Raw genomic sequence first — 57,671 nt, 5'->3', positions numbered from 1 at the left:
GCGGTGGAGTAACGTCACGCCTCCCGCCGTTACCACTTGGAGTAAAGTCGGCATCATCGAAGCGTCGCACTTCGATGAGAGCGTCGCGTACGCCGCGGTCGACCGGCACCGTATCGACGACTACAAACCGTATATCTATCGCACGCGTGACGGCGGTCGCACGTGGAGTCCCATCGCCCGTGGAATTCCCGACGGCTCGTTTGTCAACGCCGTTCGCGAGGACCCCAAGCGGCGCGGGCTGCTCTATGCCGGCACCGAAAAGGGTGTGTACGTCTCGTTCGATGACGGCGACGATTGGCAACCGCTGCAACTCAACTTACCCGTGACCTCGATCCGTGACATTGCGGTGCACGACGACGACGTCATCGTCGCAACGCACGGCCGTGCCTTCTGGGTTCTCGACGACGTTTCAACGCTGCGCCAACTCGCGGCCGGTGCGAGCGGCGCGACGACGCTCTTCGCGCCTGCGCTCGCGTATCGCGTTCGACCGACGAATGAGGAAGGAACGCCGCTGCCGGTCGACGAGCCGCAAGCCAAGAATGCCGAAAGCGGCGTCTACGTCGATTACTATCTCGCCGACAGCGCCAGTACCGTGATGCTCGACGTGCTCGACGCCGGTGGTAGGGTTATCCGGCATTGGTCGAGCGCGCAGCCGCCCAAGCCGGTGAATCCGAAGTCCATCAGCTTCCTGCCCTACTGGCTACCATCTCGAACGGTACCGTCGACGACTGCCGGCGGCCATCGCTTCGTGTGGGACTTCCATCGCGACTCTCCCGACGGTCCGCTCGTACCGCCCGGGCGCTACACGATTCGGTTATCCGTGAACGGTCGCGCGTACTCGCGTTCGGCCGAGGTGCGCCGCGATCCGCGGGCACCGGCAACCAATGCCGACCTCGACGCGCAGTACGCGCTGGCCATGAAGATCGACGCCTTGACACGCAACGTCGAAGCGGCCCGCACGCGAGCGCAGAAAGCGCACAACCCAATCGCCGGACAAGCACCGCCCGATAACCCGGACGACTCCGTGGGCTCGTACTCGCACGACTTTACGTCGCTGCTGTACGTCGACAACTCCCTGCAAGCGTTGCAGCAGGCCGTCGAGAGCGCCGATGCCGCTCCGACGCCGGCCATGCAAAGCGCGTTTACGAAACTCGAAGCGATTGCGAAGCGAGCGATGGGCCGCGTTCGCTAACGCCCTAGGACTTGTCCGTACCAGCGCTCCAGGTCGTCGTGGAACTGCGACAGGGCTGCGGGGTGTAAATACACCATGTGGCCCGACTCGTAGAAACCGTAGCTGATATTCCCTTGAAGCTGCGGTGCCAGGCTGAGATGGTTGAGCGTGTAGACGGTCGCGAAGAACGGCGTTGCGAAGTCGTAATATCCGTTCGCCGAAAAGACGTGCAGGCCCGGATTGAACGTCATCGCGTGCGCGAGATCTTGCGCCGTGTTGGTCGGCAAGTTGCCGTTGTGTTTCCAATCCCACTGCGGGAAAATCGTGCGGCTGAGCGGAGTGTACTCGATCGGCGGATTGTAATGCAGCATCTGACGCACGTAATAGTTCCCGGCACCGACGAACGCCGCGTCGATGGCCGAGTCGGTCGCGTCGAACTCCGGACGATCGGCGATACGGTCGAGCGCGTACGACGTATAGCGCGCGTCGTACCGCCCCAGCGTTTGACCCGAGTTGCGCAGCAGCTCGGTCGTGTAACGCCAGTACGGAATGCGCAAGTTCGATTGACGAATGTACTGCTCCGAGAGTCCCGTGTAGCGGTGCAGCTTCGCAACCACGTCGTTATAGGTCGACGGCGACAGCTTCGCCCCTTGCGCGAGCGCGTTGAGGTACTCGTTCATCGCAAACTGCTCCACTTCGGGCAGCAGCGCGGCGAGCGTCGTTTGCGGACCGGGCAGCGCGTTGTGATACCACGACGAAGCGGCTTCGGTGGGCAGGTACAGCGTGTAGGCCCAATCGCCGCCGCCGATTGCGGCCGGCTGGAAGTTCGTGTCCCAATCGAGGCTGAAGTCGAGCACCGACGAGAGCAGCACGACGCCGTTGAGCCCGATGCCTTGCCGCTCCAAATAGTTCGATAGCACGGCCGTACGCGGCGTGCCGTACGACTCTCCGAACAGGAACTTCGGTGAGTTCCAACGGTTGTACGTGCTGAGGTATCGCGAGACGAACTGCCCAAACGCTCGCATGTCCTGATCGACTCCGTAGAATTCCGAAGGTTTCCCGGAGCCCTCGAGCCGGCTGAAACCGGTGCCCGGTGCATCGACGAACACGAGGTCGCTGCGGTCCAGCAGAGTGTATTGATTTTCGACTAAGTGAAACGGCGCGTTGTTGGATACGGCAGCGTCGGGTATCGAGACGCGCATCGGCGCAAACGATCCCATGCGCAGCCAAATCGTCGAGCTGCCGGGGCCGCCGTTATAGAAGAACGTGACCGGACGCGCGCTCGGATCCCCACCGTCGAGCGTAAACGCCGTGAAGAACATCCGGCACGCCGGCTCGCCCTTGGCATCCCGCAGAACGATCGTTCCCGCACGCGCGGTGTACGGCAGTATTTTTCCGCCGAGGGTTATGGTGTGCGGCGTCACCGCGTCGGGAAATCCTCCGTCACTCGAAGCCGGTGCGGCGGGTGCGGTGGCCGCGGCCGGCGATGCCCCCATGCACGCAACGGCCGCCAACGCGAGCCCGATTCGTTTCATCGACATCATTTAGCGATTCCCCAGCACGGAGGCATACCAACGTTCGAGATCCGCGTGGAACGCGTTTAACGCCGAAGGATGCAGATAGACCATGTGTCCGGATTGGTAGAAGCCGAACGTGATATTGTGCTGCAGCGACGGATTGAGATACAGGTGGTTGAGCACGTAGACGGTTTCGAAGAACGGCGTCGCGAAATCGAAGTAGCCGTTGGCGGAAAAGACCTTCATCTGCGGATTGTAGGTCATCGTCTGCGCGAGGTCCCGTGCGACGTTGAAGGTTTGCGCGTCGCTGCCGTGGGTGAAATCCCAGCTGTTGCCGTCGGCGTAGATGAGGTCGTAGATTTCGTAGCGGTACAGCAGCGGTGTGTTGTACTTGAGCTCGTCGCGCAGATACTCGTTTGCCGTGGAAACGAACGCGGAATCGACCGCCGCGTCGGTCGAGTCCCAATCGGGCGAGATGCCGGGCCGGTCCAACGTGTACGTCTGGAAGCGCGAGTCGAGGCGTCCCAGCGTGATGCCGCGCTGACGCGCGAGCTCGTTCTCGAAGCGATCGTACGGAATACGCAAGTCCGAGTTGCGAATGTATTGCTCGTTGAGGCCGGTGTACTGGTGCAGCTTGCGCACGACGTCGTCGTAACGATCCGGCGACAGCCGCGCGCCTTGCGCGAGCGCATCGAGATACTCGGTCAGCGCGAAGTTCTCGACCTGCCCGATGAAGTCGTGGATCGAGCCGTAGCCCGAGACCGCGTGATGGTACCACGCCGTTGCGGCCTCGGTGGGCAAATACAAGACGTACCCCCAGTCGCCGCCGCCGATCGGCGCGCCGTCGTTGTAGTCGACCGTCGGGTTGAGGAACGACGACAGCAGCACGATGCCGTTGAGCGCGATGCCGTGCTGCGCGAGCACGTTGGAGAGCACCGCCGAGCGCGTCGTGCCGTACGACTCGCCGAAGAGAAACTTCGGCGAGTTCCAGCGATGAAAGTTCGTGATATAGCGCGTGATGAACTGAGCGAACGCGTCGGCGTCCTCGTCGACGCCCCACAGATTCTTGGGCGTGCCCGCGCCGATGAGTCGTCCGAAGCCGCTCCCCGGCATGTCGATGAAGACGAGGTCGGTACGGTCGAGCAGCGTGTCGGCGTTGTCGGCGAGGTGGTACGGCGGCGGCCCCGTCATCGTGCCGTCCTTCGTCACCACGCGCACCGGCCCGAACGATCCCATGCGCAGCCAAATCGTCGAGCTGCCCGGGCCGCCGTTATAGAGGAACGTCACCGGACGGCTCTGCGCTTTCGCACCGTCGAGCGTGTACGCGGTATAGAACACGCGCACCAACGGCTGTTCGTCGTTGTTTCGCAGCGTGATCGTGCCCGCACGCGCGGTATAGGCGAGCGTTCGCCCGCCGACGGAGATGGTGTGATGCGTCACCGCATCGGGGGTGAGCGGTGGAATCTTAGGATCGGCAGCTCGTGCCGCAACCGGCGTCGCTAACGCGGCGCAGATGACGAGTACGAGTGCCTGTAACGGCGTACAGCGCAACGCAAAGCCTCCACGTGAACGGTAGGCCGTTCATTGTCGCCGAGCGCGAGCGTCCCTGCACCGGGTGGCGCCCGGCGGAATCAAATTTCGCTCAAAACGACATCGGCGGCAATCGGCGCGCTGTCGGGAATCGCCATCGTCTCTTCGACGGCGACCTCGTTGGGGACCAGGAGCGTCGCAACGTGACCGCCGGGACACGCAACCGTCAGCGTCATCTCCTCGGGCATGTGCTCCGCGTCGAAGCCGATCGGCTCGCCCGTAGGATCCACGACGAAGGAACGAGCGCCGGGGTCGGCGATCTTCGTGCCGCATTCCTGACACACGAGCTCGCGTAGATGCACGACTGCGAGGAACGGCACGTCGCCTAACCGGGAATCTTTTCGTAGAGCTCGTCTTTGAGGCGTTTGACGGCGCGCTCGATCGAGTCGAGATACGGCAGCATCGACATCTTGATGCCTCGCAGCCGGTCATCGCCGGCTTCGGTGATCGCGTAGACGCGCCTCGATCGTTTGGTCGGGTGATCCCACGATGCGGTCACGAAGCCGCGCTCTTCGAGCCGCCGCAGCAGCGGATAGATCTTATTCGTGTTCACTGCAACCAGATCGCCGCAAACCTCGGCGATCCGCTGCATGAGACCGTAGCCATGGTCGGGCTGCTCCTTGATCAAATGCAGGATCAAGACGGGGAACACCGTCTTGCTCTTGATCGGACCTCGAACGACTTCGTCGACGCGGCGCGACATGAGATACCCTACACGGAGGCGGCGTGCAGATCGGGACCGTAGGCGCGGTCGATCTCCGCACCGTAGCGGCCTTCGACGACGCGGCGCTTGACCTTCATGGCCGGCGACAACTCACCGCCCTCAACGCTGAACTCGCGCGGAACGATGGCAATATGTCGAATCTGCTCGTACGGCGCAAGATCGTTCGTTTGCTTGCGCACTTCGGCCGTCAGAAATTGACGCACGTCGTCGTTTGTCGCCAAGTCGTCGGGCGATGCTTGCGCGGCGAGCTCGAGTTTAACGCGCACGAGTTCCCAGTTTGGGCAGACGAGCGCGATCGGATACGGCTTGCCGTTGCCCACGACCATCGCTTGCGCCACGTACATCGAGCGTTTGATCGCAGACTCGACACGCGCGGGCGAAATCCACTTGCCGGCATCGGTCTTGAAGACTTCGCGCTTACGATCCGTGATGCGGAGAAATCCGGCGGCGTCGATTTCGCCGATGTCACCGGTGTGCAGCCAGCCATCGGAATCCAGCACCGCCGCCGTTGCCTCGGGATCGCGATAGTAACCGTGCATCACGTGACGCCCGCGCGTGAGCACCTCGCCGTCGTCGGCGATACGCACCTCGACACCGGGGATCGGTTTTCCGACCGCACCGTATTCGTTGTCCTTCAGCAAACTGGCCGTAATGACCGGGGAGGTTTCGGTCATGCCGTACCCCTGCATGATTGGAATTCCCAAGCCCAAGAACGTCATGGCCGTGTCGATGTGCAGCGCCGCGCTGCCGCTCGCGAACGTGCGCATCCGGTCGAGTCCGAGATTTTTGCGAATCTTCGCGAGCACGAGACGCTTGGCGACCGCGTATTCGGCAGCCAGCGCGGGAGAAGCGCCGCCGCCGAACGTCTGCGCGTACGCCCACTCGCGCGCGACGCGCATGCCCCATGAAATCAACTTTCCCTGCAAGCCCCCAACCTTGAGCGCGCGCCCTTTAATACCGGCGAGCACCCGGTCGAAGATGCGCGGCACCGACGTCATCATCGCGGGACGTACGGCCAGCAGATCGGCGAGCAGCTCGTTGGGCTCGTGGCAAATGGAGTACCTTACGCCCACCAACAAGTAGATATAGATGAACGTATGCTCGTAGATGTGCGAGAACGGCAGCACGGAGAGCGCGTCCTCGCCGGGATGCATTTGGCCGGCGGCGCAATCGCGCGTCGACTGCGCGTTGAACGCGAGGTTGTCGTGCGAAAGCATGACGCCCTTGGGATCGCCGGTCGTTCCCGACGTGTAAATCAGCACGGCCAAGTCATCGGCGTTTTGCGTTTCGTAACGTGCCGGCGCGTCCGGATGCTCGGCGCGAACGGCGGCACCGCGCGCCTCGAAGGCGCGCAACCCGTCGTCGCCGCCGGAGTCGAACACGACGGTTCGCGGCAACGGCGCTCCGCTCGCACGCACGTGTTCCAGCGTTTCCGGCGAATCGATGAAGAGCAGCTTCGCCTCGGAGTGCTTCAAAATGTACGCCGTGTGGTCGAGCGCCTGCGTCGGATAGACCGGCACGACGACGCAACCGGCAAAGAACGTCGCAAAATCGCAGACGATCCAATCGACGCAGTCGTGCGCGATCAGCGCGACGCGATCGCCGGCAACGAGTCCCACCTCGCGTATCGCACACGCGACGTTTTCGCTGCGCTCCAGCAGTCGCGCACTCGACGTCGGCGTCCACTTCGCGCCGTCACGCTCGAGCAACAGTTCGTCCTTGGGTTGCGCGAGCGCGCGCCGAATCAGGTTCGGCAGCGTCTCCTTCGCGGGCAGTGTCATCGTGGGCGAGTTCGCCCGACTTAGTGTCGAGCCTGCCCTTACCTCACCAGCAAGTAGGGACGCGCGCGTTCCAACCGCGACTGCGTCATTCCGGAAACGTCGAGGAGTTCGTCGAGCGTTGAGAACGCGCCGTCGGCCTCACGCAATGCGACGATGCGCGCCGCGAGCGCCCGACCGATGCCCGGAATCGCCGCGAGCTGATCCGGCACAGCCGAGTTGACGTCCAAAGCAAGTGCGGGAGGCCCGGGCGTACGGCGGCGGCCGTTTCGCGAGCGCACGCGCGAGTGCGCCCGGGGCGCATCGCCGATCGCCGGAACGAAGACTTCGTCGCCGTCACGGACGGGTTCGGCAAGATTGACGCCGGCCGCGTCGGCCGAGGGGCGCATCCCTCCCGCTGCCGCGACCGCGTCGGCGGCTCGCGCTCCGGCAGCGAGGCGGTAGAGTCCCGGTTTTACAACCGCGCCGGCAACGTATACGACCGCGCGATTGCCCGCGGGCGAATGATGCGCGAAGCGGCGCGAGGGCGCGGTTCGCATGCCCGGCGACGGGGCGGCGCTCGTGAAGGCGGGGTGGGGTGCGGGGTGCCAGAGGGCCATAGCCACAATGGCGGCGCCGGCGAGCGCGAGAGCGATGCGTTGGATCACGCTGCTCCTTCCCGCGTTGCCGACTCCATGACAAGGCGGTAGGATTACTCTCTATGGCCCAGACCTACGATTTTCGTTCCGTCGAGCGCACGTGGCAGCAGCGCTGGGAAGACGAGGGCATTTACCGAGCGACCGGCGACAGCGGCCGGCCGAAATACTACGTGCTCGAAATGCTCCCGTATCCGTCGGGTGATCTGCACGTCGGCCATGCGAAGAACTATGCGTTCGGCGACGCCATCGCGCGCATGACGCGCATGCTCGGCTACGAAGTGATGCATCCGATGGGATGGGACGCGTTCGGTCTGCCGGCCGAAAACGCCGCCATCGCGCGCGGCATCGACCCCGCCACCTGGACGGCCGAGAACATCATCAACATGCGGCGTCAGATCCGGCTGATGGGAACCAGCTACGATTGGACGCGCGAAGTCGCGACCTGCGAGCCCGAGTATTACCACTGGAATCAGTGGCTGTTCCTACGGTTATACGAGTACGGCTTGGCATACAAGCGCGAGGCGCCGGTCAACTGGTGCCCGCACGACCGCACCGTGCTCGCGAACGAGCAAGTCATCGACGGCCGCTGCTGGCGCTGCGACCATTTGGTCGAGCGGCGCAATCTTTCGCAGTGGTTCTTGAAGATCACCGAGTACGCGGATCGTCTGCTCGCCGATTTGGAAACGCTGCCGGGCTGGCCCGACCGCACCCGCACCATGCAGCGCAACTGGATCGGCCGAAGCGAGGGCGTGCAGTTCGCCTTCGGAATCGAGGGACTCGACGACAAGCTCGAAGTCTTTACGACGCGCATCGACACGCTCTACGGCGCCACGTACGTTGCGTTGGCGGCCGAGCACCCCGTGCTCGGTGCCATCAAGACGATCGTCTCGAAGAAACACGCGGCAGCGATCGATGCGTTTGCCGACAGCCTCAAATCGAAGTCCGAGCTCGAGCGGACGAGCTTGATGGAGAAACAGGGACTCTTTACGGGTGCCTACGCGATCAATCCGCTGTCGCACGAGCACATACCGATCTGGGTCACCAACTACGTGCTCGCGGAATACGGTACCGGCGCCATCGGCGGCGTTCCCGCGCACGACGAGCGCGACTGGGAGTTTGCCAAAGCCAACGGCATCGCGATTGCCGAAGTCATCGCTTCACCTGACCGCGACCCGAGCGAACCGCTGACGCAGCCGTTTTGCGACGACGGACGGCTCATTGCCAGCGACGATTTCTCGGGTATGTCGAGCGCGCGCGCCCGCGAGGCAATCGCGCAGCGCTTGATCTCACAGGGCAGCGGCAAAAAAGTCGTCAACACGCGTCTGCGCGATTGGCTGATCTCGCGTCAGCGCTATTGGGGAACGCCGATTCCGATCGTCTACTGCGACAACTGCGGCGAAGTACCGCTACGCGACGAAGACTTACCGGTTTTACTTCCCGGACACGTGCAGTTCACCGGGGAAGGCTCGCCGCTCGCACAAGTCGAGAGCTTCGTCAAGACGACGTGCCCGACGTGCGGCGGCCCCGCACGTCGCGAGACCGACACCATGGACACGTTCTTCGAGTCGTCGTGGTACTATCTGCGCTACCTCGATCCGCACGGCGAGCGTTTGCCGTGGGCGAAGCCGCACGCCGATCGCTGGATGAACGTCGACCAATACATCGGCGGCGCCGAGCACACGGTTTTGCACCTACTCTACTCGCGGTTCTTCTATAAGTTCTTTCACGATCGCGGCTGGGTTAGCGGACACGACGAGCCGTTCGAGCGCCTCTTCCACCAGGGCATGCTGCTGTACAACGGCGAGAAGATGTCGAAGTCGCGCGGAAACGTCGTCGGCATCGACATGACGGCCGAAACCAACGGCGTCGACGCGATGCGCCTGTTCTTGCTGTACGTCACGCCGCCCGAGGACACCAGTGACTGGACCGACGAAGGCATTAGCGGACGCGTGCGTTTCGTCAATCGTGTGTGGCGCGCGTGCGAGTCGTTTTTTGAGCGCGGCGCTCACGTGCACGACGTACCGGAAGCAGCGACTCCGGATGAGAAGGCGCTGCTCCGAGCGGTTCACGTGGTCGCAAAATCGGCGATCGACGAAACGACGTCGCGCCGGTTTCATTACAATACGACGATCGCGAGGCTCGACGAACTGGTAAACGCGCTCACGGCAGCCGTTGCCAAGTTTCCCGAAGCGGCGGCAACGATCTATGCCGTGCACGCGCTTCCGGTATTGCTCGCGCCATTCGCACCGCACATCGCCGAGGAGCTGTGGCATCGCTTGGGGCACGGCAAATCGGTGCATCTGCAGCCGTATCTCCAGCCGAGCGAATCGGTGCTGGCGATCGACGAAATCACGCTCGTCGTTCAGGTGAACGGGAAGATTCGCGCGCGCGTCATCGCGGCACCGGGCCTCTCCGAAGACGCCGCGGTGGCACTGGCGATGGAGGAAGCGAACGTTCGCGCGCAGATCGACGGAAAGCAGATCCGCAAGCGCATTTACGTCGCCGACAAGCTGCTCAATCTCGTCGTGGGATAGTTAGGGTGCGTTGAGCTCCGCGAGTTTCTCCGCCGCGGCAGGCGGAACGCCCAGTTTGGTGAGGTCACTTGGGGCGTACGCGCCGCCGCCTCCGGCGATCTCTTTCCAAACGCCATTACGCTTAGCAAAAATCGTTTCGCCGCCGCCGGCGCCATACCATGCGCCGAGCGCGTAACCGTCAATGATGTGCACGCTAGGGATCATCGCGTGCACCTTCGGGGTCGTCGCGGCCGAGTTCATCAAACTGCGCACCGCGACAACGTCGGATAGGTGCCCCACGTCGCGCGACGGCGAGCTGCAGTATTCCGGCGAGTCTTTACCGAGGCCGATGCCGCCCGCGAAAAACGCAACGGCCGCTGCATCGGCGGCGCGAGCCTTCAGCTGGCACGGCAAGAGTTTTGGCCTGCCGAGCTCGATCATTTGCCACCCGAACGGATAACGCTGCAAGAGCATATCGCGCTTGGTCCGACTCCCCTCAATGACGACGTCGACGGATACGATCGCCAAATCTCCGTGCGTCACCGGCGCTGCGATCGTGCCGATCGGATACGCAGTGTGAATTGCAGACTCGATGGTAATCGTCATCAATAGAGCGGCAGCTAGCATGCTGGGCGCTTCGGCATAGGGCTCGTTCAACCTTCGGTGAAGACTTGCGCATGAACTCGGCCGCAATGACTACGCGCGTTTGCATCGTCGGGGGCGGACCGTGCGGCATGATGCTGGGCGTTCTCTTGGCGCGCGCCGGCATTGAGGTTGTCGTCCTAGAGAAGTACAAGGATTTCTTTCGCGATTTCCGGGGAGACACAATCCATCCGTCGACTTTGCAGCTCCTCTATGAGTTGGGCTGGCTCGACGATTTCTTAAAACTACCGCACAACCAGCTGTCGCAGATTTCGGCGTCGGTCGCGGGTCAAACGATGCACATCGGCGACCTGTCGCATTTACCGACGCACTGCAAGTTCATCGCGCTCATGCCGCAGTGGGACTTTCTGAACTTTTTGGCCGAACGAGGAAAGTGCTATCCCACGTTTCATCTGCTCATGGAGACCGAGGGCCTCGATCTCGCCGAGAAAGATGGTACCGTCTGCGGCGTACGCGCTCGAACCAAGGACGGCAGCGGGCTGACCATCGACGCGGAGCTCGTCGCAGGGACGGACGGACGGCACTCGACGATCCGTCAGCGCGCGGGCTTTTCGGTCGACAATCTCGGCGCGCCGATGGACGTCCTGTGGATGCGCATCTCCAAAGAACCCGGAGATCCGGTACGGCCGCTGGGTACGCTCGTGAGCGGACGGCTGCTGGTCATGATCGATCGCGGCGATTACTGGCAGTGCGCGTATATCATTCCAAAGGGATCGTTCGAAAAGTTGAAAGGCGCCGGTCTTGCGGCGTTTCAAAGCGACGTCGCATCGGTGGTTCCAGAGCTTTCCGATCGCGTGAAGGAACTCGACGACTGGTCGAAGATTTCGCTGCTGCAAGTACGCGTCGACCGTTTGAAGCTATGGCACAAACCTGGGGTACTGTGTATCGGCGATGCGGCGCACGCAATGTCCCCAATAGGCGGCGTCGGCATCAACCTGGCAATTCAAGATGCGGTCGCGACGGCAAACATCTTGTGTCCGCTTCTCCAGCGAGGACCGGTAAGCGATCGCGACCTGGCGCGCGTGCAAGCGCGCCGCACGTTTCCGACCAAAGTGACGCAGGGCATGCAACTCTTCATCCAAGACCACGGAATCGATCCCATTCTCAAAGGCGAGGTCGCGCTCACGCAGCCGCCCGCGGTCATGCGGCTGGTCAACGAGTTTCCGCGCTTGCGTCGTCTGCCGGCGCGTTTGATTGGAATGGGCGCGCGGCCGGAGCACGTTCACACGCGCGACGCTTTCGCGTAGGTCTACGGCGGTGCGAACCGCCACCAAACGTAGACGTACATGGCAACGATCAGCGGATACATCAGGAAACTCGCTTCGGTACCGAGCACGCCACCCGTCAACCACGCCGGCCCGCTGAACGTCACGTCGAGCAAATGGTCGACCGGCACGAGGCTGCCGTTTTTCGTGCCGATGACGAAGAGCTGCATGTAATCGAACGCAACGTGGTAACCTACGGCTAGCCATAGCGTACCGGTCTTCAGCACGCTGTAACACACCCAGATGCTCAAGCTAACCAGAGTAATCACGTCCCACACGTTCTCACCTTGCTTGAAGAAGTAGTGGTCGTAAGCGAAAAGAAGTGCGATGGCAATCGCGGAAGGCCAAAACCCTAACGATTTCCAGAGCGTTTGAAACAGGTATCCGCGATACCACATCTCTTCACCCAACCCGATGACAAGATTGGTTCCAAGCCACGCCAACGCCGCAAAAATCAGCGGCGGCCCGCTGAGAGCGAGACCGTGAATCGTCATGCCGCCCAACGCCATCATGCCGAGGGCGACCGCACCCGCGTTGACGACGCCGATCGCGAAACCTTCCCAAAACCGTGCGCCGAACGCTTGACGCACTGAAAGACCGTACGAATCAACGCGCCGCGCCTCGTACCATCCGAAGACCCAAGTCAAGAAAAGGGCGATCGCGAGCGTCATCGCTTCGTAGAAGGCGACGGTCCCCGCCGAGAGGTCCATACGGACGTGCATCGCCGCGGCGAGGGCCGCCGTGGGCTGTTCGAGGATCTTTGGCAGCGCGTAGTTGCCTAAGGCGAAAAAGAGCAAGGCTCGCCAGAGCGGGCGCAGCTTCCGATCGCTTCCGAGAATCATCCCGCCCAGCGTAGACGCCCAGGCGTCAAAAAGTCTTCAGAGCGCCTTGAAATACTCGTAAGTGAGGCGCATGCCGTCGATCAGCTTCGTGGTCGCGCTCCAGCCGAGGTCCTTGCGAGCGCGGCTTGCGTCGAACTGCGCGTCGCGCGGATCCCCGGGCCGGCGTGGAGCGTGGGTGACCGGCGCTTCGAAGCCGCTGATCTCGACCAGCGCGCGGTAGATCGCGTTGACGCTCGTCTTCACCCCGGTGCCGATCACGTAACAGCCGCCGGATCCGCGCTCGAGCGCCTCGAGGTTCGCGCGCGCAACGTCGCCCACGTAGACATAATCCCGGGTTTGCTCGCCGTCCCAATCGATGCGTATGCCTTGTTTCTCGAGGAACTTCCCGATGAAGATCGAGATGACGCCGGCCTCGCCGTTGGGATCTTGGCGCGGGCCGTAAACGTTTCCGTAGCGCAGTGCCGTAAAGTCCAAGCCCTTTTCGGCTTTGTAAAAGCGCAGATAATGCTCGGTCACCATCTTGGTGATGCCGTACGGCGACGTCGGTAACTGCGGCGTGTCGTCGGTAATCGGGAACTTCTCGGGATTGCCGAACGTCGCACCGCTCGACGCGAAGATCACTTTGCGAACTCCCGCCTTCACGGCGTTCTCGAGCACGTTGAGCATGCCGATGACGTTGACTTGCGCGTCGTAAATGGGATCGCGGGACGAGATTGCCACCGAGTGCTGGGCAGCGTGATGGCTGACGATCTCCGGTTTGAACTCGGCGAACATGCGCCCGACCATTTCGTCGCGGATATCCATGTGAACCAACGACGCGCGGTCGGGAACGTTGGCCCGGCGGCCGCCGCCGTGTTCCCAGAGCGAATCGAGCACGAGCACGTCGTGTCCCGCCGCCAGATACACGTCGACGATATGGGAGCCGATGAAGCCGGCTCCGCCGGTGACAATGATTCGCACGCTTCTCCGTTCTAGCCGTCGGCACGCACCGTCGCAGTAGAACTGCGAATGCCGGCCTCGGGACTGATTCTGTGCGCGAGCGGTGCCGTGCTCGGCGCGCTCGCGGTTGCGCCCCTTTCGACGGACGCGCGGCTCGTGGTCGCTGCCGCGTCGCTGGGACTGCTGGTCTATACCCTCGGCGAGGCGCGCGTGCCTCCGGCGTTTCGAACGCTGTTGGCCGCCGTCCTGGTCCTCGGTGCCCTCAGCGGATGGCTGCACGCGCGCGCGGAGCCGCACGTCGTCGAGCGGCGTACCGCGCAATACGACGCGCTGGTCCTCGACCGCAACGGCGACGGCGATACGGTCGTGAGCCTCGACGGTTTGCGCGTGCTCGTGCGATTTCCGGATCCCGCACCGCCGATCGGTGCGAGCATCGTCGTACGCGGACGGCTCGAGCCGTTCGACGATGCACGCAATCCGGGCGAACCGAGCGAACGCGCGCTGCAGCGAGAGCGCGGCTTCGACGCACGACTGGAAAGTGCGAGAACGCTCGTCGTGCGGGCTTTTTCCACGCAGAGTGTCGAGGTTTGGCTTGCGAAAGCGCACGCGTGGGCGCACGAACAGCTGGGTGCGCGATTGGGCGAGCCGTACGCCTCGGTGCTCGCCGGAGAGTTGTGGGGCGAACGTTCGGCGCTGCCGCCGGATCTGCGTGCCGAGTTTCAGGAGACGGGAACGGTACACGTGCTGGTGACGGCGGGATTGCACGCGGGCGCCGTTGCCGCTCTTTGCCTGGCACTGTTCTCGGCGGCGTCGCTGCCGCGGTGGAGCGCGTGCGTGTTGACGATACTTGCCGTTTGGACGTTCGCGGTATGGAGCGGCGCGCAGCTCCCGGCGATTCGCGCCGCAACCATGGTGACCGCGGCATTGACGGCGCGTGCCTGCGGCCGCGCGACCTATTCGTATAACGCGTTGGCACTCGCGGCGCTCGCGATCGTGTTCGTTCGGCCGCAAAGCGTCGCGACGCCGTCGTTCGCGCTCTCGTTTTCGTGCGTCGCTGGGATTTTCACGCTGGCACCGCTCGTCGAGCGCGTCATCGACCGCATCGCCGCGCTGCCGCATCTGGCGCGCGAAGCGCTCGTCCTCTCGACGGCGACGCAGCTCTCGACCTGGCCGCTGACCGCTGCAATCTTTCTGCAGTTCGGCACGTTTGGATTGCCTGCGAATCTTGCCGTGGTTCCGTGCGTCGCCGCCACGATGGCGCTGGGAGCGGCGCAGCTGCTGCTGTGGTGGTGCCCGCCGCTCGCGCAAGCGTGCGCGAATCTCAACTCGTGGCCGCTCGCGTGGATGCTCGGAGCGGTACGAACGTTTGCGTCATTGCCCGATGCGGCAATCCCGATGACGCCCGCACCGGCGTGGTGCATCGCGATCTACGACGCCGCGCTCCTCGCTGCGCCCGTACTCGTCCAACGGCGCGCGTACGTCGCCGCGTGTACGGCGACGATGTTCGCCGCCGGACTCGTCTTGTGGCCGCCGCATCTCGACGATCGCCGATTGAAAATCACGGTTCTCGACGTCGGTCAGGCGGACGCAATCGTCGTACGGACGCCGCGCGGACACGCGCTGCTCGTCGACGGGGGCGGACGTCTCGAGCGCGGTCCGCAAAACGACGAATCGTTGGCCGAGCGCGTCGGGGAACGCGTCGTCGTTCCATTTTTGTTGCGCCAGGGCATCCACGCCCTCGATGCCATCGTGCTTTCGCATCCGCACGGCGACCACGCCGGCGGCATCGCCCCGGTCCTGCGCAAGCTGCGCGTAACAGAGTTCGCCGACGGCGGTCAGCGTTACGGCGGCCACGCCTACCAAGACTCTCTCGCGACGGCGCACGCGCAGCGCGTGCCGATCGTTTATCCGCGCGCCGGCGACGAATGGCGCACCGACGACGGCGTCGTGCTGCACTTTCTCGGACCATCGCTGCCGTTGATCGCCAACTCCCACAACGATATCAACGAAAACTCAGTCGCGTTCACGTTGCGTTACAAATCGTTCTGCATGCTTTTCACCGGCGACGCCGGCGCCGCGGCGGAGGAGCGCTTCTTAGCGCAAGGCGCGGACCTCCGATGCGAGGTGCTGAAGGTCGGTCATCACGGCTCCGCATACTCGTCGACGCCTGCGTTCATTGCGGCAGTGCAGCCTCGTTACGCGATCATCTCGGTTGGCCGCCACAATCTTTTCGGACATCCAGCGCCTTCGACCATCGAGACACTCGAACGATTCGGCGCCACGATCTATCGGACCGACGAAAACGGCGCCGTCGTCGTGACGAGCGACGGTACGACTGCTCAGGTAATGCCGTCGCTGCAGTGATGGAGCCGCAAAAATGCGTCGGCGGCACCTCGCGCGTGTCGCTCGATTTCGGAACGCGTAGGGCGTTCGGCGACGCCAAGGAGCAGGCCGATCATCAGGTCTCCCCAGAGCAGGGTTTCGAACTGATCGGCGAGGTCGGCAGGCCGGCCGTCGAGCAGTCCCGCCGTTTTCGCCTGCGCCATAATCGTCCGTACAGCCGTGCGACTCGTCTCGCGGCCGACTGCGTCGAGAACTTGCGCAACTTCGGGCGCACGCACGGCCTCGGCGATTGCGAGACGGAAGACCGCGACGACCGCAGGATCGGTAACCTCGCGAACGAGCTGCGCACCGAGCGAACCCAGCACGCGCGCGAGTGTTGCCCGGTCGCGGGGAACGGGTAAATCCCTCGGGGCCTGGAGTCGTTTGGCTCGTTCACTGATGCAGGCAGTCAAGATTTCTTGCTTGTTGCCGATCAACGCGTAAAGTTCGCGCTTCGAAACGCGCGCGCGCGTCGCGATGTCCAGCGTACTTGCGGATGCATAGCCGCTCTCCATGAACGCCGCGAACGCAGCCTCGAGGATGCGTTCGCGCGGTCCGGTCGCTTCAATATTCTCTTGACGCTTCACTTGACAATGGTACTATGCGGTACCATAATAGGCAATACTTGTGGTACCGACTGGTACCAAGCGTAGACGGAGGAGCACATGATCAAGCCGAGGATCCTCGTGACCGGCGCAACCGGAAAGACGGGCAGCGTCGTCGCTGCGGAGCTGCTGCAAGCCGGATATCCGGTGCGCGCCTTGGTGCATCGAGCCGACCATCGCAGCGCGCGACTGCAGGCGCTTGGAGCACAGATCGCCGTCGCCGACCTGAGCGACGCCGAGCGAATCATCGACGCGCTCAAGGACGTGCAGCGCGCCTATTACTGCCCGCCCTTCGATCCGTACATGATCCACGGCGCAGTCGCATTCGCCGTGGCCGCCAAGGCCGCGCGGCTCGAGCACATCGTCGGCCTTACCCAATGGCTGGCGAGCCCCTCGCATCCCTCACTCATGACCCGCCAGCACTGGCTGGTCGACCGGCTCTTCTCGATGACGCCCGGCGTCGGACATACGATCCTCAGACCAGGCTACTTCGCCGAGGCGTATCTCGTGATGACCGGACTCGCCGCCAATCTCGGCATCTTCCCTCGACTCAACGGCGACAGCCGAAACGCCCCGCCGTCAAACGAAGACATCGCACGCGTTGCCGTCGCGGCGTTGATCGATCCCGATCGGCATTCTGGGAAAACCTACCGGCCTACCGGGCCGGAACTGCTCGGCCCGCAAGAGATGGCCGCGGCAATCGGCCGGGCCGTCGGGCGATCGGTGCGCGTCGTGCCGACGCCGATGTGGCTGTTCTACAAAACCGCCCGAGCCGCGGGCCTTTCGATAGACGTCCTCGCCGGCATACGCTATTACAATCGCGATCACGAACTCGGCGCCTTCGAGTTAGGTGCGCCAACCAATGACGTGCTCGACGTAACCGGCCGCCCACCCGAAGACTTTGAGACGATCGCTCGCCGATACGCGGCACTGCCGGCCAATCGGCGCACCTTTGGCAACGGGCTTCGTCAGCTCGCGCAATTTCTCACCGTCCCCTTCAGACCTAGTTACAACCTGGAGCGCTACGATCGCGAGCTTCGCCGGCCGTTTCCATCCGCGCCGGAGTTTGCGCCGGAGTCTGCAGTCTGGCGGCGCGAGCACCTCGTCAAACCGTTCGATCGACAACGGGCGCAAGCGGAGGGATGAATCCGGCGAATGATGTCGCACGGAGGTACTTTCGGTGGTAGCACTCATCGGTGGAACGGGGGCGGTCGGGCGCGCAATTGCGCGCGTGCTCCGCGACCAGGGACGCACGTACCGAGTGATCGGTCGAAACCAACCATCGCTCGAGAAAGTCTTCGGAAGCGATTCCCGAGCCGAGCTGAGGACGTGGAACGCCGATGCCGTGTCGGCACGTACGGCGCTCGAAGGCATTGATTCGGCGATCTATCTCGTCGGCGTCCCTTACGACCATTTCGAGCTCCACCCGCTCTTGATGCGTGTAACGCTCGAGGGCGCAATAGCGGCCGGCGTCAAGCGGATGTTGCTCATTGGCACCGTCTATCCGTACGGGTTGCCGCGAACGCATACGGTCGACGAAACGCATCCCCGTGAACCCCATACCTTTAATGCGAGGATGCGGAAGCAGCAAGGAGACCTGCTGCTAGCTGCCCACGGTCACGGTATCGAAACGGTGGAGTTGCGTCTACCCGATCTCTACGGACCCGGCATGGAAAAGAGTTATCTGACCGCGCAATTCGCGAACGCGCCGAAGGGAGAACGTTCGATGATGATCGGCCCCGTGGACGTACGCCACGAGTGGGCGTTCATTCCCGATTGCGCTGCCGTAGCCGTCCGGTTGCTCGACGATTCACGCAGCTACGGAACGTTTTGGAACTACGGAGGTCCGGGTGAAATCACGCTGCGCCAGTTTTCGGACAAAATCTATGCCGCATGCGGCCATAAGCCGCGATACTTCGTCGTGAACAAAACCTTGCTCCAAATCTTCGGCATCTTCAACCCCCAAATGCGACGCCTCGCCGAGATGAATTACCTGATGTCGAATCCGATCGTTCTCAGCGACGCGAGGCTGAGCAGTCTCCTCGGCGAGCTTCCTAAAACCAGCTACGACGATGGAATTCGCCTGACGCTCGCGCGTACGGACGAATCGCCGTTGTGACCGGCTACGGTGACTCGCTGCGTAGGATCGCGGCTGCGGCGGCGCGTTCAGCCTCAGCAAAGGGGCACTGAGCTTTTGCCAGCCGCAGCAGCTCGCGCCCACGATCGTTCCGGCCGCTTTGCAAATCGTGCACGCCCGAATAAAAGCGGGCTTCACAGAGCTGCATTCGGGCGGTAAAAGGGGAGGACGATACCGCAGCGGCCTCGAGCGCGCTAAACGGCATCGCGCCCAGATAGGCTCGAATGACTGGAGCCGGCCATTTCGGCAACGTCGCCGCTTTCGCAGCGACGGCCGGTGCCCGAAGGTGGAGTGAGCGGCTCGCAACGACCAACCATAGAGCGGCGTACGCATCATTTGGATTGGTCTCGTACGCGCGCTTTGCGTTCTTTAAAGCCATCGACACATCTCCAATGGAGAACTTCACCACCGCTAGCTCGAGAAACGCTCGCTGCCCGTTTGGAGCTCGCGACGCTTCGGTGAAGTCCCGAATTGCCTTGGCTGAGTCTCCCTTCGAAAAATACGCTGCACCGCGTCCTTCCAGCACGTACGGCTGCGACGGTTGCTGTTGGAGCACCGCATCAAACGCCGCGATCGCCGCCGAAAAGTACCCCAGATTTGAGTACGCCGCGGCGAGCGCATATTGCGCCGAACTTCCGTCGATTTGGTTCGCCTTAAACTGTTTCAGTGCACTCGCAGCGTCGGCGGTCGCCAAGTCGTCATCACCAAGCGCCTCACGAATCAAAGCCCGCAGGGTGTACGCATTGCCGACGTCGGAACCCACCGCGTAATTTGCATCCTCCTGCGCTTGCGCATACTTCCCTAGCCGGTAATACGCCAGTGCTCGGCCGTACCGCGCCGTCTTCGACTCCGGTTCCGTAGCGATCGCCACGGAATAGTCGGAAGCGGCCGCAGAAAAATTACCGCTTTTCAGTTCGATTGCCGCGCGCGCGGTACGCGGAAGAGCTTCGTTTGGGTACGTCGCGATCGCTCGGTCGCACTCCATCTGCGGACGTACTTCCTCGGCGTGCAAGAATTCTTGACGGATGCCTTCATCGATCAGGCCGGTCGTACCGCCGGTTTCCAGCACGGCCGCAGGCGCGTAACCCGAGTTTTCCAGTACATCCACGGTCAGCCAGCCCAGATCGGAGAAGTGATCGGGCACGGATTTTCCAACGGCGTCAAAGTCTTCTTTTTGCAGACGTTTGGTTAGGGCCGTTATGAGCGTCGCATCAGCGTGCACTCCAGCGAAGATGATATCGGTGAGATGAAGGCGTTTGGGAACCACGCAATTTCCGGCCGGCGCCGGGCCCGCCGTCGCGTACGCTCGAGACTGAACCAGCACGGCGGCAATGCAAAGGGCTGCCGCCACCAATCGGATGAATAGCAGGGACATGCAACGACCGTTACCGTGCCGCGCATGCTCGGTCCTGGGGCTCATGCTGACTGGATCGCTCCTTTTCTTTTCTCTATCGGCGCCTTCGCGAGCTCAATCGAACGACGGGCCGCCGTACGTCACCGTTGAAGGGCAACGAATGTCGTACCAAGACATACTCGACCTGACCGCGTACGTGCTTGGGGCGACCGAACTGATGCACGATGCGATTACGAAGGCGCCTGCGGACATGCCCAAGGACTTTCCCTATGTCTTTTACGCGGGCAAGGACGCCGGCGGGAAACCGGTGCTTTGGATATCGAGTGCGGTGAGCGCTCACGTCGTGAAACCGCCGGAGTTCGACCGTGAGGTGCAGCGCGAAGAGGAGGCATCCGCAATGCTCGCGACGCTCGACATGGGGAAAGCCAGCTCGAACTGGCAGCGCGTGTATGCGACCGTCAAGAACGACCCGGCGCGATTGGCGGCACTTGGTGCGGAACTCGAAGGCGCAATCCGCGACATGAGCGCCGCGATCGTGGCAATATCGGCGGCTAATCGTCAATGGATGTTCGCGAATCTTACCGAGGGGATGCCCCGAGCCCAAGTATATCGCGCGCTGCGGTTGCACGGCCTGGCAGCAAAGGGCGACGTGGTGTCGCTTCCTGGACGGTTTGAGCCGGGCTGCTACTTTTCGACCAACGTCACGATGACGTTTGACGCAAGCGAGAGGCTCGACAAGATGGATTTGAGCCAGCCGATTCCCGACTGCTTGTGACGTGCCGGCTTAGGAAGCTTCATTGGCAGAATCGTTCTTGACCGCGCGCTGGCACTATCTTGCGATGCTCAACTACGCCGTCGATCCGTCGCTGCTGGCAGCCCGCATTCCACCCGGCACGGAGCTCGATTTCTTCGGCGATCGCACCTACGTCAGCGTGGTCGGCTTCCGCTTTCTGCAGACGCGCGTGCTGGGCGTTGCGGTGCCGCTGCATCAGGATTTCGACGAGATCAACCTCCGCTTTTACGTCCGGCGGCGCGCCGAAGACGGCTGGCGCCGCGGCGTCGTCTTCGTCCGGGAGCTCGTTCCGAAGCCGGCGATTGCGACCGTCGCGCGGCTGGCATTTTGCGAGCCCTACGCTTCGGTAACGATGCGGCACGACGTACGCGACGAGGGAATGGGTTCCGCGCGACGCGTGTCGGCCACATACGGCTGGCTCGATCGCGGCGGCGACTGCACCATTGCTTTACGCGCGCTCGGCGATCCCGCACTTCCGGCACCCGGCAGTGCCGAGGAGTTCATCGCCGAACATTATTGGGGGTACGGCGTGGACCGCAAGCGACGAGGTTTGGAGTACGGCGTGCGTCACGATCCGTGGCGCGTCTGGAAAGCTCACGACGCAACGTTCTCCGGAAACGCCGCACCGGCGTACGGGACGGAGTTCGCGCGAGTACTCGACGCAACGCCCGACTCCGCATTCTTAGCCGAAGGATCTCCGATATCGGTATCGTGGGCGAGCATCGTTCGAGCGTAAACGGCGTCGTGCTTTACGACGGCGCGTGCGGATTCTGCACCGATTGGCTACGCCATTGGACGCCGATACTGCATCGCCATCGCTACGGTGTCGACACGCTGCAAGCGCCGTGGGTCGCACAGCGCTTGGGCATGAACGTCGACGAACTGCTTTCCGACATTCGCTTGATTCGTCCGGACGGCACGCTGATTTCCGGCGCCGACGTCTATCTCGACGTCATGCGCAGGGTGTGGTGGGCGTATCCGCTCTACGCCGTGTGCCGGCTTCCGGGCTTTAACGCGGTTTTTAGAAACGCTTATCGTTCGTTCGCGCGAAATCGTTACTGCATTTCCGGTCAGTGCTCGATCGATTCGTCACACCGTTCTTAGCCGGCGCGTTGTAATCTCGAGTTTCCTCAACCAACGCTTTTCGTGAGGTGCCGCGTGAAAAAAACGCTTTGGGCCACCCTCGTCTTCCTTGCGCTCATCGCCCCAATCGGTACGACCGCGGAGCCTCCCGAACGCACGAGCACCGTGCGCGACCGCGACCTCGTGAACGTCACGGTCTATAACGGAACCATGTCGCTCGTGCACGACCGGCGAAAGTTCTCGCTCGACGAAGGGGTCAATCGCATTGCGTGGCGCGATGTCAGCGCGCAAATGGACGCAACGTCTGCGCTCTTGGAGAGTCTCGACGGCGGCAGCGTGCAAGTGCTCGAGCAGAACCTCGATTACGATCTGCTCAATCCCAGCGCACTGTTGCAGAAATACGTCGGGCGCGACGTCGTGGTCGTTCACGATCCGCAGTTCGCCGGGCAGCGCGCGACGCGCGAGACGGCCCGCGTTCTCGCCGCCGGCGACGGCAACGTCGTTTTGCGTTATCGCGACCGCATCGAAACCGAGGTGCGCGGACACATCATCTTTCCGACGGCGACCGGGCGATTTCGCGATCAACCGACGCTCGTGCTCGACTTGGCGAGCTCGCGCGGAGGGAAGCAGACGGTCGATTTAAGCTATCTCACCGGCGGCTTGAGCTGGCGCGCCGATTACGTCGGATCGCTCGACGGCGACGAAAAGCACATGAATCTCACGGGATTGGTGACCCTCACGAACGAGAGCGGCACGTCGTACGACGATGCGCGCGTGCAGCTCGTTGCCGGCAACGTCAACGTCGTGACGCCGATCGCCCTCAGGACGATCGCTCACGTCACGGCGAGAAGCGCCTACGCGCCTAACGCGCAGCAAGAGAACTACTTCGAGTACCACCTCTACACGCTGGGGCGCCGCACGACCATCGAAAACAATCAAACCAAGCAGGTGACGCTTCTCACGGCTCGCGACGTGCCGATCCAAAAGACGCTCGAGCTTCGTGGTTCCGCAAATTATTACTATAATGCCGACGCCGACCTCGGGGATAAGCTCCCCGTCGCGGTGTACGTCACGTTCGAAAATCGCGACGGCGATCTCGGAATCCCCTTGCCTGGCGGTGTCGTCAGATTGTACGAGAACGACTCCCGCGGATTGTCGCAGTTCTTGGGTTCCGACTCGATTCAACATACGCCCAAGAACGAGTCGGTGCGCCTGCATCTCGGCGACTCGTTCGACGTGACCGCCAACAAGAAGCAGACCTCTTTCCATTTCGTTGGAAACGGCTCGTGCGAAACCGATAGCTCGTACGAGGTTCGGCTCGGTAACGCAAAGCCGCAAGCGCAGGACGTGCAAGTCGTCGAACCGATACCGGCCGAGTGGTGGATCCCCAGCGAAAGCCTGCCGCACGTGAAAACCTCGTCGGCGACGGCGACCTGGACCGTCACCGTGCCTGCAGAATCGCACGTGACGCTCGCCTACACGGCGCGCGTGAAGTGGTGCGGGTAACGATCGTGAACAAAGCGCTTTTGGCCACGTTTGTCTTCCTCGCGCTCGTATCGCCGCTGGCTACGCTCGGCGACCCCGCGGAAAGAACGAGCACGGTCAACGATCGCGAGCTCGTCAACGTTACCGTCTATAACGGCTCCATGTCGCTCGTGCACGATCGGCGGAAACTCTCGCTCGACGAAGGACTCAATCGCGTCGCGTGGCGCGACGTCAGCGCGCAGATGGACGCGACGTCCGCCCTGCTCGAAGATCTCGACGGCGGCGGCGTGCAGGTGCTCGAGCAGAACCTCGATTACGATTTGCTCAACCCGAGCGCGCTACTGCAGAAATACGTCGGGCGCGACGTGGTCGTGGTTCACGATCCGCAATTTGCCGGGCAGCGCGAAACGCGCGAAACCGCCCGAGTTCTGGCCGCCAACGACGGTAACGTCATCCTACGCTACCCGGATCGCATCGAAACCGCGGTTCGCGGACACATCATCTTTCCGACCGCGACCGGACGATTCCGCGATCAGCCGACCCTGGTATTGGATCTAGCGAGTAAGCGCGCGGGACGGCAAACGGTCGACTTGAGCTATATGACCGGCGGCCTAAGCTGGCGCGCCGACTACGTGGGCGCCCTCACGACCAACGAAAAGCACATGAATCTCACCGGCCTGGTGACCCTCACGAACGAGAGCGGCGCCTCGTACGACGACGCACGCGTTCAGCTCGTGGCCGGCAACGTCAACATCGCCGAGCCTCAAACGGCCGCGGGAGCCGGCGCGCTCGTCAAATCGGGTACCGTGAACGATCTCTACTCGGTCAACGCGCAGCAAGAGAACTACTTCGAGTATCACCTCTACACGCTCGGCCGCCGTACGACGATCGAGAACAATCAAACCAAACAAGTGACCTTGCTTGCCGCGCACGAGGTGCCGATCCATAAGACTTTGGAGCTGCGGGGCTCCCCGGACTATTACGAAAACGCAAACGCCGATCTCGGCGACAAATTACCCATCGGCGTGTACGTCTCGTTCGAAAACCGTAATGGCGACCTCGGCATTCCGCTCCCCGGCGGTGTCGTGCGGCTGTATAAGAACGACTCGCGCGGACTTTCGCAGTTCTTAGGATCCGACTCCATCGAGCATACGCCCAAGAACGAAACGGTTCGCCTCCATCTCGGCGACTCGTTCGACGTAACCGCGAAAAAGAAGCAGACCGGCTTTCACTTCACGGGCAGAGGCTCGTGCGCGACCGAGAGTTCGTACGAGATTCGCCTCGGCAATGCGAAACCGCAGCCGCAAGACGTTCTCGTCATCGAACCGATTCCGGCGCAATGGTGGATCCTCGACGAAAACATGCACCACGTGAAATCGTCTTCGTCGACGGCGACGTGGGCCGTCCGTGTGCCCGCGGAATCGCACGTGACCCTCACCTACACGGCGCGCGTGAAGTGGTGCGGTTAGACGGCGCCGGTTTCTTCGCGGTCTTGACGGTCGAGGTTCTCGACCTTTTCATCGCGCAGCCACTGGTTGGCGGCGCGAATCTTTTCCGGCGAAATAGTGGCTTTCAACCAGGCGACGATCGATTCGTCGTCGGGGCGGGTGCGAATCGCTTCCTCGAAGCGCGCCGGATCGATGCCCCACCGCGAAAGAACGCCTTTATCCATTGGGCACGGATAGATGTAGTCGTGAATCGTTCCGTCGGCCGCGGCGCGGGCTTTATCGAACACGCGCAGCAGCCACATCGCGCCGGCGGCTTCGTCGCGGCCGCGGCGCGGAAACGTCTTCCCATCGCGAAAATCCGTAGGCACGATCGTCTCCTCTAATCGCCTGAAAACAGTGCGTTGGTCGGACCGTAGTCCAGGTTGCGCGCCGTACGCACGACGGCGCTGTCGCCGTCGCGCAAAAACGCCTCAGCCGCTTCCCGCGCGGCACCGTAAGCCAACGCGGCCAGTGACTCGCCGGCGCTCAATCGGCGCACACCCGCCGCGAACAGCTCGCTCGCGGCCGGCAGCCCCGGAACCGCAAAGACCCCGAGCGGTATCGTGACGTCGCGCGCAATCGCGGCCATCGCTTGCGTGTCGTCTAACCCGGGAACGAACAACCCGCCGGCGCCGGCTTGCGCGTAACGCTTTCCGCGCGCAATCGTTTCCCGTACGGCATCGTCGCCGGCCGCCAGCTCGCGGAGATAGACGTCGCATCGCGCGTTGACGAAAACGTCGCACCGTTGCACGATCGCCTCGATCTTCGTCGCGAGCAAGCTCGTGTCGCGACCTCCGTCTTCGATATTTATACCCGCGACGCCGAGGTCGACGAGACGCTCGATCAGTTCGGCAACAGCCTGCGGATCGTCCGAATATCCGCCTTCGACGTCGATCGAGAGCGGCAGGTCTCCGATGACGCGCCGAATCCGGCGCACTGCTGCGAGCAGATCTTCGCGCGGCAAGACGTCGCCGTCGGCAAAGCCGCACGCCCACGCAAGGCCGGCGCTGGTCGTCGCGATCGCGCGCGCCCCGAGCTGCCGAAAAATCGCCGCGGACGCCGCGTCCCACGCGTTGGGTAAAAGCAAAACCTCGTCGCCGTGATGCAAGGCGCGAAAGGCGGCGGCTGCACTTTGTGTTTGCACGTTATTTCTCGACTTTCGCGGTTTTAATGTAATCGAGCTTCGGAAATGCTTTAAGCAGATACGCGTTACCGCGCGCGTCGATCTCACCTTGATCGGGCTGCTCGCCGTACCCGGGATAGATCTTGTCGACGTTCTCCATTCCGCTGACGACGCGGCCGATCGTTGCAAATCCCGCACCGTCGAGATTTGCGTTGTCTCCGAGGTTGATGAACAGATCCGTGGTTCGGCTGTTCGGCGCATTCGTTGCGGCGAACGAAACGGTTCCACGAACGTTGGACGCCTTGACCGGATCGTCTTGAATCGGCGCGTTCCACTTCTTCGACACCTTCGGATCGGCGGCGATGCCCCATTGAACGACGAACCCCGGCACGACGCGATAGAAACGCGCTCCGTCGTAGAAATGCGCCTGCACGAGCTCTTTGAAATGTTTCGCACCGTTGGGCGCGAGCGCCGGATCGACCTCGATCGTGACGGGTCCGCGCGACGTGTTCATCAATACCCGGTACGTTCCGGGCGCGGCCGATGACGCCGGTGCGTCCGAGGACGCTTGCTGCTTCGCGCCGCTGCAAGCGGCCAGCGAGAGGGCAAGAAGTGCGACGGCAGCCCTTTTGATCATAGGGCCGGGTTATCGAGCGCACCGCGATGGTTCCTCCACGAAACGGGAATAACGGGACGCATGAAAGCCGCTATGATAGAACATCGTGGTGAAACCGCCGCGATCAAAGACGTTGCCGACCCGCGGCCCGGCGAACGCGAGATCCTCGTTCGCGTCACCGCTGCCGGCGTCAACCCCGTCGATTGGAAGACGCGCGATGCGGGCGAGCGCAGCCTTCCCTTCATCTTAGGTCAAGACTTTGCCGGGATCGTCGTCGGTGCCGGCGAGCGCGCGCAGAAATACAACCTCGACGAGCGCGTGTTCGGGATTGCCCGCGAGCACGGTGCGTACGCGCAGCTGACCGTGATTCCCGAAGACGACCACACGCAGCCGGTTGCAAAGATTCCCGATTCGCTCGGCGACGCCCAAGCCGCGGCGCTGCCGACGTCCGGGTTGACCGCATTGGCCTCGCTCGACGCGCTCGGCGTGCAATCCGGCACGAAGGTATTGATTCTCGGTGCGACCGGCGGCGTGGGAAGCTTCGCCGTTCAGATCGCACGCGATCGCGGCGCGCATATCATCGGCACGGCGCGCGCCGAAAACGAGGAGCTGGCGCGATCCTTCGGCGTCGACGAGTTCGTCGCGTACGACCGCGACGATCCGGTCGCCGAGGTCAAGCGCTCGCATCCCGAAGACGTCGACGCAATCCTCGACTTGGTCGACGACTCGGATCGCATTCGCTCGGCCGCGGATATCGTGCGCGAAGGCGGACGAATCGTTTCGACGATCGGCGCCGCCGATCCGGAATGGTTTGCCAAACGCAACGTGACGGCGATCAATCTCGTGATGAACCAGACGCCGCAATCGTCGCACGCGGGGTTGCGCGCGTTGGCGGAAATGGTGGAACAAGGGCGCTTGCGCGTGCCGATCGCGGTCGAACACGCGCTTTCGGATGCGCAACGCGCGCTCGAAGAGAGCAAGTCGGGGAGAATCGACGGGAAGATCGTTTTGACGATCGATTCAACCGGGCCTTAAGAGCGCCTCGCGGCGAGCCCCGCCGTCCATCGATAGAGTCCGAGCACGATCGCCAAGAATGCGATGCCGCCGAGCGCCACCGATGCATTATTGAACGCATCGCCGACCACGGCGATCGGCGACGCATTGCCCGTTCCCACGATGAGTCCGGCAAAGATCACGCCGAAGATGCTCTCGCCGACGATCAGACCCGACGCGACGAGCACGCCCAGCTGCTTGGCGCGTTCGACGTTACGCTGCGTCGTCGCCCATCGATTGTAGAAATGGCCGAGTAGGGCGCCGGCGACGATCGCGGCGGTCGTAACGAACGATAAATAGATCCCCAATCCAACGGCGAGCGGCGGTAGACGAAGCTTGCCGCGCCAGCCGAGGAACTCGTCGAGCGCGATGATCGCAACGCCGGCAACCGCGCCGATGCCAAGCATGCTCCAATCAATCTGCCCCGAGATGATGCCGGTAGCGAGAGCCGTAATGAGCGTCGCTTGCGGCGCGGGCAATGGCTGCGCTCCCGGCGTGACGTTGGCGTTGTGCGCGCCCATGAAACCGTACGCGTGGTTGAGCAGATCGAGGATCGGCGGGATGACGAGCGCACCCATCACGACGCCGACGCACAGCGCGACTTGCTGTCGCCATGGGGTCGCATCGACGAGCTGACCGGTCTTGAGATCCTGCAAGTTGTCGTTGGAAATCGTTGCAACCGCGAGCACGACGGCGGTCATGAACAGCGAGTACGCGATCAAGGCGTTGCTCGCCGCCGGATTGCCGCGTCCGGCAAGCAGGATCAGCATCAGCGACGCACCGACCACGCCGAGAATGCCCAAACCGGAAACCGGACTGTTCGAAGAGCCGATCAAGCCGGCCATGTATCCGCACGCGGCCGCGACGAGAAAACCGACGATCGTGATGTAGACCAGTGTGCACAGAATCAGCGGCACGGCAAGCGATTGCAGCGCGCCGCCCCAGATGAACGTTGCGAGCAGCACGCCGAGCGGTATCAAGCACATCACCGAAACGGCGGCCACGATTCCGATTGGAATGTCTCGCTCGGTGCGCGGCAGCGCGGACGATCCGACTTCCGACCGGCGCCGTGAAGCGGCCAACGCCGAGGTGACTCCGCTGTAGACGGGAACGACCAGCTTCGCGAGCGTCCAGATTGCCGCGATCCCGATCGCGCCGGCTCCGATGAAGCGTACCTTGTGCTGCCATACGTCCAGCGCTACGGTTGCAGCCGCACCCGCGACCGGATGCAATGCCGTGAGAATCGGCGTCGCGATTCCCCACGCGATCACGAGTCCGGCAAGGATCGCCATACCGACGGAAAGTCCGACGAGGTGTCCCGCCCCGACGAGTGCAAACGAAAGCCCGAATCCGAATCCGGTCGCGCCGCCGCCGGCGCGAAAGTATCCCGCGATCGTTGCAGCAAAAATCCGCATGTTGACGACGACGGCGTACAGCGCCGAAACCACACTGCCGACGACCAGCGCGAGCAAACCGGCCCGATTGTGCTCGGCCGCGTCGGCCGCGGTCGCTTGCGTTCCGACTTTGAGAACTTCGGCCGCGGCGACGCCTTCGGGATACGGCAAATCGGACTGTGCGACGAGCGCGCGCCGTAGCGGGACGCTGTACATGACGCCAAGGATACCGCCGATCGCGCAGACGCCGAACCCTTCCCAGAACGGAAAGCCGGTCCACCATCCGATCATCACGAGACCGGGTAACACGAAGATGACGGCCGAGAGCGTTCCCGCCGCCGACGCCACGGTCTGAACGATGTTGTTTTCGAAGATGCTCGCGTTCTTGAACGCGCGCAGCACCGCCATCGAGATGACCGCTGCGGGTATCGTCGACGCGAACGTAAGACCGACTTTTAAACCGAGATAGATGTTCGCCGCGGTGAAGACGAGGGTAATGGCGCCTCCGAGAATCAGCGCCCGCCAGGTCAGTTCGACGCGGTCGTCATCCTTTCGGGAGTCGACCGAATGCATCGCGGCTTGTTTGCTCGAATGAGGAAGCGTCGACCTGCGCGTTTTACCGCGATTTAACCTGCTCTCCATCGACCCACTCGACCAGCTCGTCCCAGGCGCCCATCATCTCCGCATGCCCCGAACGCAGCTCCGGGAAGTTCGGATCGTCGGCCCACGCATCGACGTGCGTAGCTCCCGCGACGACCCGCGAGCGATAGAGCGCCGCTTTGCCGGCGCGTTCCACGAGCGCGCGGTACCGATCGCAATGCAGTGCGGGCGGCGTGAGATAGTCGAGCTCCGACCCCACCTCAACAGTTTTACACCGGATCTCCCCGGTATTGGAAAAGCCCTCGATACGCGAGCCGATCTCGGGCGAGCGATCCGGGTTCCACTCCCCTATTCGGCTCGTCCAGGATTCCGCGGGCGCCGGATCGCGCACGTCGCCGTACGCAATCGACGTTTCGGGATCGAGGTGCATCGCGTGCAGCCATAAGGTGACGTACCAGTAGACCGCGGCGTGCTTTTGCTCGAGCCGTGATAACTCCCGGCCTTCCGACGCGGACCCAATCGCGTCGCTCAACGCACGGCAGACGTTATGCTCCGGCGTCCACAGAACGGGATTCCACGTGAGCGCGCCGTCAAACAGATCGCACGTTTCGACGGCGCGGCGAACTTGGTAACCGCCGTTCGACAGACCGATCGCGTACGTCACGTCGGGCTCGCGACCGCAACGCTCCGCGAGAAACTCGCGCGCCGTTTGCGCGAGTTCTACCATTTCGTCGCGCCATCGTTCGATTCGGCGGTCCGGTGCGTGTTGCCAGAAGACGATCGAGTAGCCGTTGCCCACCGGAAAACGCGGAAGGTCCACGTCGTCGACGGCGAGTTTTGCGCCGGGTTCGAGCAACGTTACGCCGTCGCCGTTGCCTTTGTTTCCGCAGACGTACGCATAGTCGCGCGCGAGCAGAACGTCGCCGAAGATGCGATCGCAAGCAAACTCGCTGCGCTGGCCCGGACATCCCGCGACGACGAGCCTTCCGTTCCAGTTCGACGGAACGCGCAGGACGAATCGCTCGCCGGGCCATAGCGATCCCGACGCGTGCCATCCAGCAATGGGCTCGGTAATCTGCGGCGTAGCCGATGCCGTGATTTCCGCCGCGTCGCGCGTCGCGGGCGCACGCAGGTCGGCAACGTTTTCGACATGTAACAAAGCCCGTCGCCGTGAGGCTACGGGCTTTGTCGTGTCTCCGGTCATGTCTCGCCTGTTTGAGATCGTGTCCAACCTCCCACCGACGTTCTCGACTAGATTCGATCGTCCCACTCGGAAGCGCACTTGCGTGCGAATCGTCAACGTGTTTGGATCGCGGTCTTACACGTTCCGCACTTCGTTGTTCACCGAAGTGTTTGCATGGTAGCAAAGGCGAGCCGGCGCGTGCAAGCGCAATTCGGCGCACTCCACAACGTCTCCACAAGAAAATGTCGATTGCCCACAGGTTCTCGACAGAGAGGGCTCGCTCGGGCCCCTCAGGGAGTAGGCCACCCGCCGGGGATGGACGAAATACGGGTTCGTTACGGGTTTTTACGGATCCAAGGGGCAGCGGGCGAACGGTACCCTATGAGGGACCAGAGATTCGCTCGCTAGGATGCGGGAAAGACATGCACGACCAGGCTCTCATCTGGAATACTGATGCCAACTTAGAGGTCACGTCGTTCACGGCTCGGCTTCGTGAGCTCGCGGGCATTGGTGAGGTGCGTGGCCGCATCACGGTGAGCGATCTCTGGCGCGAAGACCTCCCCTACAGCGTCCCGGTTCTCGCCCACCGGTGGGCCCTCGACGGTGAGTGCGTCTCGTTCGAGGCGCCGGCCCATGGCGCGACCTACCGGTTCGACTTGCAGCCCCTCTACGGACCCGAGGGAGGCGTCGTAGGGGTCAGCGGCTGCGCGGTAGCGGTCGCCGACCCCGACACCGGACAGTTCTCCCCCAGCATCTATGCGGCGGCCGAGCGCCGTGCGGGTGTCGGCATCTGGCACGAAGACCTGCGCACCGGCCGCACCACGATCTCGAGCGGGCTGGCGGCGATGCTGGAAATCGATCCGGCCGCGCCGTTCGACGTCCGTGCCTTCGATCACCCCGAAGATCGCGCCGAGATCGCGCGCGCACTGGCCGATCCCGACGCGTCGGAGCGGTACACGTGCGACCACCGGGTGTGCTTCGGCCAGAGCCGCCTGCGCGCCGTGCGCGAGCGGCTCGACACGATCGTCGATCAGCGCGGCATGGCCGTCGCGCGGCTGGGCACGCTCGTCGATATCAGCGACCTTAAAGAGCGCGTCGACGAGCTCGCAGACCTGGCGCTCTGCGATCCGCTGACGCGGCTGGCGAACCGGGCGCTGCTGCTCGAGCGGCTTGCAGCCGCCGTAGCGCGGACGGCCCGGTACGGGACCCTCTCGGCGGTGCTGTTCATCGACTTAGATGGATTCAAGACCGTCAACGATACGTGCGGGCACGATGCCGGAGACCGTCTGCTCCAAGAACTTTCCGATCACTTGCAGTCGCACTTCCGCCCCACCGATACGATCGCGCGCCTGGGCGGCGACGAGTTCGTCGTCGTCGTCGAAGACTTGTACAGCGAAGAAGCCGCGGTTTCCGCGGCACAAAAACTGCTGACGAGTCTAACGCGCACGTTTGCCATCGGTCCGCAGAACGTCTCGATCGGTGCGAGCATCGGCGTGGCCGTCGTGCCGCGATGCTCGACCGTTCCTGAAGAACTGCTCGCGATGGCCGATCACGAGATGTACGCCGTCAAGCGCAGTGGCGGAGGAGGCGTGAAGCTGGTGGCGTGCGCGCCGGTTCGGGAGCCTCCACCCGCGTCCAACAGCCTGCAAACCGCATAACAAAAACGCCGCACCAGAAACCGATGCGGCGTTATTCTGCCCGTGCGTCTTCTAGGGCTGCATCGTCGACATCGGCGTCGGCGAGGGCGTGGGCGTGGGCGTCGTTTGTGCTTGTGCCTTTGCCATGTTCGCGCCCGCGGCGGCGACGACGGCCATCAATGCCAAAGCAGCTAACAAACCTTTCATTGAATCGCATTCCTTCCTCTGAACGAAAAAGAGACAGGGGTATGTCTCACACGCTCCTACCCTCGCAAGCGAGCCTTTTTACGCGGCAAACGCTCGTCAGGCGGGGTTAGCTCGCCCTCGACCTCGGTACTATCCCTGACGCCTTTAGGCGACATTAAGGATGGTATGCTTGACAAAATGTCGCGTGTACATTACTTTAAGTCACATGAACCAGACAGTTCCGAATCCCACCACCTTAGCCTGCCGCCGTTACCTGCGGCAGATGGCCGGCATGACGGTGGTCTATCTGATCGTTCTCTACGTCTCGGTAACCCAGCTCAGGCACATCCACACGGGGACGCTCCATTACCTCATCGCTCTGGTCCCGCTCGTCCCGGTCGCGCTTCTCGTACCGATTTTCATCGGGTATTACCGGAACGTCGACGAGTTCGAACGCCGCATGCAGACGGAATCGCTGGCGATTGCCGGCGGCATTACCGCGGTACTCGGCGCCACCTACGGCTTCTTGGAACTGGCCGGCTTGCCGAATCCGTCGGCATGGTGGACGTGGACCGTATTCATGGTCACGTGGGCGATCGTTCGTCCGATCGTCGGGCGGCACTACAGCCGATGAAAAACCGTATCAAAGTCCTTCGCGCCGAGCGCGACTGGTCGCAGGCGCAGCTCGCCGACCAGCTCGGCATCGCGCGTCAGACCGTCGTGGCCCTCGAGGCCGGCAAATACGCCCCTAGTCTGCCGCTTGCTTTCAAGATCAGCAAGCTCTTCACGAGGCCCGTTGAAGACATCTTCGAGCCGGGATCCGATGATTAGCACCCTGGCACGCGCAGCCGCGCTCGCGCTGGCACTCGGTTTAACCGGCTGTCACCCGGCAACGCTGCGCCTGCACGTCTTGGGTATCGATCTCTCGATCGTCGTGCAGCCGCAGTCCAGCGTCATGGGGTTATAGTTAACAAGAGTATGAGCGTCCTCGACCTTCCCTACACCAGCGACGTCGCTAATGAGACGCGCTCGATTTTCGAGCGCGTAGCGCACGTCATCCCGCCGGTGGAATGGCCGCTGCACGCTCCCTACGTCGCAGCGATCAATCGTCTCAAGCGCGAGCGCAACGCGGTCATTCTCGCGCACAACTACCAAGTTCCCGAGATCTTCTACACCGTCGCCGATATCGTCGGCGACTCGCTGGCACTGGCGATGCAAGCCGCCAAAACCGATGCAGACGTCATAGTGTTGTGCGGCGTTCACTTCATGGCCGAAACCGCAAAGCTGGTCAATCCCGGCAAGACCGTGCTCGTTCCCGATCTCGCGGCGGGATGCTCGCTGGCGGAATCGATCACGGGCGCCGACGTTCGTTTGCTGCGCGAGCGGTACCCCAGCGTTCCGGTCGTTACGTACGTCAACACGTCGGCCGAGGTCAAAGCCGAATCGGACGTTTGCGTGACCAGCGGCAACGCCGTGCAAATCGTCGAAGCGCTCGGCGCGCCCAAAGTCATCTTTCTTCCCGACGAATATCTCGCGAAGTACGTCGCGTCGAAGACCGACGTCGAAATCGTCGCGTGGAAGGGGCACTGCGAAGTTCACGAACGCTTTAGCGGCGAAGACATTCTGCGTTTCCGCCGCGACGATCCGTCACTGGTCGTCATCGCGCATCCCGAGTGTCCCCCCGACGTGCTCGCCGAAGCGGACTTCGTCGGTTCGACGCAAGGCATGGTGGAATACGTCGGCAAGCTGGCCACAAAGCCCAAGGCTCGCGTTCTCTTGATGACCGAATGCTCGATGGCCGACAACGTCTCGGGACGCTACGCCGGCGTCGAGTTCGTGCGGCCGTGCAATCTCTGTCCGCACATGAAGCGCAACACGCTGCCGAAGGTGCTGCACTCGCTCGAAGCGATGGAGTACGAAGTGACGATCGCGCCGGAAATCGCCGAGCGCGCGCGTAAGGCCGTGCAGCGTATGCTCGAGTTCAGCGGCAAGCCCCGCGACTAACCACATGCAGGAACATCGCAGCGACGTGATTGTCGTCGGTGCCGGTATTGCCGGTTTGATGGCGGCGCTGAAACTCGCACCGATGCGCGTGACCGTACTGTGCAAGACGCGGCTCGGGAAAGGCGCCGCCACGGATTGGGCTCAAGGCGGCATCGCCGCGGCGATCGGCAAAGACGATTCGCCCAGCCTGCACGCCATCGACACGCAGCTCGCCGGCGCCGGCATCAGTGATCAGCAAATCGTCGAGATTCTCACGCACGACGCGCCCGCGCGGATCGAAGAGCTGCTCGAGCTCGGCGCGGCATTCGATCGCCACCCGTCGGGCGAGCTCGCGCTAGGACGCGAAGCCGCGCATCAGCGACGCCGCATCGTCAAAGCCGGCGGCGATGCGACCGGCCACGAGATTCTCAATACGCTGATCGAGGCCGTGCACGCGCACCCGTCGATCGACGTCGTCGAAGACGTCACCGCCGACGACGCAATCGTGTACGACGACCGCGTATACGGCGTCTACGCGCACGACAACTGGAGCGGCACGCCGATGGCGTTTCGTTGCGACGCGGTCGTGCTCGCGACCGGCGGAATAGGGCGTCTCTACCGCTACACCACCAATCCCGTGCAAGCGACCGGCGACGGCATCGCGATCGCCGCGCGCGCGGGCGCATTGCTCGCCGACATGGAGTTCGTGCAGTTTCATCCGACGGCGCTTGCGATCGGACGCGACCCCATGCCGCTGGTTACCGAAGCGGTGCGCGGCGAAGGCGCCGTGCTCGTCAACGATTTGGGCGAGCGCTTCATGCTCGGCTTGCATCACGACGCCGAGCTCGCGCCGCGCGATGTGGTCGCGCGCGCAATCTTCGAACAGCTCACCGCCGGACGCACCGTCGGCCTCGACGCGCGCGCCGCGATCGGCGCGAAGTTCCCCGAAATGTTTCCGACCGTCTTCGGATTCTGCATAGCGGCCGGCATCGACCCGCGCGTGCAGAACATTCCGGTCGCCCCGGCCGCGCATTACCACATGGGGGGCATCGCGGTCGACGAATGGGGGCGCGCGTCGCTCGCGCGGTTGTGGGCGTGCGGCGAAACGAGCGCGACCGGCGTCCACGGCGCAAACCGGCTGGCCAGCAACTCGCTGCTCGAAGCGCTGGTCTACGGCTCGCGCGTGGCGACCGATATCAAGAATGCGCCGGTCCCGGCGGGGACGCCGCCGGTGCCGCAGTACGCCGCGGCAAACGCACCGGCACCCGAACAAGCGCAGGCCACGAGCGATCTGCGCAACGTCATGTATTCCAACGTCGGGCTGGTCCGCACTGAACGCGCCCTGCGCGAAGCGCTCCTGCGCATCGGCGAGCTCGATGCCGGGTTCCCGGCGGCCGCGAACGAACTGCGCAACTTGCTGGTCGTCGGGCGGCTGATCGCTGAAGCCGCGCTGGCGCGGCCCGAAAGCCGCGGAAGCCACTATCGCAGCGACTATCCGCAGACGGAGGAAGCCTTTGCCAAACGCTCGTTTACGCGCCTCCGCAGCCTCGCTTAACGCGCCTTCGCGGCTCGTCGTCGAGCCGATCGTGCGCGCCGCGCTGCTCGAGGACATCGGACACGGGGGCGATCTTACGACCGACGCGATCGTCGACGCCGGCGCGGGCGGGAGCGCGCGCATCGTGGCTCGGACTGCGGGCGTGATTGCCGGTTTCAATGCCGCGTCGCTTGCGTTTACTCTGCTCGACGGTGACGTCGCGATAACGCCGCACGCCGCCGACGGCGATCTCGTCGATGCAAATGCTACCATCGCGCACCTGCGCGGCCGGGCGCGCGCGCTGCTCACGGGCGAACGCACGGCGATCAACGTCCTCGGAAGGCTGTGCGGCATTGCGACGCTTACTCATCGCTTCGTCTTGCTCACACGGGGCACGTCGGCGCGTATTACCGACACGCGAAAGACGACGCCCGGTTTGCGCGTGCTCGAAAAGTATGCGGTTCGCTGCGGCGGCGGGGTAAACCACCGCTTCGGACTCGACGACGCCGTGCTCGTCAAGGACAACCATGTGGCCGCCGCCGGTTCGGTCGCAACCGCCGTGGAGGCCGTTCGCGCAAGCATCGGACACATGGTGAAAGTCCAGGTCGAGGTCGATACCCTTGCGCAGCTGCGCGAAGCGCTCGACGCCGGAGTCGACGCCGTGCTGCTCGATAATATGTCGCTGGAGCAGCTTGCGGAGGCCGTACGCATCGTAAACCGGCGTGCGGTCATCGAAGCCAGCGGCGGCGTAACGGTGGAGACCGTGGCTGCTATCGCGGCCACGGGAGTCGACCTTATCAGCTCCGGTGCGCTGACGCATAGCGCGCCCGCGCTCGACGTCGCGCTCGATTGGGATTAGTGAAGCGCATTCCCCTGATTGCGGCGCTGCTGACGTTGGCAATGCATCTCGTCGCCAATCCGCACTACGGTTTTTTCCGCGACGAGCTCTACTTCATCGTCTGCGGGTTTCGCCCGGATTGGGGATACGTCGATCAGCCGCCGGTGGTTCCGCTGCTTTCGGCCGGATCGCAGCTCTTCGGAACGTCGCTCTTTTTGCTGCGCGCGCTTCCGGCGCTGTTTGCCGCCGGCTGCGTCTACGTGACGTGCTTGCTCGCGATCGAGCTGGGCGGCGGTACGTTTGCCGTGGTGCTCAGCGCGCTGCTCGCGGCGCTCATGCCGATTCTCAACGCATTCGGAACCAAAGTGTCGACCGATATGCCGGGACTTTTCTTATGGCCGCTGATCGCATTGCTGATCGCGCGCATCGCCAACGGGGCGAATCCGCGATTGTGGATATGGGCCGGCGTCGCTTTCGGCGTCTGCGCGGAAGCAAAGTACACCGTGTTCTTCTACGGTGCCGCCCTGCTCGCAGGACTGCTGTTGACGCCGGCGCGCCGCATCGTAAAGACGCCGTGGTTCGCTGCCGGCGTCGCGGCGGCGGTCGCGATCGCGTTGCCTAGCTTCGTTTGGCAGTCCGCGCACGGCTGGCCGTTCCTCGAGATGATTCATAACCAGCAGCAAACCGAAGTGGTGATCCATTCGCCGCTGGGTTACGTCGTGCAGCAGATTTTGATCACCAATCCGATCCTCGCCGCGATTTGGATCTTCGGCCTCGTCTACGCGTTCGTACGCCCCGAGCTGCGCTGGATCGGCTGGACGTACGTCGTGTTGATCGCGTGCATGATCGCGGGACACGCGCGCAACTACTATCCCGGTGACGTGTACCCGCTATTGATTGCCTGCGGCGCGCTCGCGATCGAACGAACGGCCGCGCTGACGCGGTTCCGTACCGCGATCGTCACAGCCGTCGCCGTGATCTCAATGCTGACGCTGCCCTTCGTCTTTCCCGTCATGGCCGAAGCGCAACTTGCGGCCGCCATCGAAACCGGTCAGCGGCTGGTCTCGCTGCACCTCAATACGACGCGTAACGACGAGTCGCCGATCACGCAAATCTTCGCCGACATGCACGGTTGGCCGCAGCTCACCGCAACGGTGGCGCGCGTCTACGATGCGCTGCCCCCCGATCAACGCGCGCGCGCCGCGATTCTCGCACGCAACTTCGGCGAAGCCGGCGCGATCGACGTGTACGGCAAAGCCTACGGGTTACCGCCGGCATTATCGGGTCAGAACAACTACTGGATCTGGGGGCCCCGCGGATACGACGGCAGCGTCGTCGTCGAAGTCAACGGGAGGTGCGGACCGGATTTCCGTTCGCAGCGCGTCGCCGTCGCGCGTCTGCACGATCGCTGGGCAATGCCGGCGGAAAGCCGAGTTCCGATCTCGGTTTGCTACGGTCTCAAAGAACCGCTCGCACGCTATTGGCCCAAGCTCAAAACGTTTATCTAGCGGTACGACAGCAGCGTAAACGCCACGATCGCGCCGATGGCCGTGACGAACAGCGCGATCAAGTAGCCACCGCCCGACGACAGTCTCACGACGACGCCGCGGCGTAGCCCGCGATCGGTTGCGGCGTAACGCCAGCTGCCCAGCAGCCCAATGAGGATGCCGAGCATGGCCATCGCGGTACCGAAACCGACCGACGCCCCCTTCTCCGGCGCCGGCGCGTGGACGAACGCCGAAAACTCGCGGGCGAAGAGCGAGAAGCGCGCGATCACAAACCCGAAGGCGATAAACGCCAGCGCCGTTCGAATGTAGGCCAAGTAGGTTCGCTCGTTTGCCAGCGTGTCGTTGGCACGAACCGGCGTCTGCGACTCTTCGATCGTTTGCTGCATAGGCTCCGGATTCTACGCGGCGAAGCCGCCTTCATGGACGTGCAGCGACGCGCCGGCGATCCGGCTCCCACCCAAAACGCCTACGATCCCGAAACGCCCGAAGCGCTGATCGACTTCATGGCGACCGGCTGGGCCGAGCGTCCGCTGGCGGCCGGCAAGCAGGACGAGGCTGCGCGTTACCGCCGCCGGCGCGAGGATCTGTCCCGCGCGTACCCCGGTGCCTATCTGGTCATCCCGGCCGGCGAGGAGCACGTGCGCGCCAACGACACGTTCTTTCGATTCCGCCCATCGAGCGATTTTGCATATCTCATGGGCGGCGGCGAATCCGGCGGCGTACTCGTGCTCGAACCCGAGGGAACCGGGCATCGATCGCTGCTCTTCGCGCGCGAGCACAACCGCGGGCAAGCGGAGTTCTTCACCGATCGCCTTCACGGCGAGCTTTGGGTCGGCCGTCATCGCGGCGTCGACGAGAGTCAGCTCTACTTCGGCGTCGACGCGTGCCGCCCGATTCCGGCGGCGTCCCCCTACTTCGACGAGCTGCGGCGCGCCGGGGCGCGCGTGCTGCGCATTGACGAAGACCAAGAGCTGGCCGAGCATCTCTCGGAGATGCGCCTGATCAAAGACGAGTACGAGCTCGGGGAGCTGCGCAAGGCGTGCGCCATCACCAAACGCGGTTTTGAAGACGCGATCCGCACGATGCGGCGCGCGCAGAGCGAGCGCGAGATCGAAGCGGCATTTTGGAGTCGCGCGCGCACCGACGCCAACGACGTCGGCTATCTCACGATCGCCGCCGCGGGCGAGCACGCCTGCACGCTCCACTGGAACCGCAACGACGGAACGTTGCGTCCCGATTCGCTGCTGCTGCTCGACGCCGGCGTCGAGTGCGATTCGCTCTACACGGCCGACATCACGCGTACGCTTCCGGTGGGTGGACGTTTTTCACCCGAGCAGCGCGCGATTTACGAACTGGTGTGGGACGCCCAGCGCGCCGGCATCGAAGCGGTCGCGCCCGGCAACGATTTCCTGGAACCGAACCGCCGCGCCATGCGCGTGCTCGCCGCGGGGCTGATCGAGCTGGGAATCTTGCGCGGAAGCATCGACGAAGCGCTCGATCCGGAGCGACAGTTCTACCGCCGCTACAGCCTCCATAACGTCAGCCATATGCTCGGTATCGACGTGCACGATTGCGCCAAAGCGCGCGCGACGGAGTACCGGCACGGCCGGCTGCGCGAAGGCATGGTGCTCACGGTCGAGCCCGGACTCTACTTCCAGCCCGACGACACAACCGTGCCCGAACGTTTTCGGGGCATCGGCGTTCGCATCGAAGACGACATCGCCGTTACCGCAACCGGCTGGGAGAACTTTTCGGCGATCCTGCCTTCGAAATCGAACGAAGTCGAAGCTTGGATCTCCGAACTCTGGAGTTGACGCGCTTACTGCGTTGCGACTGAGGTTCCGGGAGCCGGTGAAGATGGCGGCGGCGTGTACGATTGTCCGCCTTCGAGGGCCGCAAGCCGGTCTTCGATCGGCCAGCGTCCGAACGCGAAAATCGCGAGAATGATCAGGTTCCCGAGCGGAACGAGCATGAGCAGTGAAAGCGCCGGATTGTATCCGGCTTTAGCGGCGATCTTCCAGTAGCACCACACAAAGAACGCGATGCACGCCAGAATGATGATCCCGTAGACGAAAAAGACTACGGCAAACGCAGCAAGTCCGGCGTTAGAAGAAGACTGATCCATCGGCGAAGCCTCCAACGAGATGTAAGGGCCTCTGCGCGGCCTTAGCCAATACATCCTTCATCGTGAGACGAATCGGCTGATGCTCGTTGCGCGGCACCTTCGCAAGGAGTTCGGGAGCGTCGTTGCCGTGAGCGACGTGAACTTCAGCATCGATCGCGGCTCGACATTTGGGTTGATCGGTCCCAACGGCGCCGGCAAGACCACGACGATGCGGATGATCTTGGGAATTCTCACACCCGACGGCGGCATGGTGGCGTGGAACGACGAGCCGATTTCGGGCGCGATGCGCCGCCGTTTCGGTTACCTCCCCGAAGAACGCGGGCTGTACGGCCGCATGACCGCGCGCGAGCAAATTCGCTACTTCGGGCGGCTACACGGCCTCTGCGAACGCGACGCGGCGGAACGTACCTCCGAATGGATCGGCCGTCTCGATCTCGCGGCCAACGCCGACCGTCCCTGCAGCGAGCTCTCCAAGGGCAACCAGCAGAAGGTGCAGGTGGCGTGTGCCGCCGTCCACGGACCGGAACTCTTGATCCTCGACGAGCCGTTTTCGGGCCTCGACCCAGTCAACGCGGAGATGATCTTCGCCGTGCTCGGCGAGCTGCGGGCGGGCGGAACGACGCTCGTGCTTTCGAGCCACCAAATGTGGCAGCTCGAAGAGCTCTGCGACGCGTTTTGCATCATCTCGGGCGGCGAAGACCGCGTCGCCGGAACGCTGCGCGAGCTGCGCCAACGCTGGCCGACGCGCGTCATTCGCGTCTCGCCCGCGTCGCGTGCGACCCGTCGCGTCCTCGAGGCGATCGAAGGCGCGCGACCGCTCAAGGCCATCATCGGTGCAATGCAATACGAAGTTCCGTCGACCACGCCGTTTCCCGACGTGCTCACGCGGCTGGTGGCGGTGGAAGCGGTGACCCACTTCGAAGTGGTGGAACCGTCGCTGCACGACATCTACATTCACACCGTCGAAGGCAGCCCGCGCATTGCTTCGTGAACTGATCCTCGTCTATCGCGCGGAGATCATCCGCCGCGTCCAATCGCGTCCGTTTCTCATCGGACTGATCGTCGGCGGTCTGGGCATCGCGGGGCTCGCGAAACTTCCGGCGTTCTTGAGCGCGCACGTTGCGGTCGAGCAAGCGCGTATCGTCCTAGGCGGAGCGCCGGGGTTGACCTCAACCGCCGCGCGGCTGCTCGAAAATCGCTACGATATTGCCGGCACGCAGCCCTCGGCCGACCCCCCGCCGCTGGCAGAACTCCATCGCTTGCGAGCGGGACGCTTCGTCGCGCTCGAGAGCGGCGCCGACGGCCTACACGTGACCGTCTATTCCACCGACGCGGCCAGCGTCGAAGCGGCCACGATGGCGCGTTTGCTGATGCCGCTCCAGCTCCAGCTCGGCGCGCACGTCGACGCCGCGACGGCAAAACGTCTGGCCGCGTTTAGAATAACCGTCGTCGCCGCCGGCGCGAAAGAGACGCTCGCGCAGGTGCAGCTCAAGCGCGGGATCGCGCTCACCTTGATTTTCTTTCTCTATCTGCTCGTCGTCCTCAACAGCCAGCTGACGATGGCGGGCGTGATCGAAGAAAAGACCAATCGCATCGCCGAGCTGCTCGTCGCGTCGGTCGATCCGCTCGCGCTGCTCTACGGAAAAATTCTCGCCGGCGCCACGCTCGGATTCATGCAGATGGTCGTCTGGGTAGTGTGTGCGGTCGCAGCCGGCGCTTCGAATCCGCACGCCGCCGGCGGCGCAATGGCGGCAACGCCGTTCAATCTCGGAGGCCCCGCCGCGTCGGCGCTGACGGGCACGATCTTCGGCGCGTTCCTGTTCTTTTTGCTCGTAGGATTGCTGCAGTTTTCAACACTGTTCGCCGGGATCGGCTCGCTCATCAGCCGCCCCGAAGATCTCGGCAGCATCAATGCGGCGATGATCCTCCCGATCGTCGCTGCGCTCGTGCTGGCGATGATCGCCTTGGACGTACCCAACGCACCCGTCGTGGTCGCGACGAGTTTCGTTCCGTTGTTTGCGCCGTTCACGATGTTCGCGCGTATTGCAACCGACCAACCGCCTTCCTGGCAGATAGGGCTTTCGGCAGGGATCAACGTGCTCGCACTGGTGGGAATCACACTGCTCGCCGGGCGATTGTACCGGGTCGGGATGCTCTTGTACGGAAGACCGCCGAGCCTGCGCCAGGTCTGGACTACCCTACGCGGCTAACCGAAAGATAACTCAAGGGGGCAGCGTTGGAGAAAATCTCGCCGGCAACAATCGAGCGCCCGCGCGTCATCGAGTGGCTCGAGCGTAACGCGGCGTTTCCGTTGCGCGCGCTGATCGCTCCGGCGGGTTACGGAAAGACGACCGCGCTCGTGCGTTACCTGCAGAAGCTCGATCAGCCCCACGCGTACGTTCGCGCTCAACCCGGCGATAAGCCCGAGTACCTGGCAGCTCGCTTAGCCGCCGAGCTCGGTCTCGACGGGGTCGGATCCTTCGAAGATTTGCGGCGTCACCTGCTGGCCATGCCCGCGTGCACCGTTGCGATCGACGCCGTCGATCTAGCATCGCGCGAAGCCATCTTCGAAACGGCGTCGTTTGCGATCGGCAGCCCGCCCCAGGTGCGAACCGTCGTTGCGGGATGCCGCAACGAAACGATCAGTACGCCGCGGCTCTTCTCCATGGGCCTTGCCGCGCTCATGGTCTCGCGCGTGCTCGCGTTCTCGGTCGAGGATCTCGCCGCGCTGTGCGCGTCGCTCGGCGTCGACGCGACGGAGGCCGATATGCGCGCGGTGATCGCGCTTTCCGACGGCTGGCCCGCCGTCGCCGGCGATATCGTTCGCGCCGCCGCGTCCGACGGGCGGTCGCTGCAGGGCGCATACGAGATGTGGCTCGCGTCGTCGGCGCACACGCTGCGACGTTTCGTCGAAGCCGAGGTCAATCGCGCGTCGGCCAAAGCGCGCACCGCGTTCGCGCGTGCGATTGCCGGCGAGCTATTGCTGGATGAGGATTGGCAGCTGCTCGAAGCCGCCGGGTTGTTCGTTACCGGCGACGTCGGCGCACCGCGTCTGCTCTATCCTGTCGGCGCCATTTACACGCAGAGCCCGCTCGTCGTCGGCGGCGCGACACAGCGGCTGAGCGTCTCGCTGTTCGGCGAGTTCGAAGTCAGCTACGGCGGCAATCCGGTGAAGTGGCTGCGGCGGCGCGACGCCGACATCGTGCGCACCTTGGCCGTGCGCGTCGGCGGTACGGCGACGCGTTGCGAACTGCTGGAACGGTTTTGGCCCGATAGCGAACGCCGCGCCGCGCAGCAAAGCCTGCGCACGTCGTGTTCGAACGTTCGTAAAGCGATCGCGGCGGTCGCAGGTCCGCACCGCGTCGACCGCTACTTCTTCTGCGGCACCGACATCACGCTCGATCCCAACTCCGTGTCGCTCGACGGACATCGCTTTCTCTCACACGTGCACTCCGGCGACGACGCCTACAAAAAGGGACGAAGCGACTCGGCGGCGTCGCACTATCGCGCGGCGCTGCGGCTGCGGCGCGGACCGCCGTCGATCGATCACGCCGACGACGTTCAAGTCACGTTCGCTGCGCGCCTCGAAGACGCGTTCGCACACGCGCGCGCCCGTCTGGAAGCAATCGAGGGCGCTAACGCGGCGGACGGACGTACGCGCGGCAGCAGCGATCGAGGCGAGGTAACGGACTCCAGTCGCGCCGCTTCCTGAGCGCCTTATCGAGCGGGTCGTTCATTTTTGCAACGACCGTATCGACCGCGAACCGGTCGAGCAGCCACATCCAATCGGGTTTCGCCGCCCGAACGTCGTTGAAATCGTTCCACACCCAGATCGGATACGGATCCGCGCGCCCGTCCATGAAGACGCGCAGGTTCGGATAATCGAGCGCAATCGAGCAGGTCGAGAAATCGTAACAAAAGACGCGGCGGCCCGTTCCCAGCGACGCGAGGCGCTCGAACGTCGCGACGGGCGGGACCCACGTCGACGGTTTGATCGGCGCGCGCACGCTGGCGACAAAAACTAACCCCGACGCGACGGCCGCTCCGCACAGCGCCACGATCCGTAACCCGCGCTCGCGCAACAGGTCGGGCGGCCACCATGCAAAGCGTCCGAGGATCGCGTCGATAGAGCGCGCGGCGAGAGGTGCAACGGCGATCCCGAGCAGCGATGCGTTGCGGACGGCACCAATCGCCATCGTCAGCAGCAGCACACCGACGACGACGTCGCGCGGCCGTTCCTTCGCGAGCATCCGAATGCACAGCGCCGCGAGAACGATCAACGGCAGGCCGCCGGTCCAAAAAAACGCGTCGTGTCCAGAAAACGCGACCGGTTGCCATTCGTCGATCGATTTGCGGATCGGACTGTTGATAAGCATCAGCGCGTATTCCGGTAGACGGATGCCCAGCGGCGTTGCGAGCGTCGCGAAGGGAACGGCAACGGCCAGCCCCAAGCGCCGCAACCGTTCGTCGCGCGGCGCGTTCCCGAACCACGCAACGGCGGTATCGATCCAGACGATGGGGATGGCCAGCATCACGCTGGCGTGAACGTTCGCCCACGCGGCGACGATCAGCAATACCCCAAAAATTGCCGGCCCTTGCGCGTCGAGCGCGAGCAGCAGCAGCGCGAAGAGCGGCCACGCGAACACTTGAGCGCGAATCCCGAACGAACCGCCCAAATCCACCGCGAGCAAGCTCAGCACGATGGCAATCGCGATCCCGCTCGCACCGAAACGCGTGCCGCGCCGCGCCGTGACGAGCAGCGCGAGCGCGAGCGCCGCACCGGCGAACGCGGCGAGCAGCCACAAGTCGCCCGCGGGAATCGCAAGATAGGCCGCAACGCCGAGCAGCCACTCCTGCGGCGTCCACGGTGCGCCCGGCGCGGTAAACGTCGTTTGATCGAGCGCGTGCGGCAGCGCGCGATGCGCGACGACGTACGCGCCCAAATGTTTCTGCCAGAACAAATCGCCGTCGCCATAGGGCACGCGCATGGCGCGGCCGGTGAACGCGGCAAAGACGATGAGAACGACTACGTACGCGAGAGCCATCGAGTTTCCAACGCCGTTGCAGCCGTTATGCCTTGCCGCCGGGCATTTCCCGCCGCCAGTTCCAGAACGCTGCGCGCGCCGGTGCGTGCAACCCAGAGGCGCCACGGCTTCACGTCGGCTGCGACGTGGAGCACCACGCCGCCGCGGTCGACGAACACGACATCGATGGAAACGCGCATGCCCAGTGTGTGAATCGCCGAGCAGCCGTCGAACCACATCGCTTCGTCGTCGTCGACACGTGTGCGCCCAAGAAAGCCAACCGTGCTAGCCCACAGGGTATCGGCGGCGACGAGACGCTTTACGAGCAGCCGGCCGGTTCGAGCGTCGTACAGCTCGCCGATCACGGAGTACTCGCTAGAACGTAAACGGCAGCGACGCCGCGATGGCGGCGACGAGGTAGGGTCCCATCGCGATGGGAGCATTGCGCTTGCGGTATTTCAACCATGCCGCGAGTGCAGCGACGAAGGATGCCAGGACGAAGGCGACCGTCGCCGAGCCGATACCGAGGAGTGCGCCGCCCAACGCTGCCAGCTTAGCATCTCCCCACCCCATGCCGCGACCTTTTGACACCAACGCGAGAATGCCAAACGGCACAAACATGACAAGGGTTGAGATCAAAACCATCCACTGCTGCTGCGTCAAACCGTAAATAATAACGATTCCAAGCGGTACCATGGTGAAGACGTCGGGGATGATGCCGGTTTTAGCGTCGCAGTACCACACCGCCGCCAAGCCGACGATCACGATCGCGGTGATCACGAGCAGCGCCACAGGCGGCATTCGCACGCCCATAGCGGCGCCGATCGCGGCGGCGCCGATGACGAGGCTCGCGGGGGGAAAATCAACAGCCGGCGGGGCGTCTTCGAGTTTCGGAAGCTTTGGTACGATCGCCGCTGCGGCTACGATTCCGCACGCACCGGCGGCACCGAAGATCAGCGCGCCAAGCAGCGCCGTTGCGAACGCTGCAGCCAATTAATGACCGTAATACTTCGCTGCGATACCGCCAAAAATAATCATCAGAAGCGACGGCAGCATGAAGAATGCCATCGGGAAAACCATCTTGACCGGCAGCGTCGCTGCAATCTCTTCGGCACGAAGCATGCGCCGCTCGCGAGCTTCGGTTCCAAGCGATTCCAGCACGCCGGCAATATTGCCGCCCAATCGCTCGGCTTGAACGATGGCGGTGACGCACGTCGTTAGATCGGGCTCGCGAACGCGATGCGCCATTGCTGCCAGCGCTTCACCGCGAGACCGTCCGAGCCGAATGTCGTCGTTGACCAGCTCGAGCTCCTTGCGCAGCGGACCCGCCACGGCGTCCATCGCGATGTTCAGCGATTGGCTAAGCGCCGTTCCCGCCTCCACGCTAGTCGAAACCATGTCGAGAAAGTTCGGAAGCTCGCGCTGGATGCTTTTCTTGCGCGCGCCGATCGCGCGGTCGAGCAATCCGTTAGGCGTCATGAATCCGCCGACGGTGAACGCCAGAAAGACGCCGACCGACATGACGTCGATCTTGCCGAAGTAGATCCCGGCGAGCACGCCCAGTACGGCACCGACGCCGGCGCCCACGAGCATATACGCCGAAAACTTCACCGGCGTAACGTCGTACCAACCGCCTTCGGTCAATTTTTTGGCGAGCGTGCGCTTTTGCGATGCATCCAAAAGCTTGTGGATCGCGACCCCGCTGGTGCTGCCGGCCTTTTCGCCGGGAGCGTCGAGGTTGAGTTCGGCGAGCCTGCGGTGAACGTCGTTGCCGCTCAAGAGGAAATACACCGCCGTCAAGCCGCCGCCGATGAGCACGACTGCAAATCCGAAAATCAGTGCTGGGCTCATACGTCGATCTTCGCCATGGCGTTCATCACGTATTGGCCCAAGCCGATGAAGCTCAAAGCCGCGATCACCATCGCGCGGCCGAACCACGTTCCGAAGAGATCGCCGCGCATCTCGGGTTGGAACGCCGCGATGAAGATCAGCAGCCCGATCGGCAAGCCGCTCATGACATAGCTCGACGAGCGCGCTTCGGACGTCATCGCAGCCACCTTACGGTCGATGCGCCGGCGCTGCTTGATCGTCTCGGCCAAAGTCTCGAGCATTTTGCTCAAGTTTCCGCCCGTCTTCGACTGAATACGAATCGCTCGGGTGAGCATGAGCATTTCCGCGCTCGGCATACGCTCGTTGAAGGTGTCGAGCGCGTCGTAGATGCTGATGCCGATCGACGTTTGGTTCAATACCTTGTTGAACTCCACGCGAATCGGGTCGGGCATTTCGCTGACGACGACGATCATCGCCTGACGTAAACCGAGTCCGGCGCGAAGGCCGCTGGTCATCAAGCGGAGTGCGATTTCGAGCTGATCGTTGAACAGCTTGAGCCGGCTGCCGATACGCGAACGCACCCAGAAGCCCGTTCCCCAGAACGTGAGGAGGAAGGCCAGCGGCAAACAGGCCAACGCGATCCAACCGTTCGGCCGCAAGATGAGGACGCCCGCGCCCCACGCAAAGATCGCGATCGCCAAGATGCGGAACGCCAAATCGGCCGCTTCCATCTTGATGCCGCCGCGCTCGAGCAGAATCTGGTACGGCTCGGTAAACGGCGTGATCGCCTGAATGATATCGTTCCACGAGCGATACCCGAAATACCCAATGGCGCCGGCGATGCCGACGACGATCAGGTACGGCGCGAACGTCGTCACCACTTAATCGCCGAGGTCATTTCGGAGAGGCCTCGGATGTCGTAAGAGATGCCGTACTCCTCGAACTTCTGCACGCAGTTGGGCTGAACGCCGCTATAGACGAACTCGCCGACGACGTGGCCTTCTTTATCGAGGCCGCGCTGGTCGAACGTAACGACGTCCTGCGTCGTGATCGTCTCGGCTTCCATTCCGACCACTTCGGTGATGGCGATGATCTTGCGGCTGCCGTCGCGCAGACGCGACACCTGAACGATCAGGTCGATCGCGTTGGAGACTTGCTCGCGAATGGCGCGTGACGGGAGGTCGAAACCGGCCATCATGACCATCGTTTCGATACGCGACAAACAGTCGCGCGGCGTGTTGGCGTGCGCGGTCGTCAGGGAACCGTCGTGGCCGGTGTTCATGGCTTGCAACATGTCGAGCGCTTCGCCGCCGCGGCACTCACCGACGATGATACGGTCGGGGCGCATACGCAGCGCGTTGCGAACGAGGTCGCGGATACGGATTTCGCCGCGTCCTTCGAGGTTCGGCGGACGTGCTTCCAAACGAACCACGTGGTCTTGCTCGAGCTTGAGCTCGGCGGCGTCTTCGATCGTGATGATCCGGTCGGATTCCGGAATGAACGTCGACAGAATATTCAGCAGCGTCGTCTTGCCGGAACCGGTACCGCCGCTTACCACGATATTGAGCCGCGCTTCGACGCACGCGCGCAGGAAGTCGACCATTTGTGCGGTGAGCGAGCGCTTCTCAATCAACTGCCGGACGTGAAGCCGATCGGTACCGAAACGCCGAATCGTCAACGTGGCGCCGCTGAGCGCCAACGGCTCGATGATCGCGTTGATACGCGAACCGTCGGGAAGCCGCCCGTCGACCATCGGCGTCGATTCGTCGATGCGGCGCCCGATTGGTGCGATCATACGCTCGATGACCAGCCGCAGCTGTCGATCGTTAGTGAAATGCTTGTCGGTCAAGGTCAGCCGGCCGCCCCGCTCCACGTAGATGTGGTCGGAACCGTTGGCCATGACTTCGGTGACGTCCGGGTCGCGCAGCAGATCCTCAAGCGGACCGTATCCCAGCGCTTCGTCGATCACTTCCTGACGGAGCTGAGCGACCTCTTCGGCCGATCCGACGGTCTCGTCGGTGATCATCTCGTTGACGACCGCCTGCACTTCTTTCTGCAGCTCTTCGGCTTTGAGCGGATCGGAGCGATCGCCGCTGCCCATCAAGTCGATGTGCTTGGTGAGCGCCTCGTGCGTCGCCGACTTAATCTTTTCGATCTTCTCGATGTCGATGCCCGATCCGGCACGCCCCTGCTGGCCGCTTCCGAGCTGAGTCGGGGCGCGCAGTTTCGCTAAACGCCGGTCGCCCAACGGCGAACGGATCGACGGACCGAGATCGAGATTCTCTTCGGCCGTGTACGTCATCAGCGACGAGCAGTACTCGATGAGACCTTCCATCGCACGCGCGTAGCGGCGGTCGCTCTTGGGCGGAAGATCGGCCACCGGTTTTGCGCCCAGCGCGCGTTCGATATCTTGACGCGAAAGTTCGGCGTGCGGGTCGCGCTGGACGATCACCGGCGCGATCGCGGTTTGCGAGATGCCGAACTTGAGCATTTCGGCAATCATCGCTTTTCCGCCGGCCATGCCGAGCAGCGTCGGTTCGACGATCAGCAAGAATCGCTGGCAGCGCACGATGAACGGGCGAATCGCCGCCGCGAACGGCTGCGGCGCGTCGACGATCGCGCTGGTACCGGTTTGCGCGAAGTTCTGAACGAGCGTTTCGACTTTGTCGGGCTTGAGCGTAAAACCGGCGTGAATGTTCTGCGCGAGCTCGACGGCGGTCATGCCGTCACGTAACGCGATGAACGAGAGGTTGTTGGCATCGTCGCGCGCTTCGTCGAGTTCTTTGACGCAGGCGAGCAGCAGCGCGATCGTGCGCCGGCCGCCGAAGTCACCATCCACAAGCGCGATGCGCCCGCGTTTAGCGAGCGCCTGTGCGATTTCGAACGCGATCGTCGTCGATCCGACGCCGCCCTTACCCCCGACTATGGTAATGACTGAAGCTGGCATTATGGAACTACCCTTGTGACTGAAGATCCGTTGACGACCACGACTCCCTGTGGCTTCGGCGGTCCGGAGGGACCTCTCTTCGTTTCGTATACGATCGTTTCGGCGGACAACGAACGCGCCGGCTCGTGGGGAGAGCGCAGTGCCAGACGTACGACGCCGTCGAGATCAGCCGCCATTATGGTATCGGCTTGCGGCGGACTCACGGCTAGCGTGATCCAGGTATTATTGGCGGGCGACGGTTTCGGCGCGGGAGCAGCCCCCGGCGACGCGCTCGGGGCGGCTTCGGGCGTCCCGGTGTTCCGGCCGACGGCAAGAATTCGGGCATCGCGGACGATGGCGTACGCGTTGGGCGCGATCGCGCCGCCGCGAACCGGTGAAGCTAGAACGTCGACGTGATCGCCCGGAATGAGCAATCCTGCAATGCCCTTCACGGGATCGACGGCAATGGTAATGGCCCGCTGGCCAACCGGGACCTGTAAGCCTTGCGGCTGCGGCGCCGGACGGGATAGCCGCAGGGGCGTCAGGACGGCGCCTTGCGGAATATCGGCTGAGGCCAGCATTCCGACCGCGTCGGCCGGATCGCTCAATGCCGTCGGCTCGACCTGGTCGGTGGGTTTCTGCTCGGTGGTGACCATCGCCGGTACGATACGCGAGTTCGCCGGAATGTTCATCGAGGCGATGACCACGTTGCGCGGGGGTGACGAACTCTTGCGCGGCGTGGCCAGAATTCCATAGATAACGAGGGCGATGCCGATCGCTAGAACGCCGACCACGGCAATCGTAATGTTGCGCCTGTTCATGAATCACAACCTTCGTGTAGCACGGGTTCGACTCTTTGTTACTAGGTTAAACCAATTTCAACTTTGGGAGAAGCGTTTCGGCCAAAGCGATCCATCCAACGGCGCCCGCTATCGCGACGGCGTAGGGTACTCGCACCGTATCGTCTAGCTTGGCGAACCTGCGCAACGCGATCATCACAATGGCAAGAACACCGCCCACTAAAGCGGTGTAGACAGCTAACGGCAGCACCTGGGTTAGACCAAACACGATCGCGCACGATGCAAGAAGCTTGACGTCGCCGCCACCGATCGCCTTGAGGGAGAAGGGTAGCGTGCCGACGATCAGGACCACGACCCCCGCGACAACGGCGGAGAGCGCTGGGCGCCATCCGCCGAAGGCGTTATACGCGAGTCCAAAAGCCGCTAGGGCAATCGGGATCGCGTTGGGGACCCTTCGCGTGCGCAGATCGCTGACGGCCGCGACCGTACAGGCAATCGCCGCGCACGCGTATGGAAGATACGTGGGTATTTGTTGCTTTGCTGCGTTTAGATGCTGGCGGCGGCGCTGCTGAGCGTCGTGCTGGCATTCGTACCGAGCTTGCTGATGGCCAAGAGCGCCACGACGGCGATCAGGGCGATGATCAGCGCGTATTCAACCAGCGTCGCGCCTTCTTCGTCCGCGAGCATAGCCTTGAGGGTCTGAATCATGATTTAGAACGTGCCTCCAAGCGAGATGATGAATCGGCCTTAGTGATTGGGGTCGGCGTCGGCCGGGACGACGACACCGGGGTTGGGTAGGGTCACGACTGTTTGTGCGGTGGCCGACGCCGTTGCCGACGACGAACTGGCCGTCACGGTGATGATGCTGCCGCGCCAGTAATCCGGCCCGATCGGAACGAGCGCCGAGAAATGCCCGTCGGCATCGGCGTAAACGTCACGACGATTGAGATAGACCTCCGGCAGATCGCGCGAAAACGCTGCGTGCAGCACAACGACTACGGGTGCCATCGCCGGCGCGGTACCGTTCACGGTAATGGCTTCGCCGCCAACCGCCGGCGCGACCGTTACGGTCATATTGGAGTTGACGGAAACCGGCTCCGGCGCGCTCTGCGTGGCGGCCATTGCGGGCGAGAAAGCGGATATAGCGACGGTAACTACCGCCGCCGCAAAAATTTTGTACACCTGGCCCCGAAAATACACTTTCGCGCTCCTTTAGGCAAGGGGGGTCACCGAAAAATTCTCGTCAGGAAATGCCGTTCGTTTTAGCCGTTAACGCATTAACGGAACGTTGACGCTATAACCTTTCCCTACTATATTTGACGTTATTTGAGCAGGAATGAAGGCAAGCGTGCGCTAAGCGCGGGTGCATGACGACGGCTTGTGCGCGGCTTCTCGCAGCGTTCCTTTTTCTCATAGGAGTCTGCTTTATCGCGTCAACGCGGGCAAACGCGGACGCCGACGTAATCGTGCTGGAAACCGGCGCGTCGACGATCATCGACGCACCCGGCCTGACGCGCGTTGCCACCGGCGATGCGACGATCGCCGGCGTCGCACCCATCGGAACCAGCCAAATCGTCATCAACGGAAAAGCCCCGGGACGCACCACCGTGTACGTGTGGTCGTCGTACGGCGGCGCCGAGAAATACGAAGTTTACGTTTCCGCGCAGCAGACCAACGATCTCGCGCGGATGGTCAAAGCGGCGCTGAACAATCAGGTGCAGGGCGCGCAAGTCGTCAGCTTCCGCAACGCCGTCATCGTTCGCGGAACGGTCAAAGATCAATCGTATTCCGATTACGTCGACGCGGTTCTCAAGCGCTTTACGGTCATCGCCAATAAACTGAATCAGACGCTGGTCAACGCGACGTACGTGCCGCACCCGCTGGGCGCGGTCGAAGAAGAGCTCGCGCACATTCCGGGCGCTTCGAACATTCATCTCGACTACGATCAAAGCCAAGGCAGCGCCGGCAACATTATCGTCAGCGGTGAAGTCCGCGATCGCCAGCAAGCCGAGATGGTCATGGAGAAAGCGCGCGGCCTGGCCGGACGTTTTCTGGGCTCGAGCGCGAAGGTGGTCGATCGGTTGCAAGTCGATCTCGTGAGCCAAGTCGACATCAAAGTGTACATACTCGAAGTCGACAACACCGGCTTGTCGAACCTCGGCATGTATCTTCAGTCGGCGTCGTTTACGCCCGGCTCAAAGAACGCGCGCTACGCGCTGAGCGGCACGCCCTCGTTTCCGATCGTCGAGAACGAAGGCGGTCTCGGCAAACCGTTTACGATCGGCGCTTTCTTCCGGACGTTTACGCTGGCACCGACCTTCGATCTAGCCCTCCAGTCGGGACACTCCAAGGTTCTCTCGTCGCCCGATCTCGTGACGCTCCCCGGCGAAGACGCGAAGTTCTTAGTCGGCGGTCAGATTCCGTACACGTACTCGTCGGGACTCGGTTCGGTGAGCGTGCAGTTCCAGCAGTACGGCGTGCAGCTCGAAGTGACGCCGACGATCCTGGGCAACGGCAAGATCGAATGCAAGATCGCTCCAACCGTCTCGGACCTCGACTTCGCCAACGCGGTCTCGCTGAACGGCACCACGGTCCCGGCCCTGAAGGTCAGCCAGTTGTCGACCGACGTCGTGACCAGCGAAGGCGAAGGCATCGTTATGGGCGGCCTCTTGCGCCACGTGACCCAGAAGGAAATCTTCAAGGTGCCCGGCCTGAGCGCCATCCCGATTCTGGGGCAGCTCTTCCAGTCGGTCCACTACACCAACAACGAAACCAACGTGGTCTTCGTTATGCTACCGACGGTGATCAACCAGTAGCCCGCGTGGGCCGATATATCTTGTGTTGAAGCCCGGCCAGCGCCCGTGCACAACTACGGTTCGGAGGTCCCCATGAGGCCCAACTCTCAGCGCGGACAGGTCTATCCGCTTTTCGGTCTATTACTGGTGTCGTTCATCGGGCTTTCGGCACTGGCCGTCGACCTCGGCTATTTCCGTACTCAAGAGCGGGTCCAGCAGACGGCTACGGACAGCGCAGCCATTGCCGCCGCCCAGGCCGCGGTGTTTCCGTCGCCCAACGCCGAGAACGCCGGTCTTGCCGATGCCACGAGTAACGGTTACACCTCGTCGAACTCTACGCTCGCTATCGACACGGGGTACAGCGACGCCTACACGACCGACAGTGACGGTGCGGTGAAAGTAACCATTACCAGGAGCTATCCCACGTTCTTCAGCGGATTTTTTAGCGGTAGGAATAAACGCGCAATCCAAACGACCGCCGTGGCGAAACTAGCCCAAGTCGGAAATGAGTGCCTGACGGGCAATAGCAGCACCGGAACCTTGAAGCTTGATGGTCAGAAAATGACCGCGGGATCCGGCTGCGCGATCGTCGCGAACGGAACCTTGACCTGCAACGGCGGCAGTTACAGCGCTATTAAGGACATCACCGTCAACTCCGCCAAAAACAGCAACCTAAGCTGTAAGGACGGCCCGGCCGTCTCTTACACCGGCATCGTTCCCGACCCGTGCCCGTTCGTTCCGGGATGCCTTGCGTACGAGGAGGCGAGCAACACCGACCTCGGACTTAGCTGCGTTCCCAACACTACGACCTGCACGACACCTTCCTGCAGCGCTCCGAAGACCGTCCCCACAAGCGGTACGGTAGCGCCCGGGTGTTACAATGCACCGAACTTTAGCAAGGCCGTGGTTTTTTCCGGAGACTACGTCTTCGTTAACGGGGTCACGTTCGGCGCTAACGTGACAACGGGTTCAAGCGGGGCGTCGTTTTACATCGCCAGCGGCGCGATGAAGCCGTCGAACGGCTCGCTCGGATCGACAACGTCCGCGTTCTCGGCACCGTCTACCGGAACGTATGCGGGCGTTCTCTTCTACCAGCCGCCCGCCAACACGAACAAAGTAACTATAAGTTCGGACGTTTACGCCGTGGGGATGTGGTATTTTCCAACCGCAGCGTATACCGAAAACGGGAAACACACGCACGACTATACCGGGGACCTCGTCTTTTCTAGCGTGACGTTCAACGGCAGCAACACCGACAATTTCAATCCCGGCACGACCGGAACTGCGTTTTCCGCCGAACGGGCGACCCTCGTCGAATGAACGCGTCGCGTCAGGCGGGAAATGCAATTGTCGAGTTTGCGTTGGTGCTGCCGTTCCTACTCCTCATCACGCTCGGCATTATCGCTTTAGGACGCTACACGTACTTCGGAATCGTCGTGGCTAACGCGGCCCGCGCCGGCGCGCTTTATGGCGCGCAGCCAGGCGGGGGCGCCGCGGAGGATAGCGCGGGTATGATCTTGGCTGCCGAGAACGATATGTCAAATAACGGCGTTGGCTCGGTGGCGTCGAGCCCAGCGCCGACCGCCACGAAATACTGCATGTACTGGGTAGCGACGACCCCCAATCCGTCGCCGAATCCGACGGCAAATCCAACCTGCGCGCAAACCAGCTACCCAAACATCGCGGTCCAATACGTCACCGTGACCCTGACCGGCAAAGCGAGCTCAGGTCTTCCGCGGGTACCGTTCCTGCCGTCAACCATTACGGTTACGAGGACGGCAGTGCAGCGGGTGCAGCAATGAAAATGCGTCGGGAAGCGCAGCGTGGCGGAGCGCTCGTCGAATTCGCCATGATCGCACCGTTCATGGTGATTATCTTCATGTCGGCCATCGAGTTCGGTTACGTCATGTACTTGAAGCACACCGTCGATTATGCGGCGCGCATTGGCTCTCGCTGGGCTGCGGTTCGTGGAAACGTGTGCTCGGATAGCAGCGTCTGCCCGGCGACGGCCGCAGAGATTCAGACGTACGTGCGATCGGTAGTTCCCGGCCTCGCTTCGCCCGCCGCCGTCACCCCGACGTGGACCGCTCCGCCATCGAGCTATAAGTTACAGCCAACGGGAACGTGCGGGTCAGGCACGGACGAAACTCCGGGATGCGTCGTGAACATAACCGTGACAAAACCCATTAGGTTCGTGATTCCATTCATAACGACGAAGAGCATCACGCTTACGAGTTCGTCGCAAGCCGTCATCCAAAACTAGACGCGATAGGCTAAGGGATGTCAATCGGTTTGACGGTCGATTCTTGACCTTGTCCGCGATCGTAGGTTGCGATCAACACGATACGCCCGTGCGTTCCGGGCGGTGCGTCGATGCTGGCGGTCGTTGCGCCGTCGGGTACGAACTCCGACGCGATCGTCGAGCCGTCGTCGGTCTCTAAAGCGATCCGTATGTTGGCCGCGCCCGCGACGATCGACGTGTGCACTGTGAATCCCGCGATGTTGGTTCCGACAACCGAAACCTTCTGTGCGTCGGCCGGCGGCGGCGTCGTCGTCTGCACCGGCGGATCGTTGCGCGGCGCAGATGCAGTTACCGGCGCGGCTGCGGCAACGACCGTTGGTGCTGCAACGTTGGGCTTGGGCGTCGGCACCATCGATTGCATGCCCACCGACGACGACGCATGGTTGTCGCCGCGCGCGACGGCAAGCGTGACGCGCAGCTCTTTGTCGCGCCCGAAACGCGGGATGCGCAGCATGGTCACGCCGTCGGGTGTAATCTTTTCCTGCGCCCACACCGTGTTCTGCGCGTCTTTGACCGAAACGACGCCGCTGTGCGCGCTCGTGCGATAGCGTACCGTCACGATACCGCCGTCGGGAACTTGCGACGAATCCAGCGCGAGCGACTCGATGAGCGAGCTCTCCGCAGCCGCCGCCGACGACGGCAGCGCGGGTTCGGGAAGCGCCGTCACCGGCTCGGCGCGTTCGGCCGTACCGAGTGCGCCTTGACTCTGCATCTTTAAGATATAGCTCTGCGTGCGCTGCGCGGAGGGCAAGGTAAATGCGATCGTGCCCTCGCGCTTTTTGATCGCGCCGGTCTTTACGGTGACGCCGCGGTCGTCGACGAGCGTGTAGCTGCTCGCACCGAGGCCGCCGGTTTTATAGGGAACGCGCAGCAGCGAGTTCGCGACGCCGATCGGCGGCACGGCAAACACGTCGATGCGCGGCGTTGCAAAGACGAACGCGGCGGCGATCGCGGCAACCGTCAGTCCGCCGCCGATCGCGCCGAGAATTCCCGCCGGTCCCGGCAGCGGCGCGACCATTTCGTGAATCTGCGCGTTGACTAAGCGCACGACCAGCGATCCGCCGGCGTACGCAATGTGTGACGGGACGTCGATGACCAGATCGGCGTGCGCGTGCGGATCGATCCAGAACTCGCCGGGCGGAAGACGCCGTTCGATGTCGCCGCGCCGCGCGCGCAACGTCACCATGAGGTGCAGCGGCGAGTCGTTGGCGAGCGTCAAGCTGTAGCGCGCGCGCATGCCGCGCAGCC

58 protein-coding genes (2 of these 58 running past the window's edge) are annotated in these 57,671 nt (G+C 63.1%); 28 read left to right on the top strand and 30 right to left on the bottom strand.

The genetic code is table 11. The annotated features are described in order from the left end of the window. Positions 1-1,192, top strand: the end of a protein-coding gene (locus VGG89_06370) for a hypothetical protein (protein ID HEY1976146.1). The gene continues 1,751 nt to the left of window position 1, outside the view; only the last 1,192 of its 2,943 coding nucleotides appear in the window; its start codon lies off the left edge, out of view; the stop codon is at positions 1,190-1,192. On the opposite strand, the gene VGG89_06365 is transcribed toward VGG89_06370, so the two are convergent. From VGG89_06365 to VGG89_06340, 6 genes are all read right to left on the bottom strand, one after another. Further along, entirely contained in the window at positions 1,189-2,706 is a 1,518-nt protein-coding gene (locus VGG89_06365) for a hypothetical protein (protein ID HEY1976145.1), read from the bottom strand. The two genes, VGG89_06370 and VGG89_06365, sit on opposite strands and share 4 nt — an antisense overlap. Before the next feature lie 9 nt (positions 2,707-2,715). After that, complete coding sequence (locus tag VGG89_06360; protein ID HEY1976144.1) at positions 2,716-4,239, bottom strand: hypothetical protein; 1,524 nt, start codon at positions 4,237-4,239, stop codon at positions 2,716-2,718. An 80-nt stretch (positions 4,240-4,319) separates the two neighbouring features. Further along, complete coding sequence (locus tag VGG89_06355; protein ID HEY1976143.1) at positions 4,320-4,598, bottom strand: hypothetical protein; 279 nt, start codon at positions 4,596-4,598, stop codon at positions 4,320-4,322. 5 nt (positions 4,599-4,603) lie between these two features. Further along, positions 4,604-4,981 (bottom strand): PadR family transcriptional regulator, encoded by a 378-nt coding sequence (locus tag VGG89_06350; GenBank protein HEY1976142.1) that lies wholly within the window; start codon positions 4,979-4,981, stop codon positions 4,604-4,606. An 8-nt stretch (positions 4,982-4,989) separates the two neighbouring features. Further along, positions 4,990-6,783, bottom strand: a complete 1,794-nt coding sequence (locus VGG89_06345; GenBank protein HEY1976141.1) for a long-chain fatty acid--CoA ligase — start codon at positions 6,781-6,783, stop codon at positions 4,990-4,992. A 38-nt stretch (positions 6,784-6,821) separates the two neighbouring features. After that, positions 6,822-7,427 carry a helix-hairpin-helix domain-containing protein gene (locus VGG89_06340; GenBank protein HEY1976140.1) on the bottom strand — a complete coding sequence of 202 codons (606 nt, stop codon included), beginning with the start codon at positions 7,425-7,427 and terminating at the stop codon, positions 6,822-6,824. Positions 7,428-7,480: 53 nt separating this feature from the next. On the opposite strand from VGG89_06340, the gene leuS reads away from it, so the two are divergent. Beyond that, the gene (gene leuS / locus VGG89_06335; protein HEY1976139.1) at positions 7,481-9,952 is read left to right on the top strand and encodes a leucine--tRNA ligase; all 2,472 of its coding nucleotides are present in this window, start codon (positions 7,481-7,483) and stop codon (positions 9,950-9,952) included. Here the strand turns inward: leuS and VGG89_06330 are convergent, their stop codons facing one another. Further along, positions 9,953-10,558, bottom strand: a complete 606-nt coding sequence (locus VGG89_06330) for a hypothetical protein (GenBank protein ID HEY1976138.1) — start codon at positions 10,556-10,558, stop codon at positions 9,953-9,955. A 65-nt stretch (positions 10,559-10,623) separates the two neighbouring features. Here VGG89_06330 and VGG89_06325 point away from each other — a divergent pair, with 65 nt between their 5' ends. Continuing rightward, entirely contained in the window at positions 10,624-11,841 is a 1,218-nt protein-coding gene (locus VGG89_06325; GenBank protein HEY1976137.1) for an FAD-dependent oxidoreductase, read from the top strand. Positions 11,842-11,843: 2 nt separating this feature from the next. Here VGG89_06325 and VGG89_06320 read toward each other — a convergent pair whose 3' ends face one another. Both VGG89_06320 and VGG89_06315 read right to left on the bottom strand, forming a co-directional pair. After that, a complete protein-coding gene (locus tag VGG89_06320) occupies positions 11,844-12,701 on the bottom strand; it encodes a CPBP family intramembrane glutamic endopeptidase (GenBank protein HEY1976136.1) in 858 nt (285 codons plus the stop codon). 36 nt (positions 12,702-12,737) lie between these two features. Beyond that, positions 12,738-13,661 (bottom strand): NAD-dependent epimerase/dehydratase family protein, encoded by a 924-nt coding sequence (locus VGG89_06315; protein HEY1976135.1) that lies wholly within the window; start codon positions 13,659-13,661, stop codon positions 12,738-12,740. Between the two features lie 48 nt (positions 13,662-13,709). Here VGG89_06315 and VGG89_06310 point away from each other — a divergent pair, with 48 nt between their 5' ends. After that, on the top strand, positions 13,710-16,004 hold the full coding sequence (locus tag VGG89_06310) for a DNA internalization-related competence protein ComEC/Rec2 (GenBank protein HEY1976134.1): 2,295 nt from the start codon (positions 13,710-13,712) through the stop codon (positions 16,002-16,004). Here the strand turns inward: VGG89_06310 and VGG89_06305 are convergent. Further along, complete coding sequence (locus VGG89_06305; GenBank protein ID HEY1976133.1) at positions 15,980-16,609, bottom strand: TetR/AcrR family transcriptional regulator; 630 nt, start codon at positions 16,607-16,609, stop codon at positions 15,980-15,982. The two genes, VGG89_06310 and VGG89_06305, sit on opposite strands and share 25 nt — an antisense overlap. Positions 16,610-16,687: 78 nt before the next feature. Here VGG89_06305 and VGG89_06300 point away from each other — a divergent pair, with 78 nt between their 5' ends. Both VGG89_06300 and VGG89_06295 read left to right on the top strand, forming a co-directional pair. Then, positions 16,688-17,773, top strand: coding sequence for an NmrA family NAD(P)-binding protein (locus VGG89_06300; protein ID HEY1976132.1), 1,086 nt, complete (start codon positions 16,688-16,690; stop codon positions 17,771-17,773). 34 nt (positions 17,774-17,807) lie between these two features. Then, entirely contained in the window at positions 17,808-18,746 is a 939-nt protein-coding gene (locus tag VGG89_06295) for an NAD-dependent epimerase/dehydratase family protein (protein HEY1976131.1), read from the top strand. Between the two features lie 4 nt (positions 18,747-18,750). Here the strand turns inward: VGG89_06295 and VGG89_06290 are convergent, their stop codons facing one another. Further along, a complete protein-coding gene (locus VGG89_06290; GenBank protein ID HEY1976130.1) occupies positions 18,751-20,139 on the bottom strand; it encodes a tetratricopeptide repeat protein in 1,389 nt (462 codons plus the stop codon). Between the two features lie 139 nt (positions 20,140-20,278). Between VGG89_06290 and VGG89_06285 the strand changes: the two genes are divergently transcribed. From VGG89_06285 to VGG89_06265, 5 genes are read left to right on the top strand one after another with little or no spacing between them, the layout of a single operon-like run. After that, complete coding sequence (locus VGG89_06285; protein ID HEY1976129.1) at positions 20,279-20,893, top strand: hypothetical protein; 615 nt, start codon at positions 20,279-20,281, stop codon at positions 20,891-20,893. A 22-nt stretch (positions 20,894-20,915) separates the two neighbouring features. Continuing rightward, on the top strand, positions 20,916-21,647 hold the full coding sequence (locus VGG89_06280; protein ID HEY1976128.1) for a DUF2071 domain-containing protein: 732 nt from the start codon (positions 20,916-20,918) through the stop codon (positions 21,645-21,647). Further along, entirely contained in the window at positions 21,623-22,015 is a 393-nt protein-coding gene (locus VGG89_06275; protein HEY1976127.1) for a DCC1-like thiol-disulfide oxidoreductase family protein, read from the top strand. Before VGG89_06280 ends, VGG89_06275 begins: the two co-directional genes overlap by 25 nt. A 54-nt stretch (positions 22,016-22,069) precedes the next feature. Then, a complete protein-coding gene (locus VGG89_06270; protein HEY1976126.1) occupies positions 22,070-23,500 on the top strand; it encodes a DUF4139 domain-containing protein in 1,431 nt (476 codons plus the stop codon). Between the two features lie 5 nt (positions 23,501-23,505). Further along, on the top strand, positions 23,506-24,948 hold the full coding sequence (locus VGG89_06265) for a hypothetical protein (protein HEY1976125.1): 1,443 nt from the start codon (positions 23,506-23,508) through the stop codon (positions 24,946-24,948). Here the strand turns inward: VGG89_06265 and VGG89_06260 are convergent. From VGG89_06260 to VGG89_06250, 3 genes are read right to left on the bottom strand one after another with little or no spacing between them, the layout of a single operon-like run. Continuing rightward, the gene (locus tag VGG89_06260; GenBank protein ID HEY1976124.1) at positions 24,945-25,295 is read right to left on the bottom strand and encodes a DUF5069 domain-containing protein; all 351 of its coding nucleotides are present in this window, start codon (positions 25,293-25,295) and stop codon (positions 24,945-24,947) included. The genes VGG89_06265 and VGG89_06260 overlap by 4 nt on opposite strands. Positions 25,296-25,306: 11 nt before the next feature. Beyond that, entirely contained in the window at positions 25,307-26,110 is an 804-nt protein-coding gene (locus VGG89_06255; GenBank protein ID HEY1976123.1) for an isocitrate lyase/phosphoenolpyruvate mutase family protein, read from the bottom strand. Between the two features lies 1 nt (position 26,111). After that, a complete protein-coding gene (locus VGG89_06250; protein HEY1976122.1) occupies positions 26,112-26,726 on the bottom strand; it encodes a peptidylprolyl isomerase in 615 nt (204 codons plus the stop codon). A gap of 72 nt (positions 26,727-26,798) precedes the next feature. Between VGG89_06250 and VGG89_06245 the strand changes: the two genes are divergently transcribed. Continuing rightward, positions 26,799-27,740, top strand: coding sequence for an NADP-dependent oxidoreductase (locus VGG89_06245; protein ID HEY1976121.1), 942 nt, complete (start codon positions 26,799-26,801; stop codon positions 27,738-27,740). On the opposite strand, the gene VGG89_06240 is transcribed toward VGG89_06245, so the two are convergent. Further along, positions 27,737-29,794: an oligopeptide transporter, OPT family gene (locus VGG89_06240; GenBank protein HEY1976120.1), complete on the bottom strand. Its 2,058-nt coding sequence runs from the start codon at positions 29,792-29,794 to the stop codon at positions 27,737-27,739. The genes VGG89_06245 and VGG89_06240 overlap by 4 nt on opposite strands. Beyond that, positions 29,769-30,911, bottom strand: coding sequence for a hypothetical protein (locus tag VGG89_06235; GenBank protein HEY1976119.1), 1,143 nt, complete (start codon positions 30,909-30,911; stop codon positions 29,769-29,771). The genes VGG89_06240 and VGG89_06235 overlap by 26 nt, the downstream gene beginning before the upstream one ends. Before the next feature lie 446 nt (positions 30,912-31,357). On the opposite strand from VGG89_06235, the gene VGG89_06230 reads away from it, so the two are divergent. After that, positions 31,358-32,593, top strand: a complete 1,236-nt coding sequence (locus VGG89_06230; GenBank protein HEY1976118.1) for a GGDEF domain-containing protein — start codon at positions 31,358-31,360, stop codon at positions 32,591-32,593. A 51-nt stretch (positions 32,594-32,644) separates the two neighbouring features. Here the strand turns inward: VGG89_06230 and VGG89_06225 are convergent, their stop codons facing one another. Continuing rightward, positions 32,645-32,779, bottom strand: a complete 135-nt coding sequence (locus VGG89_06225) for a hypothetical protein (protein ID HEY1976117.1) — start codon at positions 32,777-32,779, stop codon at positions 32,645-32,647. 205 nt (positions 32,780-32,984) lie between these two features. Between VGG89_06225 and VGG89_06220 the strand changes: the two genes are divergently transcribed. The 7 genes from VGG89_06220 to VGG89_06190 are packed head-to-tail and all read left to right on the top strand — an operon-like array spanning position 32,985 to position 38,621. Continuing rightward, a complete protein-coding gene (locus tag VGG89_06220) occupies positions 32,985-33,392 on the top strand; it encodes a hypothetical protein (protein HEY1976116.1) in 408 nt (135 codons plus the stop codon). Then, positions 33,389-33,589, top strand: coding sequence for a helix-turn-helix transcriptional regulator (locus VGG89_06215; GenBank protein HEY1976115.1), 201 nt, complete (start codon positions 33,389-33,391; stop codon positions 33,587-33,589). Before VGG89_06220 ends, VGG89_06215 begins: the two co-directional genes overlap by 4 nt. Next, positions 33,582-33,725 carry a hypothetical protein gene (locus VGG89_06210; protein ID HEY1976114.1) on the top strand — a complete coding sequence of 48 codons (144 nt, stop codon included), beginning with the start codon at positions 33,582-33,584 and terminating at the stop codon, positions 33,723-33,725. Before VGG89_06215 ends, VGG89_06210 begins: the two co-directional genes overlap by 8 nt. An 11-nt stretch (positions 33,726-33,736) precedes the next feature. After that, the gene (nadA, locus tag VGG89_06205) at positions 33,737-34,762 is read left to right on the top strand and encodes a quinolinate synthase NadA (GenBank protein ID HEY1976113.1); all 1,026 of its coding nucleotides are present in this window, start codon (positions 33,737-33,739) and stop codon (positions 34,760-34,762) included. A gap of 4 nt (positions 34,763-34,766) precedes the next feature. Further along, the gene (locus VGG89_06200) at positions 34,767-36,296 is read left to right on the top strand and encodes an L-aspartate oxidase (protein ID HEY1976112.1); all 1,530 of its coding nucleotides are present in this window, start codon (positions 34,767-34,769) and stop codon (positions 36,294-36,296) included. Then, the gene (gene nadC, locus VGG89_06195) at positions 36,256-37,134 is read left to right on the top strand and encodes a carboxylating nicotinate-nucleotide diphosphorylase (protein HEY1976111.1); all 879 of its coding nucleotides are present in this window, start codon (positions 36,256-36,258) and stop codon (positions 37,132-37,134) included. The genes VGG89_06200 and nadC overlap by 41 nt, the downstream gene beginning before the upstream one ends. Then, positions 37,134-38,621 carry a glycosyltransferase family 39 protein gene (locus VGG89_06190; protein ID HEY1976110.1) on the top strand — a complete coding sequence of 496 codons (1,488 nt, stop codon included), beginning with the start codon at positions 37,134-37,136 and terminating at the stop codon, positions 38,619-38,621. Before nadC ends, VGG89_06190 begins: the two co-directional genes overlap by 1 nt. Here VGG89_06190 and VGG89_06185 read toward each other — a convergent pair. Then, positions 38,618-39,007 carry a DUF202 domain-containing protein gene (locus VGG89_06185; protein ID HEY1976109.1) on the bottom strand — a complete coding sequence of 130 codons (390 nt, stop codon included), beginning with the start codon at positions 39,005-39,007 and terminating at the stop codon, positions 38,618-38,620. The genes VGG89_06190 and VGG89_06185 overlap by 4 nt on opposite strands. Before the next feature lie 33 nt (positions 39,008-39,040). Between VGG89_06185 and VGG89_06180 the strand changes: the two genes are divergently transcribed. After that, on the top strand, positions 39,041-40,435 hold the full coding sequence (locus VGG89_06180; protein HEY1976108.1) for an aminopeptidase P family protein: 1,395 nt from the start codon (positions 39,041-39,043) through the stop codon (positions 40,433-40,435). Positions 40,436-40,440: 5 nt separating this feature from the next. On the opposite strand, the gene VGG89_06175 is transcribed toward VGG89_06180, so the two are convergent. Beyond that, positions 40,441-40,746: a hypothetical protein gene (locus VGG89_06175; GenBank protein HEY1976107.1), complete on the bottom strand. Its 306-nt coding sequence runs from the start codon at positions 40,744-40,746 to the stop codon at positions 40,441-40,443. 79 nt (positions 40,747-40,825) lie between these two features. On the opposite strand from VGG89_06175, the gene VGG89_06170 reads away from it, so the two are divergent. From VGG89_06170 to VGG89_06160, 3 genes are read left to right on the top strand one after another with little or no spacing between them, the layout of a single operon-like run. Continuing rightward, entirely contained in the window at positions 40,826-41,737 is a 912-nt protein-coding gene (locus tag VGG89_06170; GenBank protein HEY1976106.1) for an ATP-binding cassette domain-containing protein, read from the top strand. Continuing rightward, positions 41,727-42,956: an ABC transporter permease gene (locus VGG89_06165; GenBank protein HEY1976105.1), complete on the top strand. Its 1,230-nt coding sequence runs from the start codon at positions 41,727-41,729 to the stop codon at positions 42,954-42,956. Before VGG89_06170 ends, VGG89_06165 begins: the two co-directional genes overlap by 11 nt. Positions 42,957-42,982: 26 nt before the next feature. Next, complete coding sequence (locus VGG89_06160) at positions 42,983-44,458, top strand: AAA family ATPase (protein ID HEY1976104.1); 1,476 nt, start codon at positions 42,983-42,985, stop codon at positions 44,456-44,458. Here the strand turns inward: VGG89_06160 and VGG89_06155 are convergent. From VGG89_06155 to VGG89_06110, 10 genes are read right to left on the bottom strand one after another with little or no spacing between them, the layout of a single operon-like run. Then, positions 44,382-45,791 carry a hypothetical protein gene (locus VGG89_06155; GenBank protein ID HEY1976103.1) on the bottom strand — a complete coding sequence of 470 codons (1,410 nt, stop codon included), beginning with the start codon at positions 45,789-45,791 and terminating at the stop codon, positions 44,382-44,384. The genes VGG89_06160 and VGG89_06155 overlap by 77 nt on opposite strands. Continuing rightward, positions 45,773-46,135 (bottom strand): DUF192 domain-containing protein, encoded by a 363-nt coding sequence (locus tag VGG89_06150; protein HEY1976102.1) that lies wholly within the window; start codon positions 46,133-46,135, stop codon positions 45,773-45,775. The genes VGG89_06155 and VGG89_06150 overlap by 19 nt, the downstream gene beginning before the upstream one ends. 10 nt (positions 46,136-46,145) lie before the next feature. Next, a complete protein-coding gene (locus VGG89_06145) occupies positions 46,146-46,763 on the bottom strand; it encodes a prepilin peptidase (protein ID HEY1976101.1) in 618 nt (205 codons plus the stop codon). Next, entirely contained in the window at positions 46,764-47,621 is an 858-nt protein-coding gene (locus VGG89_06140; protein HEY1976100.1) for a type II secretion system F family protein, read from the bottom strand. Further along, complete coding sequence (locus VGG89_06135; protein HEY1976099.1) at positions 47,618-48,478, bottom strand: type II secretion system F family protein; 861 nt, start codon at positions 48,476-48,478, stop codon at positions 47,618-47,620. The genes VGG89_06140 and VGG89_06135 overlap by 4 nt, the downstream gene beginning before the upstream one ends. Next, positions 48,475-50,547 carry an ATPase, T2SS/T4P/T4SS family gene (locus tag VGG89_06130; protein HEY1976098.1) on the bottom strand — a complete coding sequence of 691 codons (2,073 nt, stop codon included), beginning with the start codon at positions 50,545-50,547 and terminating at the stop codon, positions 48,475-48,477. Before VGG89_06130 ends, VGG89_06135 begins: the two co-directional genes overlap by 4 nt. Beyond that, the gene (gene cpaB, locus VGG89_06125) at positions 50,547-51,347 is read right to left on the bottom strand and encodes a Flp pilus assembly protein CpaB (protein HEY1976097.1); all 801 of its coding nucleotides are present in this window, start codon (positions 51,345-51,347) and stop codon (positions 50,547-50,549) included. The genes VGG89_06130 and cpaB overlap by 1 nt, the downstream gene beginning before the upstream one ends. Before the next feature lie 46 nt (positions 51,348-51,393). After that, a complete protein-coding gene (locus VGG89_06120; GenBank protein ID HEY1976096.1) occupies positions 51,394-51,822 on the bottom strand; it encodes a prepilin peptidase in 429 nt (142 codons plus the stop codon). 50 nt (positions 51,823-51,872) lie between these two features. Continuing rightward, on the bottom strand, positions 51,873-52,034 hold the full coding sequence (locus tag VGG89_06115; protein ID HEY1976095.1) for a Flp family type IVb pilin: 162 nt from the start codon (positions 52,032-52,034) through the stop codon (positions 51,873-51,875). Positions 52,035-52,073: 39 nt separating this feature from the next. After that, a complete protein-coding gene (locus tag VGG89_06110; protein ID HEY1976094.1) occupies positions 52,074-52,526 on the bottom strand; it encodes a hypothetical protein in 453 nt (150 codons plus the stop codon). A gap of 167 nt (positions 52,527-52,693) precedes the next feature. Here VGG89_06110 and VGG89_06105 point away from each other — a divergent pair, with 167 nt between their 5' ends. The 4 genes from VGG89_06105 to VGG89_06090 all read left to right on the top strand — a co-directional run bounded on the left by VGG89_06105 (position 52,694) and on the right by VGG89_06090 (position 56,384). Then, on the top strand, positions 52,694-54,142 hold the full coding sequence (locus tag VGG89_06105) for a pilus assembly protein N-terminal domain-containing protein (GenBank protein ID HEY1976093.1): 1,449 nt from the start codon (positions 52,694-52,696) through the stop codon (positions 54,140-54,142). A gap of 72 nt (positions 54,143-54,214) precedes the next feature. Further along, positions 54,215-55,441: a pilus assembly protein TadG-related protein gene (locus VGG89_06100; GenBank protein HEY1976092.1), complete on the top strand. Its 1,227-nt coding sequence runs from the start codon at positions 54,215-54,217 to the stop codon at positions 55,439-55,441. Continuing rightward, positions 55,438-55,923: a TadE/TadG family type IV pilus assembly protein gene (locus VGG89_06095; GenBank protein ID HEY1976091.1), complete on the top strand. Its 486-nt coding sequence runs from the start codon at positions 55,438-55,440 to the stop codon at positions 55,921-55,923. Before VGG89_06100 ends, VGG89_06095 begins: the two co-directional genes overlap by 4 nt. Next, positions 55,920-56,384, top strand: a complete 465-nt coding sequence (locus VGG89_06090) for a TadE/TadG family type IV pilus assembly protein (GenBank protein ID HEY1976090.1) — start codon at positions 55,920-55,922, stop codon at positions 56,382-56,384. The genes VGG89_06095 and VGG89_06090 overlap by 4 nt, the downstream gene beginning before the upstream one ends. A 10-nt stretch (positions 56,385-56,394) precedes the next feature. Here VGG89_06090 and VGG89_06085 read toward each other — a convergent pair whose 3' ends face one another. Further along, positions 56,395-57,671, bottom strand: the 3' portion of a protein-coding gene (locus VGG89_06085; GenBank protein HEY1976089.1) for a hypothetical protein. 124 nt of this gene lie beyond the right edge of the window; the window shows 1,277 of its 1,401 coding nt (coding positions 125-1,401); its start codon lies off the right edge, out of view; the stop codon is at positions 56,395-56,397.

This window comes from Candidatus Baltobacteraceae bacterium (assembly GCA_036488875.1).
GTDB lineage: Bacteria > Vulcanimicrobiota > Vulcanimicrobiia > Vulcanimicrobiales > Vulcanimicrobiaceae > JAFAHZ01.
This window is presented reverse-complemented; position numbering and strand designations above follow the sequence as displayed.

What these genes read in the sequence shown, in the direction of transcription:
- VGG89_06345 (HEY1976141.1), bottom strand. Translation starts at nt 6,783, where the DNA reads ATGACACTGCCCGCGAAGGAGACGCTGCCGAACCTGATTCGGCGCGCG.
- VGG89_06330 (HEY1976138.1), bottom strand. Translation starts at nt 10,558, where the DNA reads ATGCTAGCTGCCGCTCTATTGATGACGATTACCATCGAGTCTGCAATT.
- VGG89_06240 (HEY1976120.1), bottom strand. Translation starts at nt 29,794, where the DNA reads ATGGAGAGCAGGTTAAATCGCGGTAAAACGCGCAGGTCGACGCTTCCT.
- VGG89_06250 (HEY1976122.1), bottom strand. Translation starts at nt 26,726, where the DNA reads ATGATCAAAAGGGCTGCCGTCGCACTTCTTGCCCTCTCGCTGGCCGCT.
- VGG89_06180 (HEY1976108.1), top strand. Translation starts at nt 39,041, where the DNA reads ATGGACGTGCAGCGACGCGCCGGCGATCCGGCTCCCACCCAAAACGCC.
- VGG89_06325 (HEY1976137.1), top strand. Translation starts at nt 10,624, where the DNA reads ATGACTACGCGCGTTTGCATCGTCGGGGGCGGACCGTGCGGCATGATG.
- VGG89_06095 (HEY1976091.1), top strand. Translation starts at nt 55,438, where the DNA reads ATGAACGCGTCGCGTCAGGCGGGAAATGCAATTGTCGAGTTTGCGTTG.
- VGG89_06185 (HEY1976109.1), bottom strand. Translation starts at nt 39,007, where the DNA reads ATGCAGCAAACGATCGAAGAGTCGCAGACGCCGGTTCGTGCCAACGAC.
- VGG89_06230 (HEY1976118.1), top strand. Translation starts at nt 31,358, where the DNA reads ATGCACGACCAGGCTCTCATCTGGAATACTGATGCCAACTTAGAGGTC.
- VGG89_06245 (HEY1976121.1), top strand. Translation starts at nt 26,799, where the DNA reads ATGATAGAACATCGTGGTGAAACCGCCGCGATCAAAGACGTTGCCGAC.
- VGG89_06210 (HEY1976114.1), top strand. Translation starts at nt 33,582, where the DNA reads ATGATTAGCACCCTGGCACGCGCAGCCGCGCTCGCGCTGGCACTCGGT.
- VGG89_06320 (HEY1976136.1), bottom strand. Translation starts at nt 12,701, where the DNA reads ATGATTCTCGGAAGCGATCGGAAGCTGCGCCCGCTCTGGCGAGCCTTG.
- nadA (HEY1976113.1), top strand. Translation starts at nt 33,737, where the DNA reads ATGAGCGTCCTCGACCTTCCCTACACCAGCGACGTCGCTAATGAGACG.
- leuS (HEY1976139.1), top strand. Translation starts at nt 7,481, where the DNA reads ATGGCCCAGACCTACGATTTTCGTTCCGTCGAGCGCACGTGGCAGCAG.
- VGG89_06215 (HEY1976115.1), top strand. Translation starts at nt 33,389, where the DNA reads ATGAAAAACCGTATCAAAGTCCTTCGCGCCGAGCGCGACTGGTCGCAG.
- VGG89_06290 (HEY1976130.1), bottom strand. Translation starts at nt 20,139, where the DNA reads ATGTCCCTGCTATTCATCCGATTGGTGGCGGCAGCCCTTTGCATTGCC.
- VGG89_06350 (HEY1976142.1), bottom strand. Translation starts at nt 4,981, where the DNA reads ATGTCGCGCCGCGTCGACGAAGTCGTTCGAGGTCCGATCAAGAGCAAG.
- VGG89_06140 (HEY1976100.1), bottom strand. Translation starts at nt 47,621, where the DNA reads ATGAGCCCAGCACTGATTTTCGGATTTGCAGTCGTGCTCATCGGCGGC.
- VGG89_06220 (HEY1976116.1), top strand. Translation starts at nt 32,985, where the DNA reads ATGAACCAGACAGTTCCGAATCCCACCACCTTAGCCTGCCGCCGTTAC.
- VGG89_06115 (HEY1976095.1), bottom strand. Translation starts at nt 52,034, where the DNA reads ATGATTCAGACCCTCAAGGCTATGCTCGCGGACGAAGAAGGCGCGACG.
- VGG89_06175 (HEY1976107.1), bottom strand. Translation starts at nt 40,746, where the DNA reads ATGGATCAGTCTTCTTCTAACGCCGGACTTGCTGCGTTTGCCGTAGTC.
- VGG89_06090 (HEY1976090.1), top strand. Translation starts at nt 55,920, where the DNA reads ATGAAAATGCGTCGGGAAGCGCAGCGTGGCGGAGCGCTCGTCGAATTC.
- VGG89_06300 (HEY1976132.1), top strand. Translation starts at nt 16,688, where the DNA reads ATGATCAAGCCGAGGATCCTCGTGACCGGCGCAACCGGAAAGACGGGC.
- VGG89_06170 (HEY1976106.1), top strand. Translation starts at nt 40,826, where the DNA reads ATGCTCGTTGCGCGGCACCTTCGCAAGGAGTTCGGGAGCGTCGTTGCC.
- VGG89_06105 (HEY1976093.1), top strand. Translation starts at nt 52,694, where the DNA reads ATGACGACGGCTTGTGCGCGGCTTCTCGCAGCGTTCCTTTTTCTCATA.
- VGG89_06100 (HEY1976092.1), top strand. Translation starts at nt 54,215, where the DNA reads ATGAGGCCCAACTCTCAGCGCGGACAGGTCTATCCGCTTTTCGGTCTA.
- VGG89_06225 (HEY1976117.1), bottom strand. Translation starts at nt 32,779, where the DNA reads ATGAAAGGTTTGTTAGCTGCTTTGGCATTGATGGCCGTCGTCGCCGCC.
- VGG89_06200 (HEY1976112.1), top strand. Translation starts at nt 34,767, where the DNA reads ATGCAGGAACATCGCAGCGACGTGATTGTCGTCGGTGCCGGTATTGCC.
- VGG89_06155 (HEY1976103.1), bottom strand. Translation starts at nt 45,791, where the DNA reads ATGGCTCTCGCGTACGTAGTCGTTCTCATCGTCTTTGCCGCGTTCACC.
- VGG89_06285 (HEY1976129.1), top strand. Translation starts at nt 20,279, where the DNA reads ATGTCGTACCAAGACATACTCGACCTGACCGCGTACGTGCTTGGGGCG.
- cpaB (HEY1976097.1), bottom strand. Translation starts at nt 51,347, where the DNA reads ATGAACAGGCGCAACATTACGATTGCCGTGGTCGGCGTTCTAGCGATC.
- VGG89_06310 (HEY1976134.1), top strand. Translation starts at nt 13,710, where the DNA reads ATGCCGGCCTCGGGACTGATTCTGTGCGCGAGCGGTGCCGTGCTCGGC.
- VGG89_06130 (HEY1976098.1), bottom strand. Translation starts at nt 50,547, where the DNA reads ATGCCAGCTTCAGTCATTACCATAGTCGGGGGTAAGGGCGGCGTCGGA.
- VGG89_06365 (HEY1976145.1), bottom strand. Translation starts at nt 2,706, where the DNA reads ATGAAACGAATCGGGCTCGCGTTGGCGGCCGTTGCGTGCATGGGGGCA.